General features: G+C 69.5%; 50 protein-coding genes and 5 pseudogenes. 24 read left to right on the top strand and 31 right to left on the bottom strand.

The genetic code is table 11. The annotated features are described in order from the left end of the window. Window positions 1-348: 348 nt before the first annotated feature. Both CW362_RS19895 and CW362_RS19890 read left to right on the top strand, forming a co-directional pair. Complete coding sequence (locus CW362_RS19895; RefSeq protein ID WP_103550848.1) at window positions 349-531, top strand: transposase; 183 nt, start codon at window positions 349-351, stop codon at window positions 529-531. A 407-nt stretch (window positions 532-938) separates the two neighbouring features. After that, entirely contained in the window at window positions 939-1946 is a 1008-nt protein-coding gene (locus CW362_RS19890) for a YdcF family protein (RefSeq protein WP_162684145.1), read from the top strand. Between the two features lie 1349 nt (window positions 1947-3295). Here the strand turns inward: CW362_RS19890 and CW362_RS19885 are convergent. Beyond that, the gene (locus CW362_RS19885; protein ID WP_206301003.1) at window positions 3296-3667 is read right to left on the bottom strand and encodes a hypothetical protein; all 372 of its coding nucleotides are present in this window, start codon (window positions 3665-3667) and stop codon (window positions 3296-3298) included. Window positions 3668-3695: 28 nt separating this feature from the next. Then, window positions 3696-3973: pseudogene (locus CW362_RS19880) on the bottom strand (transposase); the annotation flags it as partial. A 56-nt stretch (window positions 3974-4029) separates the two neighbouring features. Between CW362_RS19880 and CW362_RS19875 the strand changes: the two are divergent. Then, window positions 4030-4701, top strand: a complete 672-nt coding sequence (locus tag CW362_RS19875) for an HAD-IA family hydrolase (RefSeq protein WP_206301002.1) — start codon at window positions 4030-4032, stop codon at window positions 4699-4701. A 22-nt stretch (window positions 4702-4723) separates the two neighbouring features. After that, a pseudogene (locus CW362_RS19870) lies at window positions 4724-4801 on the top strand (IS5/IS1182 family transposase); the annotation flags it as partial. Window positions 4802-4904: 103 nt separating this feature from the next. Here the strand turns inward: CW362_RS19870 and CW362_RS19865 are convergent. After that, window positions 4905-5363: pseudogene (locus CW362_RS19865) on the bottom strand (IS5 family transposase); the annotation flags it as partial. Between the two features lie 735 nt (window positions 5364-6098). Between CW362_RS19865 and CW362_RS19855 the strand changes: the two are divergent. Beyond that, entirely contained in the window at window positions 6099-6944 is an 846-nt protein-coding gene (locus CW362_RS19855; RefSeq protein ID WP_103550844.1) for an IS5 family transposase, read from the top strand. Between the two features lie 130 nt (window positions 6945-7074). Here the strand turns inward: CW362_RS19855 and CW362_RS19850 are convergent, their stop codons facing one another. Next, complete coding sequence (locus tag CW362_RS19850; protein WP_162684144.1) at window positions 7075-10809, bottom strand: GDSL-type esterase/lipase family protein; 3735 nt, start codon at window positions 10807-10809, stop codon at window positions 7075-7077. Window positions 10810-11347: 538 nt separating this feature from the next. Here CW362_RS19850 and CW362_RS19845 point away from each other — a divergent pair. Next, window positions 11348-11845: an NUDIX hydrolase gene (locus CW362_RS19845; protein WP_103550842.1), complete on the top strand. Its 498-nt coding sequence runs from the start codon at window positions 11348-11350 to the stop codon at window positions 11843-11845. Between the two features lie 320 nt (window positions 11846-12165). Here the strand turns inward: CW362_RS19845 and CW362_RS19840 are convergent, their stop codons facing one another. Both CW362_RS19840 and CW362_RS19835 read right to left on the bottom strand, forming a co-directional pair. Beyond that, complete coding sequence (locus tag CW362_RS19840) at window positions 12166-12495, bottom strand: WhiB family transcriptional regulator (protein ID WP_103550841.1); 330 nt, start codon at window positions 12493-12495, stop codon at window positions 12166-12168. 185 nt (window positions 12496-12680) lie between these two features. Further along, window positions 12681-13103, bottom strand: a complete 423-nt coding sequence (locus CW362_RS19835) for a hypothetical protein (RefSeq protein WP_206301001.1) — start codon at window positions 13101-13103, stop codon at window positions 12681-12683. On the opposite strand from CW362_RS19835, the gene CW362_RS19830 reads away from it, so the two are divergent. Both CW362_RS19830 and CW362_RS19825 read left to right on the top strand, forming a co-directional pair. Further along, window positions 13102-13910 (top strand): IS5 family transposase gene (locus tag CW362_RS19830; RefSeq protein ID WP_103550840.1). Its coding sequence is split into 2 segments (ribosomal slippage): window positions 13102-13456 and window positions 13456-13910, totalling 810 coding nucleotides; the frame shifts between segments, so codons are not numbered across the junction. The two genes, CW362_RS19835 and CW362_RS19830, sit on opposite strands and share 2 nt — an antisense overlap. Window positions 13911-14130: 220 nt before the next feature. Beyond that, window positions 14131-14460, top strand: a complete 330-nt coding sequence (locus CW362_RS19825) for a UBP-type zinc finger domain-containing protein (RefSeq protein ID WP_103550839.1) — start codon at window positions 14131-14133, stop codon at window positions 14458-14460. A gap of 423 nt (window positions 14461-14883) precedes the next feature. Here the strand turns inward: CW362_RS19825 and CW362_RS19820 are convergent, their stop codons facing one another. Beyond that, window positions 14884-15129 carry a hypothetical protein gene (locus tag CW362_RS19820; protein WP_162684143.1) on the bottom strand — a complete coding sequence of 82 codons (246 nt, stop codon included), beginning with the start codon at window positions 15127-15129 and terminating at the stop codon, window positions 14884-14886. Between the two features lie 624 nt (window positions 15130-15753). Here CW362_RS19820 and CW362_RS19810 point away from each other — a divergent pair. Beyond that, on the top strand, window positions 15754-16755 hold the full coding sequence (locus tag CW362_RS19810; protein WP_103550837.1) for an alpha/beta hydrolase: 1002 nt from the start codon (window positions 15754-15756) through the stop codon (window positions 16753-16755). A 1057-nt stretch (window positions 16756-17812) separates the two neighbouring features. Here the strand turns inward: CW362_RS19810 and CW362_RS45480 are convergent. After that, entirely contained in the window at window positions 17813-19414 is a 1602-nt protein-coding gene (locus tag CW362_RS45480) for an SAM-dependent methyltransferase (protein ID WP_338069070.1), read from the bottom strand. A 299-nt stretch (window positions 19415-19713) separates the two neighbouring features. Between CW362_RS45480 and CW362_RS45665 the strand changes: the two genes are divergently transcribed. Next, window positions 19714-20106: a transposase gene (locus CW362_RS45665; RefSeq protein ID WP_103550871.1), complete on the top strand. Its 393-nt coding sequence runs from the start codon at window positions 19714-19716 to the stop codon at window positions 20104-20106. Further along, window positions 19992-20369, top strand: coding sequence for a transposase (locus CW362_RS43355; RefSeq protein WP_162684133.1), 378 nt, complete (start codon window positions 19992-19994; stop codon window positions 20367-20369). Before CW362_RS45665 ends, CW362_RS43355 begins: the two co-directional genes overlap by 115 nt. On the opposite strand, the gene CW362_RS19790 is transcribed toward CW362_RS43355, so the two are convergent. From CW362_RS19790 to CW362_RS19780, 3 genes are all read right to left on the bottom strand, one after another. Beyond that, the gene (locus CW362_RS19790) at window positions 20320-20721 is read right to left on the bottom strand and encodes a hypothetical protein (RefSeq protein WP_167455627.1); all 402 of its coding nucleotides are present in this window, start codon (window positions 20719-20721) and stop codon (window positions 20320-20322) included. The genes CW362_RS43355 and CW362_RS19790 overlap by 50 nt on opposite strands. 72 nt (window positions 20722-20793) lie before the next feature. Further along, entirely contained in the window at window positions 20794-21012 is a 219-nt protein-coding gene (locus CW362_RS19785; protein ID WP_240657889.1) for a hypothetical protein, read from the bottom strand. Between the two features lie 295 nt (window positions 21013-21307). Beyond that, window positions 21308-21598 (bottom strand): hypothetical protein, encoded by a 291-nt coding sequence (locus tag CW362_RS19780; RefSeq protein ID WP_103550836.1) that lies wholly within the window; start codon window positions 21596-21598, stop codon window positions 21308-21310. Window positions 21599-22802: 1204 nt separating this feature from the next. On the opposite strand from CW362_RS19780, the pseudogene CW362_RS44610 reads away from it, so the two are divergent. Together CW362_RS44610 and CW362_RS43345 are read left to right on the top strand one after the other, a co-directional pair. After that, window positions 22803-22976: pseudogene (locus CW362_RS44610) on the top strand (transposase); the annotation flags it as partial. Between the two features lie 766 nt (window positions 22977-23742). Next, complete coding sequence (locus CW362_RS43345) at window positions 23743-24102, top strand: hypothetical protein (protein ID WP_162684141.1); 360 nt, start codon at window positions 23743-23745, stop codon at window positions 24100-24102. Between the two features lie 185 nt (window positions 24103-24287). Here CW362_RS43345 and CW362_RS45660 read toward each other — a convergent pair whose 3' ends face one another. Further along, complete coding sequence (locus CW362_RS45660; RefSeq protein ID WP_376451210.1) at window positions 24288-24806, bottom strand: transposase; 519 nt, start codon at window positions 24804-24806, stop codon at window positions 24288-24290. A gap of 125 nt (window positions 24807-24931) precedes the next feature. Here CW362_RS45660 and CW362_RS19755 point away from each other — a divergent pair, with 125 nt between their 5' ends. After that, window positions 24932-25630 (top strand): SDR family oxidoreductase, encoded by a 699-nt coding sequence (locus CW362_RS19755; RefSeq protein WP_103550831.1) that lies wholly within the window; start codon window positions 24932-24934, stop codon window positions 25628-25630. A 475-nt stretch (window positions 25631-26105) separates the two neighbouring features. Here the strand turns inward: CW362_RS19755 and CW362_RS19750 are convergent, their stop codons facing one another. Further along, entirely contained in the window at window positions 26106-27320 is a 1215-nt protein-coding gene (locus CW362_RS19750) for an outer membrane protein assembly factor BamB family protein (protein ID WP_103550830.1), read from the bottom strand. Window positions 27321-27724: 404 nt separating this feature from the next. Continuing rightward, complete coding sequence (locus tag CW362_RS19745) at window positions 27725-28378, bottom strand: hypothetical protein (protein WP_103550869.1); 654 nt, start codon at window positions 28376-28378, stop codon at window positions 27725-27727. 418 nt (window positions 28379-28796) lie between these two features. On the opposite strand from CW362_RS19745, the gene CW362_RS19740 reads away from it, so the two are divergent. Beyond that, entirely contained in the window at window positions 28797-29099 is a 303-nt protein-coding gene (locus CW362_RS19740; protein ID WP_103550868.1) for a hypothetical protein, read from the top strand. 108 nt (window positions 29100-29207) lie between these two features. On the opposite strand, the gene CW362_RS19735 is transcribed toward CW362_RS19740, so the two are convergent. Continuing rightward, entirely contained in the window at window positions 29208-29615 is a 408-nt protein-coding gene (locus CW362_RS19735; RefSeq protein WP_162684139.1) for a hypothetical protein, read from the bottom strand. A 418-nt stretch (window positions 29616-30033) separates the two neighbouring features. On the opposite strand from CW362_RS19735, the gene CW362_RS19730 reads away from it, so the two are divergent. Further along, complete coding sequence (locus tag CW362_RS19730; protein WP_103550828.1) at window positions 30034-30582, top strand: GNAT family N-acetyltransferase; 549 nt, start codon at window positions 30034-30036, stop codon at window positions 30580-30582. 88 nt (window positions 30583-30670) lie between these two features. Here the strand turns inward: CW362_RS19730 and CW362_RS45855 are convergent. Next, a pseudogene (locus CW362_RS45855) lies at window positions 30671-30796 on the bottom strand (IS21-like element helper ATPase IstB); the annotation flags it as partial. 256 nt (window positions 30797-31052) lie between these two features. On the opposite strand from CW362_RS45855, the gene CW362_RS19720 reads away from it, so the two are divergent. Both CW362_RS19720 and CW362_RS19715 read left to right on the top strand, forming a co-directional pair. Beyond that, the gene (locus CW362_RS19720) at window positions 31053-32909 is read left to right on the top strand and encodes a polymorphic toxin-type HINT domain-containing protein (protein WP_103550827.1); all 1857 of its coding nucleotides are present in this window, start codon (window positions 31053-31055) and stop codon (window positions 32907-32909) included. Then, complete coding sequence (locus CW362_RS19715; RefSeq protein ID WP_240657887.1) at window positions 32906-33319, top strand: DUF4279 domain-containing protein; 414 nt, start codon at window positions 32906-32908, stop codon at window positions 33317-33319. Before CW362_RS19720 ends, CW362_RS19715 begins: the two co-directional genes overlap by 4 nt. Window positions 33320-33700: 381 nt before the next feature. On the opposite strand, the gene CW362_RS19710 is transcribed toward CW362_RS19715, so the two are convergent. After that, window positions 33701-34330 carry a hypothetical protein gene (locus CW362_RS19710; protein WP_103550826.1) on the bottom strand — a complete coding sequence of 210 codons (630 nt, stop codon included), beginning with the start codon at window positions 34328-34330 and terminating at the stop codon, window positions 33701-33703. A 92-nt stretch (window positions 34331-34422) separates the two neighbouring features. Between CW362_RS19710 and CW362_RS19705 the strand changes: the two genes are divergently transcribed. Further along, window positions 34423-35073 carry an SMI1/KNR4 family protein gene (locus tag CW362_RS19705; RefSeq protein WP_103550825.1) on the top strand — a complete coding sequence of 217 codons (651 nt, stop codon included), beginning with the start codon at window positions 34423-34425 and terminating at the stop codon, window positions 35071-35073. 233 nt (window positions 35074-35306) lie between these two features. Here the strand turns inward: CW362_RS19705 and CW362_RS19695 are convergent, their stop codons facing one another. The 4 genes from CW362_RS19695 to CW362_RS19680 form a co-directional block, all read right to left on the bottom strand. Then, window positions 35307-36497 (bottom strand): hypothetical protein, encoded by a 1191-nt coding sequence (locus CW362_RS19695; protein ID WP_162684137.1) that lies wholly within the window; start codon window positions 36495-36497, stop codon window positions 35307-35309. 329 nt (window positions 36498-36826) lie between these two features. Next, a complete protein-coding gene (locus CW362_RS19690; RefSeq protein WP_240657897.1) occupies window positions 36827-37624 on the bottom strand; it encodes a methyltransferase domain-containing protein in 798 nt (265 codons plus the stop codon). A gap of 534 nt (window positions 37625-38158) precedes the next feature. Beyond that, window positions 38159-38755, bottom strand: a complete 597-nt coding sequence (locus tag CW362_RS19685; protein ID WP_103550823.1) for an NADPH-dependent F420 reductase — start codon at window positions 38753-38755, stop codon at window positions 38159-38161. A gap of 40 nt (window positions 38756-38795) precedes the next feature. Further along, the gene (locus tag CW362_RS19680; protein ID WP_103550822.1) at window positions 38796-39620 is read right to left on the bottom strand and encodes an inositol monophosphatase family protein; all 825 of its coding nucleotides are present in this window, start codon (window positions 39618-39620) and stop codon (window positions 38796-38798) included. Window positions 39621-39750: 130 nt separating this feature from the next. Between CW362_RS19680 and CW362_RS19675 the strand changes: the two genes are divergently transcribed. Further along, window positions 39751-40665, top strand: coding sequence for a LysR family transcriptional regulator (locus CW362_RS19675; RefSeq protein WP_103550821.1), 915 nt, complete (start codon window positions 39751-39753; stop codon window positions 40663-40665). A gap of 98 nt (window positions 40666-40763) precedes the next feature. After that, window positions 40764-41384 (top strand): SMI1/KNR4 family protein, encoded by a 621-nt coding sequence (locus tag CW362_RS19670; RefSeq protein WP_103550820.1) that lies wholly within the window; start codon window positions 40764-40766, stop codon window positions 41382-41384. Between the two features lie 225 nt (window positions 41385-41609). Here CW362_RS19670 and CW362_RS19665 read toward each other — a convergent pair whose 3' ends face one another. The 8 genes from CW362_RS19665 to CW362_RS19625 form a co-directional block, all read right to left on the bottom strand. Next, on the bottom strand, window positions 41610-42977 hold the full coding sequence (locus tag CW362_RS19665) for an ankyrin repeat domain-containing protein (protein ID WP_103550819.1): 1368 nt from the start codon (window positions 42975-42977) through the stop codon (window positions 41610-41612). 211 nt (window positions 42978-43188) lie between these two features. Continuing rightward, window positions 43189-43371, bottom strand: a complete 183-nt coding sequence (locus CW362_RS44595) for a hypothetical protein (protein ID WP_240657885.1) — start codon at window positions 43369-43371, stop codon at window positions 43189-43191. 633 nt (window positions 43372-44004) lie between these two features. Continuing rightward, entirely contained in the window at window positions 44005-44526 is a 522-nt protein-coding gene (locus CW362_RS44075; RefSeq protein ID WP_276313682.1) for a DUF6300 family protein, read from the bottom strand. A gap of 307 nt (window positions 44527-44833) precedes the next feature. Beyond that, a complete protein-coding gene (locus CW362_RS19650; protein ID WP_103550817.1) occupies window positions 44834-47050 on the bottom strand; it encodes a HEAT repeat domain-containing protein in 2217 nt (738 codons plus the stop codon). A 79-nt stretch (window positions 47051-47129) separates the two neighbouring features. Continuing rightward, window positions 47130-47432 carry a hypothetical protein gene (locus CW362_RS19645; RefSeq protein WP_240657883.1) on the bottom strand — a complete coding sequence of 101 codons (303 nt, stop codon included), beginning with the start codon at window positions 47430-47432 and terminating at the stop codon, window positions 47130-47132. A gap of 403 nt (window positions 47433-47835) precedes the next feature. Further along, the gene (gene metG, locus CW362_RS19635) at window positions 47836-49386 is read right to left on the bottom strand and encodes a methionine--tRNA ligase (protein WP_103550814.1); all 1551 of its coding nucleotides are present in this window, start codon (window positions 49384-49386) and stop codon (window positions 47836-47838) included. A 407-nt stretch (window positions 49387-49793) separates the two neighbouring features. After that, window positions 49794-50429 (bottom strand): hypothetical protein, encoded by a 636-nt coding sequence (locus CW362_RS44590; protein WP_240657881.1) that lies wholly within the window; start codon window positions 50427-50429, stop codon window positions 49794-49796. A gap of 461 nt (window positions 50430-50890) precedes the next feature. Continuing rightward, window positions 50891-51796 carry a LysR family transcriptional regulator gene (locus tag CW362_RS19625; RefSeq protein ID WP_103550813.1) on the bottom strand — a complete coding sequence of 302 codons (906 nt, stop codon included), beginning with the start codon at window positions 51794-51796 and terminating at the stop codon, window positions 50891-50893. A gap of 126 nt (window positions 51797-51922) precedes the next feature. Here CW362_RS19625 and CW362_RS19620 point away from each other — a divergent pair, with 126 nt between their 5' ends. Further along, window positions 51923-52429: a nuclear transport factor 2 family protein gene (locus tag CW362_RS19620; RefSeq protein WP_103550812.1), complete on the top strand. Its 507-nt coding sequence runs from the start codon at window positions 51923-51925 to the stop codon at window positions 52427-52429. 42 nt (window positions 52430-52471) lie between these two features. Here the strand turns inward: CW362_RS19620 and CW362_RS19615 are convergent, their stop codons facing one another. After that, window positions 52472-53035 carry a TetR/AcrR family transcriptional regulator gene (locus CW362_RS19615; protein ID WP_162684135.1) on the bottom strand — a complete coding sequence of 188 codons (564 nt, stop codon included), beginning with the start codon at window positions 53033-53035 and terminating at the stop codon, window positions 52472-52474. Window positions 53036-53111: 76 nt separating this feature from the next. Between CW362_RS19615 and CW362_RS19610 the strand changes: the two genes are divergently transcribed. Together CW362_RS19610 and CW362_RS19605 are read left to right on the top strand one after the other, a co-directional pair. Further along, complete coding sequence (locus CW362_RS19610; RefSeq protein ID WP_103550810.1) at window positions 53112-54287, top strand: FAD-dependent monooxygenase; 1176 nt, start codon at window positions 53112-53114, stop codon at window positions 54285-54287. Window positions 54288-54478: 191 nt separating this feature from the next. Beyond that, on the top strand, window positions 54479-55300 hold the full coding sequence (locus tag CW362_RS19605; RefSeq protein ID WP_240657879.1) for an AfsR/SARP family transcriptional regulator: 822 nt from the start codon (window positions 54479-54481) through the stop codon (window positions 55298-55300). Here the strand turns inward: CW362_RS19605 and CW362_RS19600 are convergent. Then, window positions 55295-56492: tetratricopeptide repeat protein (locus CW362_RS19600; protein WP_162684134.1), on the bottom strand; the 1198-nt coding region annotated here is incomplete at its 5' end. The two genes, CW362_RS19605 and CW362_RS19600, sit on opposite strands and share 6 nt — an antisense overlap.

Here is a 56492-nt window from a genome sequence, read left to right as displayed (position 1 = left end):
TCACACCCCTGCCGAGCAGCAACGTATCCGCCCCTAGTGACAACAGCGCTACCGGGCCGGGCATTGCCGGCGGCCCCAGGGAGGAGAGACGACCGCCCTGCGACCAGCCGCCGCAGCACGGACGCCCCAGTGTTCTCCCGGCCGGCAGCCGGCTCCGGAGCCGCCGGCCTCATCACGCCGGGCTGCGGTGCTCTGCACTCGAGCGGAGAAACGCCACCACCGGCCGCGCGGCCGCCACCAGACAGAGGGGCGCTGCCACCGAGCGGCAACGGCGGCCCGCGGCGATGCCGGACTCGGCGTCCGGCATGAAGGAGCCCAGTTCCAGGGCCCGTCTTCGAGGATCATCGGATGGTGGATCATGGTGGCGCGATACGTCGTCATGAACTCACCGATCTGGAGTGGGAGTTGATCGCTCCGCTCATACCACGGGCCGCGACCGGCCGTCCGCGTGTGGAGAACCGGCAGGTCGTCAATGGGGTGGCCTGCAAGATCCGGACCCGGATCTCCTGGCGTGACCCGCCGGAACGCTAGGGACCGCGGAAGACGGCATACACCCGCTTCCGCCGTTACGCCCTGGACGGCGTGTTCACTCGAGCTCTCCAACAGATCCAGGCCCGAGCGGACGCGGGCGGCGACATCGACCGGCTCGTGCAGATCGACTCCACCATCGGAGCAAGCCGGCGAAGCCGGGACTTGCCCCGAGGCCCGACCACGCCGTCGCCGAGGCCCTGCGTTCCTGGCGCATCCGACCCCGGCGACGGGCGTACGTCGGTCCCGGCTGATCGCGTCGGCGCCCGCCCGCGTACGGCGCGCCCGGACGGGTCTGCGAGGATGTCCGACGGCCGTCCGCACCGGGCCCCGCAGCGCTGCGCGGTCCGGGAACGCGCAGGCGGCGACAGGTGGACGGGGTCGGGCCCGGCGGGCGGGAGAGCGGAGTGGTGGGGGACGTGCCGGAGTACCCGGAGTACCTTGCCGCGGCGGTGTTCGCCGTGGGCGGCGTCGTCCATGCCGTGCTGGCGCCGCACCGGTTCTCCAGCGCCGTCCTGTTCTGCCTCGCGGTGACGTCGGCCGGGCTCGGCGTGGCCGCCCGCAGTGCGGAGACCCACCCCACCGTCGCGACCGTGCTCGCCGTCGCCGCCCTGCTCATGACGCTCGCGCTGGGCCTGCTCCTGCTGGTCGACGGCATCGTCCTGGTCCGGCGCTACGGACCGCAGGCGGCCCTGCTGGCCACCTGCGCCGCCGGCGGCGCGCTGCTGGCGGTGCTCGGCCTCGACGCGGTCGTCCGGGCGGTCCGGGGCGAGGCGGCGGGTGCCCTCATGGTGGCGGTGAACGCGGCCGCCGGATACCTCAGCCTGCTCTTCCTCGTCTTCACCGTTCACGTGTTCGTCCGGGGCCGCAGCACCCCGCCGCCGGGTACCACCCATGTCGTCGTCCTGGGCGCCGGGCTCAACGGCGACCGGCCCGGTCCGCTGCTGCGCCGCAGACTGGAGCGGGCCCTCGCGGTCGGTGCCGCCGACGCACCGGACGCAGACGGTGCGGTGTTCGTCGTCTCGGGCGGCCAGGGCGACGACGAGGTGCGCTCCGAGGCGGACGCCATGGCCGACTACCTGCGCGCACGCGGGGTGGCCGCCGACCGGATCGTGCGGGAGGACCGCTCCGTGAACACCGGGCAGAACCTCCGCTTCAGCGCGGCCCTCATGGACCGCACCGCTTCCGGGCACCGTGCCACGGTGGTCACCAGCGGCTTCCACGTCTACCGCACGACCCTGCTGGCCCGTCGCGCCGGCGTTCCCGTCCATGTCGTGGGCGCGCCGACCTCCCCCGTGTACTGGCTCTCCGCGACCCTGCGCGAGTTCGCCGCCGTCCTGTGGCTGGACCGGTTGCCCCTGATCGGGCTCAGCCTGCTGCTGGCGGTGCCCGTGGCGACAGCGGTCTTCCAGCGCTGAGACACCCCCCGCGCGCGCCGCCCCGGCAACAGGGTCGGCGTGGCAGCCCGATGAATTCGCGCCTCGTCTGCGGTCTCCCCCTGTACACGCCTCCTGGGTGTGGGCGATCGGCGTCATGTCCGAGGAGTACGTCGCCGGGTCCGACAGGATCGCCGAGACGCCCTGGTGGTCCACGACGTGCCACTGCCGCCGCTCTTCGTCGTACGTCACGGGGCCCGCGTCGCGTAAGGAGCGCCACCCCTCCGGTAACGCGTCAAGAGGCGATTCGGCCCCGGTCAGTCGTGTGCTTGTCACCGTTTCTCCTTGGGTGAGAACGCGCGGGCCCGGCGGTGGGCCACCGACGCTGCCGCGTACCCGGCCGCGGGCAGCGGTGGCCGTCACGGACACGGCCGTCGGGCGGTGGTCCCGCGGGGTGTTGTCGCTCCGTACCAGGTGGCCGGTGCGTGGTCCGGCCGTCGTCGGCGGCCGGTCCGCCGCTCGGGCGTGGCCGGTCCGGCTGGTCAGCGGACCCGAGGGCGGAACAAGGACGGCGGGGCGGCGGTTCCGAGCGGTCCGGACGCCCGTCGCGCGGCGGACAGGCCCGCACGTGCACAGCCCGGCAACACGCGGCCAGGACACCTTGCAGACACCACTACGCCCCCCGTGATCTCTCATGCGCAGCGGCCCTGCGCGAACTCCCTGTCCCACGATGTACGTGTCAAAAACGCGCTTCGACATGATTCGTCCGGCCGAGCGCGCTCACAGTTTTCACGTTGGGTCACCGGATGGCAACCCCCCGAAATCGAAGGAGGTAGCTGTTCAGTGGCCCACCAATGAGCGCGTGTATCCCGCGCTTTCACACTCAAACCCGGGGTATGGAAGAAAAATTCGGCGTACGTCTCGACACCCCCGGGCACCACGGCCGATCCCGTCGTCCCGGCCCTGGGATGCCCGGCTGCCGGACGACCGACTCGGCCGGATCGAGGGATTGACAGCGGCGCGACTCCCGCCAACTGCCCGCCGTGAGCAGGTCACACCGCAGGAGTGTCGACTCCCGCCCCTCCCCCGATGATGACGGGGATCGACGCCGAGCAGAGCCCGGTCCGTCGCACGGCCCCCAACTGGGCCTGCGGAACGGCCCGCTGGGCATCGGTCACCGGCAACAACCGAATCTCCGGACCCGGACGACGCCCACCGCCCCAACGGCGCCTCTCCGACTCAACTCAACACCTCTTTTCCGCATCCGCCACCATTCGCCCGCTCCACGACCTCGCGGAGGCGGTGGCCGACGGCGTGTTTTCCGCCAGATGTCGTAGCGGCGGATCGCGCCGTCCTCCGCCCGGCGCGATCCGTCCCATCCAGGTCGTGCTCTAGAAGTCGGTGACCCTGCGGGGCGGTCGGCCGGGGAAGGCACGTCCGGCTATCCAGGTGGTGAGGTCGTAGGTGATGTGGTTGATGCTGCTCGCGATGGTGACTTCGTGCTCGCGGCGTGAGCTGTCGCGGCGGACGATCTCGTAGCCGCCCTCGTCCAGCACGGCGACCGAGGCGAACCACACGGGTTCGTCCTCGTCCGGCTGGACGAACACGAAGGTGTTGTCGGTGTCGTTGAGGTCGTCGATCAGCATGAACAGGGCGTCCTCGGACGGGTCATCGATGCGGTCGCCGTTTTCGCTGTCGGCTCCGTAGTACTCAGCCGCCACCGTGCCTCTCCCCCACCTCGCTCGCTCCGGCCGTGTCAGCATGGCACGCGCGACCGACAGCTCAGACCGGTCATGACCATTCGCCGATCACGGCGATCAGGACGGCTGCTTCGAAGCGGACGGCGCGAGTTTGTCGAAGCGGGTGGCCACGGCCCGGTTGCGCTTGAGCCGGTTGATCCCGCACTCGACGGCGTGCCGGGGCTTGCAGTCCTCGCGGTCGAAGGCCGGTGGCCGCCCGCCGGCCTTGCCGCGCTGTTTGCGGTGGGCGGCCTGGTCGGCGGGTTACGGGATCGTGCAGCGGATTCCTCGCTTTCGTAGGTAGGCCCGGTTGGCGCGGGAGGAATACGCCGCCTAAGGCTTGTCCCGCAAACTGCCTGCTCAGGGCCCGATGGCATGATCGATGCGTGATCAGTGAACCCGGCCGTCCCGGCACGATGAGGTATGTCCTGTTTGATGTCGATGGCACGTTGATCGACGCCGTGGACAACCAGCGCCTGGTCTGGCACACGTGGGCAGAGCGGTACGGACTGGACCCTGATGAGGTCTACCGAGTGGCGCTGCGGACGAGGCCGGTGGAGACGTTCGCGCAGGTCGCCCCGGACCAGGACCCTCGGGAGTGCCTGGCCGCACTGCATGAGCTGGAGGACGAGGACGTTCGAGACGGTTCATATGCCGCCTTCGACGGCGCCTCTGAACTGCTGAACGCCTTGGAGTCCGGGACATGGGCGCTCGTGACCTCGAACTACGAGCACCGGGTACGCGGACGTTTCGCGCGGACGGGTCTGCCGGTCCCGAAGGTTGTCGTGGATGCGGCCGCCGTGACGGAAGGCAAGCCGTCGCCGGTGCCGTATCTGCAGGCGGCCGCACAACTCGGTGCCAAGCCGGAGGACTGCCTGGTCATCGAGGACGCCCCCTCTGGGGTGCAGTCCGGCCTGCGTGCCGGGATGACGGTGTGGAGCGTCAACACCCCTGCGGCAGTCAATGGCGTGCATCGTCACTTCGGAAGTCTGCGGGACGCGGTCCAAGACATCCTCGCCTATTCATCCGAGGTCCATCCTGACCGGCTGGAGGGTTGAGCCGCAATGGAATGATCTTGCTGTGGCTGGTGTGATCACGGCGTCGGAACCGTCCTGGACAGCCCCGTTCACCGGACTGAGCCCGCGCTGGTCCGGCAGGGCGACGGGGTCCACCACTCCATGCTCGGCATCGCCCGTCTACACCACCTCAACCTCGCCGGGTGAACGAGCGGGGCCTCGGTTCACCCACTTGATTCAAGCCGACCGCCCTCGCTGGCCAGGTGGATTTTGCAGTTCAGCCCTCCCCGGGAGCGACCCAGACCCTCATCGGAACGGTGTCTGGCCGGGCGACTGCGGCGGCCCGGAATTCGTGGCGCGCCGATGAGGGCACCGGCTGCGTGCTGGTGTACTCGGCAGGACGTCGAGTCGACGCTCACCATGCTCCAGTCGATTCGGCCCTCTGCATCAGCGTCGGCCTGAACGGCCCGCAGGATCTTCTCCCACGTGCCGTCCGCCGACCATCTGCGATGACGATCGTGAACCGTCTTCCACTTGCCGAACTGCGGTGGCAGATCCCGCCAGGGCAGACCGGTCCGCTGCCGGAAGAGAATCCCGTTGATCACCCGGCGGTGGCACTGCCGACGCCCGCCCCGACCGCGGTTACGGGGCAGATGCCGCTCCAGCCGCATCCACTCGTCATCTGAAAGATCACCTCGCCCCACACCGACCGAAACGATCCAGCGCAAGGCGAGTCACAGGACCCGTCGGACACGGCCTAGGCGATGTCTGCGCAGTCGCGGCAGATCGGCGTGCCAGTCGCCTCCCAGCCTGACAGCAGCCGGTCCAGGGTGATATCCAGACGTAGCGCGATCTCGGTGGCCACTGACAGGTTCGGCTCCGCCTTCCGGCGCCCGCCCTCCAGCTCTTCGACCCCTCGGCGGGAGCGGCGCATCAGCGCGGCGAACTCGGCCTGGGACAGACGGCGGCGCCCTCGCCAGGGGACGATGCGGCGGCCGAACTGGATGCAGTCCGGCGATGACCCAGTGCAGTCGGCTCTCTGCGGAGGCGAGGTCACCAGCAGCGGTGCCGATCGTTCCTGCAGGTCGGGCGCGGACGGAATACCAGGCAGAACACGACCCGGGACCCACGCCCCCTGCGAGGCGGTATGTTCTACACATCAAGATCAACAGTGTCCGCATGAGGCGAAAAGCAGTTCCAGGCTTCTCGCCAACTTGCTTAACCAGTCGGCTGGTTGCACGAGAGGCAAACAGGACGGCGTGCGTTCAGCTTGGGCGCCGTTGGCCGACCGGGGCCTGACGGGAGTGCCCGCATGCGGGCCGCATCGCCTCTGACCCGGGCCGGCGACTTGTGATCACTACCACTAGAGGGCGTCTGAAAAGCCTGTCAGCGGGCAAGTCGCCTGGTAGCGGGGTGGTGACGAACTTTCGGGGGCTGGCGTGTACGGGCTGCGTACCCGTTACTCGACGGATCTGTCCGATCCGGAGTGGGAGATCCTCCATCCGCTGGTTCCGGCGGTCAAGCCCGGTGGCCGGCCGGCGAAACACACCCGGCGGGAGATCCTCAACGCGCTGGCGTACTGGCTGCGGGCAGGCTGCGCCTGGAGGCTGCTGCCGCATGACCTGCCGCCGTGGCAGACCGTCTACCACTACTGGCGATGCTGGCAGCAAGAAGGCGTGTGGGAGCGGATGCTGACGGTGCTGCGCGAATGCGAGCGCGTGCAGCTGGGCCGGGATCCCACTCCCAGTGCGGCCGTCGTGGACAGCCAGAGTGTCCGGGCCAGTGAGCGTGGCGGCCTCCATGGTTACGACGGCGGCAAGAAGGTCAGCGGCATCAAGCGCCACCTCCTTGTCGACACCCGCGGCACTGTCCTGGTCACCTGCGTGAGCCCGGCCAGTGTGGGTGACCGCGATGGCGCCGTGGTGCTCTTCTCCCAGGCTGCCGATACCTTCCCGCGCCTGCGGCACGTGTGGGCGGACCAGGGCTATCGCGGTGCCGACTTCCACGCCTGGGCCCGGGAGGCCACCGGCATCACCGTGGAGATCGTGCAGCGCCGCGACGGAGGATTCCGCTCGACCTGGGCCCGAGCGGGGGCACCGCCACCAGCAGTTCCCCAGTTCGCGGTGATCCCGCGCCGCTGGGTGGTGGAGCGGACGTTCGCCTGGCTGGGACGATGCCGCCGCCTGTCGAAGGACTACGAGTACCTGCGCGTCTGCTCGGAGAACGCCATCTACCTCGCCATGGCCATGCTCCTGGTGCGTCGCCTCGCAAAAGAGGCCCGCTGACGGGCTTTTCAGACGCCCTCTAGGCCGTGTATCGGAAATGGATCTTGCGCGCTGAATGATCCTGGTCATGGGCCGGGGTGCTCGCGGGCCGGGTGGGCGGGCCCGCGAGCACGTCAGGCGGGTCCTGGCCTCAGCCGGTGGGCGGGACGGTGACCACGTCGCTGCGCGGGTCGGCGAACCGGCCTTTCTTCAGCAGGGATTCCTGAGCCGGGTCCGACGGCGGCCGGCTGGACGTGGACTTGGACTTGGCCGGAGCTCGGGTGGTCGCACCGGTCGACGGGGGCGGGAGCGGCACCGAGACGCAGGGCGTCCGGTCGGATTCCAGCACGCCGTTGATCGCGGTCACGCAGAATTCGAAGTTCCAGTTGCCCGGGAAGAGGAAGGCGATCTGGTGGTCGGGGGTGTCGGAGATGTACGGGTCCGGCGTCGTCGGGCCGTTGTGCTCGTTGAGGTTGCGTACCCACACCCGGTACCCGGCCGCCTCGGGGGAGCCCTGCCAGTTCAGCTGGACGGTGGTGGGGTCGAGGGACTTGACCGTGAGGCCCGTGGGCATGGGCGGCTTCCCCGCGCCGATGGTCACCGACCTGGCCATGCCCGGCATGCCGCCGCCGGCCCGGTTCCAGGTCACCACCGCGACCAGATAGTGGTGCCCCGGGGTCAGACCGTCGATGTGCACGGTCGTCGCTCTGACGCCCGTGCTGCTGATGTACGACCCCGGCACGTCCTTGTCCCAGGTGATGACCTCGTACCGGTCGATGCTGTCCGTGTACGGACCGCTCGGTGCCCGCCAGGTCACGTCGACGCCCGTCGCGGTCGCCGAGGTCATGATGCCGTCGACCGGCGGTGGCGGTGCGGTCTGGGGGTGCGCGGTCGCGGTGGCCGTCGGGGACCAGACGGACTGGCCGTCACCGTCGTTGTCGGTGCGGACCTGGTACTCCCAGGTCCAGCTGTCCTCCGTCCAGGTGGTGTCGTAGCGGTTGGTCGACACCTTGGTCTGGTTCCACGCGGTGGCACCCGCGAGCCGGTAGCGGACGGTGTACCCGCGCGCGCCGAACACCGGGTTCCAGGTCACCGCGACACCGCTGGGGACGGCCTGCGCCACGACCCCCGTCACCCCGGAGATCGGCCGGTGCGGGATCGTGTCGGGGACGGCGGGCACGGACTGGCCGATGCCGTAGCCGTCGTGCAGGGTGCGCTCGTAGGCGGACGCGATCTGGTATTCGCCCAGGGCGTTGGGGTGCAGGTTGTCGTAGCCGGCGGGACAGGTGTCGGTGTCGCAGCTGTAGGCCCCCTCCCAGTCGACCAGTTTCACCGGGGAGTCGGAGGTGCTCCAGGACGGGATCGCGTTCGCCAGCATGGTGTTGTACTGCCGGGTCTTGACGATCAGGTCCTGACGGCCGTCGATCAGGGGTCGCATGGGAACGTTGGCCACGGCGAAGCGGACGCCGGGTTTGGCCGCGCGGGCCCGGTCGACCATGGTCTTGACGCTGTCCAGCGTGCCGGTGGCGTCGCTGACGAGCCACCCCATGTCGTTGAACCCGATGCCGAAGAGCACCAGGTTGGGCTGGTACTGCGCGACCATGGGGCCGATCAGGTCCTTGTCCTGGGCGGCCTGGCGGCCCCACACGGCGAAGTGGTCGGCGTCGAAGTCCGCCGGGACGCCCTGGGCGTAGGCACCGTTGACGGGTGGGCCCGCCGCCGAGGGGTTCTGGTTCGTCTCCCCCTGCAGCGGCGGCGGGCCGGGCGGACCGGTCGGGGCGTCCGGCTGCTTGGTCCCGCGGTACGGGCCGACGAAGTCGACGGCGACGTGCTGGTCCTTGAACCACTGCCACAGCCGGTAGCGCCAGGTCCAGTCGCCCTCCATCCCCTCGCTCATGGAGTCCCCCACCACCATCACCCGCAGGGGCGCGGTGCCCATGTCGCTGCCGTCCCCGGTGTCGTCGACGCCGTTGCCGTCGATCACCATGTCGGCGGGGTTCACCACGACGTCTCCCGGATCGACGATGGTGCCGTCCTGCCACGCGGCGGTCAGCTGGGCCGCGTAGGCGTCGGTCATGGCGCGGTAGCCCTTGGCGTTGGGCACGCCGTCGGCACTCTGCCCGGTGTCCACCTCGCTGACGTCACGGTCGAGGACCACCTGCCGGATCCGGTGACCCGCCAGGGCTTCAGTGGCGATGATCCGGCTCGACTGCGCGATGTAGGAGGCGGTGCCGGTGTACATCTCGTCCCGGACGGCCGGTGTGCTGGACGGCACCGGGTCGCCGACCAGCACCGTCGTGTTGGGCAGGTCGATGTAGATCTGGTCGAGCAGGTCCTGCAGCTGGTTCGCCTCCTGGGTGGCCGTCAGCCCGTCGCGGGTCGCCAGATCGTTCGCGACGTCGAGCTGGAGCAGTACGACGTCGGGCTTGTAGGTACGCAGGTCGCCGACCAGATGCTGGCGCAACTCGTCGATGCTCTGGCCGGGGAACGCCTCCTCCTGGTTGTCACCGCCCTCGACGTTCCCCTTGCTCACGGCACCCACGTAGTCGAAGCCGGGCGTGCCGGCATTCCCCGCGCTCGCCGCTCTCGTCGGCCTGGCCGCGTTGGCCGAACCGGTCACGTTCGCGGCCCTGGCCGTCTTCGCCGCGCTCGCCGCCCTGGCCGTCTTCGCCGCATTCGCCGAACTGGGCCAGAGCCCATAGCACTGGCCCAGGTAATACGACACACATGTTTGCAGCGGTCCTCGCATGCCCGAGTCTTCGAAAGGGGCCTGGTGCACGTTCGCCCCGTCCGCGGCGTAGCCGCCGACTACCGACGGGGAGACCTGCGGCGGCTGGGTGGACGTCCGGGTGGCGACGGTGTCGTTGTAGACCGGGCTGTGGTCGGAGCCGCCTTGGTTGCCCAGCACGCGCGCGGCGAAGGTGCCGCGCGTGGTGGTCGTCACCGTGAAGTCGAGTTCCTCTTCCTGCCCGTCCGGACTTCGGTGGGTGGGCTGACCACTGGCCACGATGTGGGGCAGGATGGGCTGCGGTGCGGGGGGCGGCAGCGGGGGCTGCGGGTTGTCCGGCGACGGGATGAGGGCGTAGGCCGGTCGGCCGCGCAGGGAGTCGGGCCGGGTGTTGAAGTCGGCGCTCACCGTCCAGTCGTACCGCACGCCCTCCGCCCGCTGGGCGTCGTAGACGGCTCTTCCGATCGCGGTCAGCATCGGGATCGCGTCGCCACCGCCTCCCGTCAGCGAGTGGAAGCTGAAGTACCAGTGGTTCCCCTCACGGATGCCGATGGCGGGTCGACCGCGGTCGGGACCGAGCGGGTTGTCCACCACCATGGCGTCCTCGACCGGGTTGAGCGACATCACGATGGTGTTCACCCGGCCTCCCGGCCGGCCCGGCTGGGACCGGTAGTTGGTCTGCAGGAAGACCATGTACCACTCGGAGGGCCGTTGGCTCGCATGCCAGTTGGCATAGGTGACCAGCGAGTTGCCGACGGTTCCCCGCGGATTGGGCAGGATGTCGGAGCCGGTCGGCACGCCGGCACCCGACTCCTGGAGCATGACGACGGAAGGGCCCGTGCTGCGATTCCGGGCCGCGGTGAGAATGTTTGGAATGTAGTTCGTCCAGAGGTTCACGCCCTGCGCGGTGGCTCCCTGCATGTTCCAGGTGAGGTAGGGCCTCTGGCCCGGGGGAGGCTGGGGCGGCGGATCCGCCTGGGCCGGGCCGGCGGCCAGGACGGTGAACGGCACCACCAGGAGCGCGAGCAGCAGCACCTGGACGACGCCGAGGGCCGCGGAACGGGCGTGCGGCCCGTCGCGCCGGGGCCGACGGGAGCGCCGTGCCCGTAACGAGGCCCTCGTTCGGCCCGCCGGGCGGGGAGCGGTGGGTGTGGTCATCGACTGGACTTGCCTTTCGTTCTGTCCTGATCGCGTCAAAATGAGACACTAGTCCACGAATCACCGTGTCTCCCAAGCCGCTCCCGCCCGTTTCGCGCCGGGATTCGGAGGTGATTCCCGGCCAGACGCGCAGGTCAGTTGAAGAACGCGCAACTCGGTTGAAGAGGGCGCAGTTGACCGCGTCCATCAGGGCCGCGCCGGTCCGGTGCGCCTGCCTGCTGAGGGTGGAGGCGGCGAAGAAGAAGGCGGCCGTGCGGTGGCCGGTGGAGTCGGTGAGGTTGCAGGTCGCTTAGCCCGGGACGACGCCGACGTGGTCCCAGACCGTGCCGCAGTCGGTTTTCGCCGTTTCGATGCCCAGCCCGTAGCCGAGCTCGTCCGGGTCCTCCGGTCCGCCCCCGCATCGAGTGGGACGGTGACCACAGGCTGACCGGGGATCGGCCGGAGCCTGAGCCGCCCACGTGCATTTCTCCGCGCGCCATGCCACAGATTCCCGCCCAGACCGGGACGCGCCGATGCTTCCTTGTTCTAACGTCGGTGCATGAAGCAGGAGTTGAGGGTGGCGGCCTACGCCGTGTGTGTGCGAGACGGGGCAATCCTCCTCGCACGCCTGACGTTGAGGGACGACAGCAAACGCTGGACGCTCCCCGGCGGGGGCATGGACCACGGCGAGGACCCCTACGACACCGTGATCAGAGAGGTCGAGGAGGAGACCGGGTACGCGATCGAACCGACGGTGCTGCTCGGTGTCGACTCGCAGCGGCACACCTATCCGCGCCGTCTCGGTGCCACCGCCGACTTCCAGAGCCTGCGGATCGTCTACGAGGCGCAGGTCACCGGCGGCGGACTGCGCCACGAAACGAACGGCTCCACCGACATGGCGGCCTGGCACCCCTTGGGAGAAGTACCCGCGCTGGACCGGGTACTGCTTGTCGACGTCGGACTCACGCTCTGGCGGGAGCGGCCGGTGGTCGGTCGTGCACCGGGGATACCCGAGCCACAGCCAACACCGCTACCCGGCGGAACAAGCAGAGACTGATCCTCCCCGCTCGGCCCAGCGGGCGCAGCGTCTGTCTCTGCTCCTGGGACTGCGACAACGGCTGCTGACAGGTTCCGTCGCGGGTGGCGGGAGACGGTGCGGTCATACTCATCTCCTGCCGCCCGCCCAGGACTTGCCCGGGCGTTCTTGCCCCGCCTGCGTTTTGGGCCGGGGCACGGTTGCCGCTCTGCCCGCCGGGCGGCTTTCACGCTTCGGCGCCCTGCCGGCCTCGCGCCCTGGCACGGCCCCCGGCCTCGACCCGGTGTACCCGGACAAGGGTGGTGCAGCAGCCGCCGCGTCCTGGCGGTCGAGACCACCGGTCAGCCGGTGGCGGCCAAGCCGTCCGCGTGATCGTGCAGGGCCTTCGCCTGCTGATCGTGCTCGGCCCGTGCCGCCTCCAGCAGGCGTCGCCAGGACGCCACCGCGGGGCGGCGCCGCAGCAGGGCCCGCCGGTCCCGCTCCGTCGCACCGCCCCAGATGCCGTGCTCGATTCGGTTGTCGAGCGCGAAGGACAGGCATTCCAGCCGCACCGGGCAGCCGGTACACAGCGCTTTCGCCCGGTGCTGAGCCGCACCCTCGACGAACAGCTCGTCCGGATCAGCGGTTCGGCACAGGGCCCGCTCGCCCCAGTCTCCGTCGTCTTCGACCATCGTGGTGCCCTTCTGTCCCCGATCTGGCCTTCCCACTCCCCCAGGACAGGCGCAGTCCGGGCACGGTACGACACTTTCTGGAAGCATGGGACGCCAGCGGTGCGGAACTTCCCCTTCGAGTGACGTGCCCCTTGCACGCCCGCAGCACCCCGGCAGAGGCGGCTGCGGGGCGCGCCACCGCGTGCTCAGGCCGGCTTGTCGGGATTGATGCCGCTATACGGGCCGAGGCGACATCGAGTGCGCCTGTCCAGGCCAGATCGCCTGAGTTCGACGGCATAGGAGGCGCCGTTGAATTCCCAGCCGTCGGTGCCGTCGCCGATGTCGGCGACGATGATCTCGTCGATGAAGTGGTCCTCGAGGTCGTCGTCGCGCAGGTCGCCGGCCAGCCAGAGCGTTTCGATGTCGGTCCAGTCGCCGCGGCTTGCGTCGATGCGCAGGGGTGCTGCGCGGCGGGTGCCGCGTTCGCGTTCGTCGTTGCCGGTTTTGACGAGGCCGCTGATCTCGAACTGGCCGTGTTTGACGGTGTCGGGGAGGGGTTCGGCGGGGACGATGGCGACGTTCTCGTAGACACCGTTTCTTATGGCGTGATCGTTCGTTGAGTAGTGCATGACGGATCTGGTTGAGCGGTTGGTTCCGGACGAGTTATGGGTGTTGTTCCGGCGGGTGGTCCCGCCGACGGAGGTCACGCGTCCGCAGGGTGGGGGTCGGCGGCGGGCGGGTGACCGGGAATGCCTGGCGGCGATCGTCTTCGTGGCAACCTCGGGCTGCACGTGGCGGCAGTTGCCGCCGGTGTTCGGGCCGGCCTGGCCCACGGTCTACCGGCGTTTTGCCCGGTGGAGCCAGGACCGGGTCTGGGCCGAACTGCACCGCGTCCTCCTCGACGAACTCGGCGCCCAGGGCGAGTTGGACTGGTCACGATGCGCGATCGACTCCGTCAGCCTCAGGGCGGCAAAAGGAGGCCTCTGACGGGACCGAATCCGACCGACCGCGGCAAGCCGGGATCGAAAATCCACCTCGTCACCGACCGGAACGGACTGCCTCTGTCGCCGGGTATCTCCGGAGCCAACATGCACGACAGCCTCGGCCTACAGCCGCTCGTGCGGGGCATCCCACCGATCCGTTCCCGGCGCGGCCCGCGGCGTCGCCGCCCGGCCAAGCTCCATGCCGACAAGGGCTACGACTACGACCACCCGCGCCGATGGCTCCGCCAACGCCGCATCCGCCACCGCATCGCCCGCAAGGGCATCGAGTCCTCCACCCGGCTCGGCCGACACCGCTGGGTCGTCGAACGAACCGTGTCCTGGCCGGCCGGATGCCGCCGGCTGCACCGCCGCTACGAGCGCAAGGCCGAGCACTTCCTGGCCTTCGTCGGCATCGCCGCAGCCCTCATCGCCTACCGCCGACTCACCAAGTGAAACGACGTCTGAACCGATCACTGACCCGGACCGATTCCATTACCTCGACGTCCGCCGACGTGATCGACTCGGCGGCATCCTCCACGAGCACGCACACGCCGCGTGAACTGCGAGGACGTAATAATCGGCACTCGCACCGCAGCTGTGCATCCGTCTGTCCTTGCATGAACGAATTACTGGACATTCCGACCACGACCGCCAGCAGACGAAAGGCGACACCATGACCGAGTGGGTGGTACGGCCGGACGGGGGCCGCCCGCAGGGCCACGGATGTCCCCATGCCGCCGACGCAGGCCCGACACCAGCGTCCCAAAGCCACCTGTGCGTGGAGTGCTCCGCCCAGGGGCGCGAGGAGACGCGGCTGCGACTCTGCCTGACCTGCGGCCACGTAGGGTGCAGCGACAGCGCGCCAGGCGCCCACGCCACAGCTCACTACGAATCGAGCGGTCACCCACTCGTACAGTCCGTAGAGCCGGGCGGCGAAGCATGGGCCTGGTGCTACGTGGATGAAGTGTTCCTGCAGCCGCGCGACCACCGCCTGCCGCACTGAACAGTGACGCGCGGCTTGGCCGACCCTCAAACGGAAACGAGCGATTCACCCCATCACCAACATCCGAGGAACGCGGCAACGATGCCGCACACAAGATCACGAATGTATTGGCCATGAATCCCAGCACGGCCGCGGCCCAACTCCGGCCGAGCCCCGGCTCGGACCGGCTGAAACGGTGCACGAACCGCCCATGCACGGCATCCAGTTCACCCGCCCACACCCGTACATCAGCAAGGTCCCCACCGCGCGCGATGACTGCTCCGTCCACAGCTCGATGGCCACGACCTCTGGCCAACCCCGTCGCTCGGCCTTGATGCCGAACGGTGTGCCCCCAACGTCACACCTTCAGGACCGACACGGAGAGCCACCTGGCGTGAGCAAGCCAGTAGAGCGATCACCAAGACGGCCAACCGACTCCGGTGCTCAGGCGTCGTTCAGGGCCCGCAGGAGCCGGCGCAGCGCGCGGCGCAGAGCCAGGCGGCGGGCGAGGCCGGGTACGGCATAGGCGATGACGACCAGGACGGCCACGGCGGCGAACGTGGTGAGCGGGCCCATCCAGCAGGACAGCAACAGCACGCCGCCGGTCAGGAGCAGAACGGCGAGGGTGAGCGCGAACTCCCGGTCCCGCTGCATCTGGCGCGTCTTGCCGGTCATGTGCGGCGCAGGCATCCGGACGGCACCTGGCCCCCAGGCACGATCCGCCACAGGCTCCCGCCGCCGCACTCCCGGTACCGCGACCAGGAGGTAAGGCCCACCGCCACGACGCACGACCGCACCCGCTCACCCCGGTGCAGGTAAGCGCACAACCGGCGAACGTGTCGTCGCCACCGGCCCCTCATTCCACGCCGGCATCCGCACCACCACCTTCTGCACGGCCCGCCACGCCGACGCGCACGGCACGGCAGTGATCGGCGGAGCAGCGGACGGAGCAGTCACCAGGACGACGGTGACGGCGGCCACCGTGGTGAGCACACGTCGAGTCAGATGCATACACCAGTCAACCCCACTCACCACCCGCCCGGTCACGACTCCCCTCCCAAGATCACCCGCCCAGGGCAGCCGGGACGGGTTGTCGGCTCCGACCCCGCGCGGCGAGCGGGCGTCCAGGCCGTCGCGGAGGCGGGCGCTCAGTCGGTGGGCGTCTGCGTCTCGGTATCAAGATCCGGACTTACTCGGTGAGACCGGTCGAGATCGAGCAGGCCCGCGCCGCTGATCCGCCCGGCCCTGCTGCGCGATCGCCAAGGTGTTGAAAACCGGATGATGCGAAAGAAACAGGAGCGCTAGCGTGCGCGTATGGATCTTGAACCTGGAAAGACCGTGCCCGCCGTTCCTGTTCCTCTCGATGCCGAACTTCAGGTCACTTATAACGCCTACCTGGCGGAGGAACCGGACTTGGCGCCGATGAGCCTCGAGAAGCTGTCGGTGATCCGTGCGGAGGTCGACGCCGCAGTGGCGGCGCTCGAGGACCTCAGCCATGGCGGGCGCTTCACCGTCTTCCAGCCCTCGGTGCCCGGCCTGGACGGCGCCCCCGAGATCCCGCTGCTGGTGTGCACACCCTCCGGCGCGCCCGCATCGCGGCCGGCGCTCTACTTCATACACGGCGGCGGCTTCTACTGTAGCGATCACCGCACCGGGCTCGACCAGATACTCGAGACGGCCGAGCGGTTCGGGGCCACGCTGATCTCGGTCGGCTACCGGCTCGCGCCCGAGCACCCCTACCCCGCCCAGATCAACGACGCTTACGCCGGTCTGCTGTGGGTCGCCGACCACGCGGACGAGCTCGGCATCGACTCGGAACGCATCGTCGTCACAGGCTTCAGCGCCGGCGGCGCCCTCAGCGCCGCGCTCGCGTTGACCGTGCGCGACAAGGGCGGTCCCCGCCTGCTCGGCCAGCTGCTGATCGCCCCGCTGCTCGACGACCGCAACGACAGCGCCTCGGCCCTGCAGATGGACGACATCGAACTCTTCGACCGCAGCCGCAGCGGCTTCGCCTGGAGCTCGCTGCTCGGCGACGCCCAGGGCGGAGCTGACGTGCCGCAGTACGCTGCGCCCGCCCGCGCCACCGACCTGGCAGGCCTGCCGCCCACATTCCTCGACGTCGGCTCCGCCGAGTGCCTGCGCGATGAGATCCTCGCCTACGCCGACCGGATCTGGCAGGCCGGCGGCGAAGCCGAGCTGCACGTGTGGCCCGGCGGAATCCACGGTTTCGACCGGAAAGCCCCCGAGGCGCGGATCAGCAAAGCCGCTGTCGCGGCACGCCGCAACTGGCTGGAGCGCCTTCTCGCCACCAACTGACGGTCTCCTCCGGCGGTAGTCGGTCGCAGGATGGACAACGTGCCGCCAGGCGTCCCGTAGCAACGAGGTCGAGGAACGGGGCTTCCACCCTGATCGTGGACACGGGTTGTCATGCAGCGATGGCCGGCGTGGTTGATCTCTGTTCGAAGACGACTGGTGCGAGGTAGCCGATCGCCGAGTGCCTGCGCTGGTGGTTGTAGGAGCCGAGCCGGCGGAACACCGCGAGGCGGGCGGCTCGTGCGGTGGGTCAGCCGCGCCGGCCGGGCAGGATCTCCCGTTCGAGTGAGGCGAAGAACGACTCGGCGGCCGCGTTGTCCGCGCTCGAGCCGACGGCCCCCATGGACCCCCGGATCCCGGCGGCACGGCAGGCACCGGCGAACGCCCTCGAGCTGTACTGCCTGGGTGACCGGGGCACGGTTGCACGTTCGGGACCGTCGGTCGAGCGAGGAGAGTTTGCTGCGGGCGGCTTCGAGGCTGATCTGGAGTCCTTGGACCTCGCCGAGCCAGCCGTTGACGCGGACCCCTCGGTACGGTCTCCGAGGTTGCAGATGATCTCTTAGCGTCTCGACTCCTCGATGGCTCATTTCCGCAGCCTGCGCAGCACACCCAAGGCTCAAAGAGCGTTTTGTCCCGGCGGGGTTGTTTGGTGGCGCTTCATCGGGACGAGTTGAGAAGGCTGCCGGGGCAAGGGTGTTCCGTGTGACGGGTGGGGCGGATGTCGTCCTTCGGTCGCCCGTTTCCGTGGGTTCGCTCCTGGTCGAACAGGACCGTGGACCAAGGACCTGGACACAGCCTTCTACGTCGCACTGTTCCTGCGCGCTGCCCAGCACTCGATCCGACGCGGCTGCCCCATCGTCTACACCTGAGACCCATCTTCGGTCCCCAGGTCTCCCGGCGGAAGTTACTCACCCTGCACGCGTCACAGAAATCGAGCCAGAACCTGAGTTGGCGAACAAAGCCGGCTGCGGTACGCGCCGCGGACACGACGCGGCCGGGTCCGGGCTCCTCAGCGGAGTCCGGGCCCGGCCTTGTCGTGCGGCGCGCGGCGTCAAAGGGCTCAGTCCCGGGACGCCACCACCCTGGTGAGGGTCAGCAAACGCCCCGTGTCAGCGACGATCGGGTCCTCTTGGGCCGGGCCGGATGTCCATTCCGGGGCGGCGAACTCCGCGCAGGTGCGGTTCCACAGCAACCACTCCCGCCAGCCGTCCTCCAGGGCGTCCGCGGTCTCCACCGTGACCACCCCGCTGCGCTCCCAGGTCCGCCGCCACCACTGGGCGGTGCGGAACGTCCAGAAGTCCGCGTCTGCCGCCCACGGCGACAAATGCTCCGGCACCGGCTCGGCGTCGAGGTCGACCCGAGTGCCCGGTGCCGCCATTGCGATCTGCCCGCCGGGCCGCACGCACCGTGCCAGCGTCGGCAGGTAGCGGACGTCCGTCCCGAAGTAGTGGTAGGCGTCCACGCTCACGACCGCGTCGAAGTAGCCGTCCGCGAAAGGGAGTTCGTGCGCCTCGACGCTGAGCGGCGTGGCCGTTCCCGCGCCGGTGCCGGCTTCTTGCACCCGTCGCCAGTTGTCTCCGGGGGCTATCCACAAGTCGGCCGCTGTGACGTGCACGCCGAACTCCCGGGCCAGGAAAACCGAGGTGAGAGCCGTCCCGCAGCCGAGGTCGAGCACCCGCATGCCCGGCTCCAGCCGCATCGCGCCGGTGAGCCACTCCATCAGCCACAGCGGGTGCGGTCCCATCACGTTGGCCATGACCCACGCCGGGTCGTACGCCGCGCTCCGCGGATACTGTGGCAGCGTCAACCGCTCGGCCAGCACGCCGGGTTCGGCAACGGGTGACTTCCACAGCGAAATCCTCTCGCCGCCGTCCCCGGCTGCTTCCGTCTCCGGCTTCCGTGCGACGATCCGGGCGAATCCCAGCGTCCGTCCCGCGTCCGCCCGCAGCATCGCGGCGACGTCGGCCGAGCCCCGCTCGGGGTCGGCCGCGAGGACCGCCTCCTCCCAGGCGAGCCAGTTCGCCGCGCCGTCCGGGAGGAGGTCCGCACGGTCGACGTCCACCTTCCCCGAGGACTCCCACAGCCGTCGCCACCACTGCGGAGTGTGCCAGCCGTTGTACTCCCAGTCCCACCACGGCGCGAGGTGCTCGGGCGTGCGTCCGTCCAGCTCCTGTGTGGTGCCCGGGGTGACGACGCCGATCTGCCCGCCGGGCCGGACGAACCGCAGCAGGGACCGCAGGAACCAGTGGTCCGTGCCGAAGTACTCGTAGGCGTCGACGCAGACCACCGCGTCGAAGTACTCCTCGGCGAACTTCAGGTCGTGCGCGTCGACGCGCAGCGGGACGACCGAGTCCTCGACGCCGGCCGCGCGGATCCGCTCCCAGTTCTCGGACGGGTCGATCCACAGGTCTGCGGCGGTGACGTGGACGCCGTACTCGCGGGCGAGGAAGACGGAGGTCAGGGCGCGCCCGCAGCCGAGGTCGAGGACGCGCATGCCGGGACGGAGGTCCATCGCGGCGGTCAGCTCATCGACGAGCCAGAGGGCGTTGGGCCCCATCTGGTTCTCGAGTACCCAGTCGGCCGGGTAGGCCGCGGCGCGAGGTGCACCGTCGACGGCAATGAGGTCCTGAAACTTTGTCAGGTCGAACGAAGAGTCGCTCATGGCGGGAGAAGGGTTCCTTGTCGAGAGATCAAGGACCCGGAGAACTGAACGGACGAAGGGTCGCGGCGTCAGCCCCGGGCCCGGAAGGCGGGGATGGCGGAAGCACTGCACACGGCAGCGCCGAACCCGACGGTCATCAACCCACCTCCTCATGCCTCGAATAGCTCCCACATCAACGTCGTGCACGGTACCAGACCGCCCGTGAGAGCCGAAGATGACATGACGCGCTGTGGTGTTTTGGCGTTTGCACAGCTCAAATTCGAACGGCAGGGTTTGAGCGGCGAGATCCCGGGGGCCAGATGTACGCCTATCGCGACCGAGCGCGCCCGGAGTTCTACATCCGTACTGAACGCAGGCGGCGGGCTCGACTGGTCCAGGGCGTGCGTGGAGGGCTCCCGCATCCGTGCGAAAAAATGGGGGAAGCCGACATCGGTCCGTCGCCGGTCGACCGCCGGAAGACAGGCAGCAAACACCACTTGATCTGCGACGGACGCAGCACCCCGCTCAAGGTCATTACCACCGCCGCCAACGTCAACGACGTCACCCAGCCCCTCGCCCTGGTCGACGGCATCCCGCGGTGGCCGGACGTCCCGGCCGACCACGCCGCCGCCCCGATTCCCTGCTTGGGAACAAGGGCTACGACTCCCACCCCCACCGCGAGGAACTGCGTAAGCGCCGGATCCTGCCGGTGATCTCCCGCAAGGGCGTCCCGAACATCAAGGGCCTGGGCAAGCTCCGCTACGTCGTCGAGCAGACCTTCGCCCTGCTCCACCAGTTCAAACGTCTCACCGTCCGCTGGGAATGCCGAACCGAACTCCACGACGCCTTCGTCTCATTGGCCCGCAGCCTCATCTGCTGGAGGCGACTGAAGCAGCACCGGTCGGGATCGTGTCACGAACCCTTGGCTACAACTCACACCACTCACCCAGAGGACCGGCCGCCCGCGTCCGGGTGAAGTCGTGCACCAGGCCCCATGCCCGATCGGTGTCCAGGACGAAGTCACCCGTGAACGCGGCGAGGTCGTCCATGATCGGGACTTCGACCTCGGCACCCGAGGGCACGGTGCCGTCTCCTACCAGCAGAGACATCCGCTCGGCGTCACTCACCAGATGGACGATCGCGTGATCACCTCGGAAGGCCAGGATCAGCACCGGGAACTCCTCATCCGGCGACCGAACCTCGACGTACCCCTGGCCGCAGGAACGCAGGTCGTCGAAGCGGTCTGACAGGTCTTTCACCTCTGAACGTCTCTCAACCGGATGGAACAGCCCAGATTCCGGCGACGTCGCCGCCCACATCACGCTCATCCAGCCACTCTTCCCCACACGAACCGTCGCCCGCGATCCAGGGCCACGCTCTCACGCTCGACCACGACCGGACTACCAGGAACTGTCCGGCCGATCTCGAGATGAATTGGCGTGGCCCCTTGGCGGTCCGGCTGGGAGGGTGCAGAGCCAGTCCAACAGCCGGTGATAGCCGTCGGGGGTGGCGGGAAAGGCCTGAGTGGCAAGGTGCCGGCCGATGGAATCGATCACGGCGGCCTGGGGGAAGTCGGCGTGGGTGTCGACGCCGCCGATCACTGCTGTCTCGTCTGCCATGCTGAGGATGCTGTCCTTCCGCGCGGCGCATGAGGGGACGGCACGCACCGGTCGGGCAGGAGGACAAGACTGTGATGGGACCTTTGGCCGGGCTCCTATGAGGTCACAGACGCCCGACCGGCCGCGCGCAGGGCGGCACCGTCCGAAGCAGTCCACAAATCATCAACAGGACAGCAAGCGTCGGTCAGATGGAGGGTCAGACTCCTCGGACGGCACCGTTTACATCCTCACAGTCAGCCGTGGATGTCAGAAGCCCTCTGCACGGTGCCCCTTTCCCTCGGCAGGGAGGGCGCGATCACCACAACAGGAAAGCGGTGATCGGCCATCCTGGCAGCGTGAGGAGGAATCCCATGACGGCCAGGCCCATGCCGCGCTGGCTCCGTCGGGCCAGCTGGACGCCGGCGATGATGCTGAAAACGAGCGCCAGCGGCGTGAAGACGAGCAACGACACAAGCAGCCCCAGGATGCCGAGACCGAGAAGCAACAGCAACGACAGCAGTGAGAGGACCAGCGCGGCGATGGCGGCACCGTTCCATGCTGTCGGCGGGTGCACCGGTTCGCCGGGCGAGGGGTAAGGGCCGGACACAGCATGCCATTCCGGGCCCCTGTATAGGCCGATTGGCCTGCCTGGGGTCGGATCGGAATCCGTCATCGGGTGGTGCCCTCCCGGCTCCGCGGCTGAGGCCGAGCGGTGCACCGACCCGCCCAAATATTCGCACGGAGGTGCGGTGTGGGATACCTCGGGTTGCGGACGCCCGTCGGCCCGACCGAACGGGCACGGGAGGGGCACGTCGACCGGCGGCCTCCGGACAGTGAGCGAGGTCGGGCGGCCCTCGGCATGACCCGCGAATCCCGGCCCCGGACAGCGCGGGGCGGCGCGCACCCGGGCGTCCGGCTCCGCTCCAGACCTGGCCCACGGTCTTGGAAACCGTCGTGACGCGAGTCACCGTGGGTCCAAATCCCACATCCACCACAGGTGAACAGCCCCTGACCAGGTAAATGGGCGAGACCGGCCACGATCGGTCGCGTGGTGGCTGCGCCTCCCACCGCTACACGCGCATCTGCTCCGTCAGGCTGGCGTGCACTTCTTCTTCACTGTGCTGTAGAAGTCGTCGGCGAACTCGTCTTCAGACATTGCCGAGGCGAACGAGGGAACGTGAACAGGGCGCTGAGGATCATGCGCTCGGTAAGCAGCGCAGTACTCCTGGCGCTGCTTCTTGGTGCTCTCGTACCAGGCTGCTTCCCCTGGTGACCTGGTGCGCACTGGCTTGGGCTCTTCCTGCGCACACCCTGCGAGCAGGGCAGTCAGCGACAGAGCCAGGACGGCTATCGATACGCGTCTCACACAGTCTCCCGGTGATGAAAGCGAAGGTCGGCGGAGCGGCTTTGGGCGGGAGCTGCCATGGGGCGAGTGGTCATGGCCCCATAAGCTTCCGGCGCGTCGGGCAGTCTATGGACCTGCCCGGTACAGCACGATGTTGGGGCCATGATCTTCGAGGCTCGCGCCAAAGTGGCCGGCTAACTGCCTGTTCTCCATCCGCTCGCGCGGTCGGACAGGTTCGAACGGGGGCCTGGTTCGGGTGAGTTGTCCGGGGCGGGTGCATGGAGGAAAGCCCTCTTGGTAGCTCGCGGATGTCGAGTCCAGCGAGAACCAAGAGGGCCTGTTGTCGAAGTGTCGCGTGGCCGTGGTCACCGAGTCCAGTTCGTCCACTCATGGGTGTGACTGCCTAACCCACAGGTTCGGGAATGCCGCCGACCGGCCGGAGCGCCGGCCCCGATACGGCTCGGACATGAGCGATGCCGAGTGGGCTGTGGTGAAAGATCTGCTCCCGGTTCCGGGATGGCCGGCGGGCCGCGGCGGGCGTCCGGAGGGCTACTGCCATCGGCAGATGATCGACGCGGTGCGCTGTCTCGTCGACAACGGCATCAAGTGGCGGGCGATGCCCGCGGACTTTCCGCCCTGGCCGCACGTCTGTGCCTTCTTCACCCGCCGGCGGGACGCGGGACTGGTCACCGAGCTGCACGACCGGCTGCGGGAAGCCGTCCGCGTCGGCGAAGGCCGCAGCGCCGAGCCGAGCGCGGGGGTCGTGGACTCGCAGTCGGTGAAGGCGGCCTGCCGCGCTGTCGGCAGGATGAACCCTCCGGGCTTCGCCTCCACCGGCCGGCCCCGTTCCACCAGCCTCTTCAACCGTGCTCCCGCACCCTCGACGCGTCAGGCGCAGGCGCTGTCCCAGCCGAGCACCACGGCCGCCCGCCGGGCACCCAGCCCGTCATACCCGGGACCATCACCAAGGTTCAGGTCAGCCGGATCGGAGCGCCGACCGTACTGGCTGCCGCTTCCGGTGGGGACCACAGCGTTGTGATCCTGTGTATTCGACCGGGGTCAAGCGTGCCGAAGACAGGTCGGCTGAAGCACTCGGTGGCCGACTGAGATCTGACTGCGGTTGCGTGACGGCTACGCCAGATACCCATTGCCGACTACATCGTTCGGGTCGTACTCCACGGAAGCAACGTCAAACCCCCTGAGTCGCGCCCCCAAGGTGATTGCCAGAACCTGAGGCCATGAGCGAACCCACTCCCGGGCAGCCGCCCCGGCCCGATCCGTCTCAGCAATCGTGGGGGCAAGGCGCACAACAACGTCAGCCCCAGGGATGGGGACAGTCACCCCCCAGTGGCGGACCACCCTACGGAGCAGCACCGCCGAGGAAGAAGAGACGCAAGTGGCCGTGGGTGCTGCTCGTGCTCGTCCTGTTGGTGGCGGGCGGGTGCGTGGCCGTCATCGCCGGCATCTCGCACGAGGCCTCGAAGACGGTCGAGGTCGAGTACGCGGTCACCGGCAACGCGCGAAACGTGACCATCGCGTACTCCGTCTGGAACGACGACGGCATCTCCTCAAGATCCGAAACCGCCAAGACCTTGCCGTGGCGGAAGGTCGTGAAGACGAAAGGCTTCATGAAGGGTGGATCGCTGCTCATCAGCCTCAGCGGGTCGGGAGGAACCGCCACCTGCTCCGTGACCGTGGACCACGGCACCCCGAAGACGTCCACCGCCTCAGGACCGTCAGCCGCTGCTACCTGCTCAGGCTTCTGAGGACGTTGCGACACTTGACGACGTTGATGTCACCCGCTGACGTCAGAGGCCCCGCCGGTTGAACCGGCGGGGCCTCTGATCTGTGTGCACTCGGGGGGATTCGAACCTGCAACCTTCTGATCCGCAGCTCCAGCCGGACCGGTCAGTGACGGCCGTACCGGCCGCTGGGCGGGCCCGGAGGGACGCTACCGTGCGGGGACGGTTGCCGAGGTCGCGGTACCTGGCTGCTGTACCGCGAGATCCAAACGGGTGCCCCTGGAACGGCATGTGCGGGATCGCTGTCGTCCGGTGACGACGAGGTGTCCGTGACAGCTCTGGCCATCCTTCGTAGCGGCGCCACCCACTGAGTGGCAGACCGGGCACAACCCGCAGGCCGGCGTGCCGGAGTCTTCAACGTCGCCGGTCGCGTCGGCCTCGGCCTGGACCCGCTGGAGGAGCAACTCCCAGGTGCCGTCCGCCGACCGACGGCGATACCGCTCGTGCACCGTCTTCCACCGCCCGTGGCGTTCCGGCAGCTCGCGCCACTGCGCGCCTGTCCGGATCCGGTACGGCACTCCGTTGATCACCTGCCGATGGTCCCGCCATCGGCCACAGCGTCGGTTGCTCGCCGGCAGGAGCGGCTCAAGTCGCTCCCACTGAGGGTCAGTCGGATCACCCCCTATGCCCCACAGTCCTGTCAACGACTCAACTGATCGGCAGTGCACTGCCCGACTACTGATCCACAGTCAGGAGCGGAGCCCTCGGAAAAAGCCGGGAGCAGGCGTCGAAGATCGCTGGGTATAGTGCAGGCGCTTTGCCCCGATGACCCCGTCGCCGAGGAGGCCGTCCCATGGAACCCGTCACGCTGATCACCGGTGGCTCGACCGGGATCGGCGCCGCCACCGCCCGCGCCCTGCTCAAGCAGGGCCACCGCGTGGCCGTCACCGGACGCGACGCGGGCAAGCTGGCCACCTTCGCCACCACCGAGGGGGCGGGCGAGCGGCTGCTGACGATCACCGGCGACGCCGGCGAAGCGGATGACGTCGCCGCCGCCGTCCGCCACGTGCTGGACACCTGGGGCCGGCTGGACAACGTCATGGCCAACGCCGGTTTCTCCCTGCCCGGCAACCTGGAGACCCACACCCCTGAGGACATGCGCGCCATGATCCTCACCAACGTCCTGGGCCCCGCCCTGCTGATCCAGGAGACCCTGCCCCACCTGAGGACCTCCAAGGGCCGAATCGTGATCATCGGCTCGGTCGCCGGCGTCCGCCACACCCCCGGCAACCTCTACTCCGTCACCAAGTGGGCCGCCCACGCCCTCGCCGAGAACACCCGCCTCCTGGTCGGCCAGGACGGAGTCGGCGTCACCGTTGTCGCCCCCGGCGTCGTGGACACCCCCTTCTGGCACGCCCGCGGCGGCACTCCCGAGGCAGCCGCCACGATGACCGCCGAGCAGATCGCGGACACCATCGTGTTCGCCGTCAACCAGCCCGCGGGCGTGGACATCAACCACATCACGGTGCGGCCGACGGGGCAGGTCGGCTGAGGTAGAGCTCCCAAGGAGCGTACGGGGAGGCGCCTTTGGCTCCGCCAGGCATGGTGTGGCGCGGGCCGGGGGCGCCTTCGGATCTGGGCATCCGCTGGGACAGGCAAGGGCCCGGGCCAGCCCTTCGTGCCCGTGCCTCCCTCACCGAACTTGCGGTCGCACAGGGCGGTTCACCTGCGTTCACGGGTGGTCGGCGGCCTGTGCCGCGCCTACCGTGGAACCCGCCTGAACGTCCCCGGACTGCGATGAATGAGACGGAAACCGAGACGGGCCACAGCGGCCTGGCCTCTCACGATGATGGGTGGTCACCAGTCCCGCCACTGGTCCGTGAGTTCGTACCGGTCGAGCCCGCGGCCGGCGGTCAGCGGTCAGGGCTGCGACGTCGCCCCCTTGCTCCGTGAGGGCCTCGTCGATGTAGAGGCAGAGCTGCTCGCGCTCATCGGTCTCGAAGGCGCGCTCCGTCCGAGTCACGACTTCAAGCGTGCTCCGGCTTGCCCGCGAAGATCAGCCCTTCGTTTCCGTAGGGGCTCTCGGCGACAAGGAAGCCGTTGACGGTGCCGAGGAGCTCAGCCTCCGTCTGGTGCGTCAGGGATGTCACCTGCTTGCCGCTCGCGGCGTCCAGGCCCACGAGGCTGAGCGCGCCCTGCTTCTCGCTGCCGGTGAGCAAATAGACGGTCTTGCCGTCGCTGAAGGCGCGCCGGCCTTTCTCGATCACGAGGTCGGCCACCTCCCAGCGCTTGTTTCCGCTCTGGTCGTAGGCAGCCACGCCGGTCTCGGAAGAGATCACGACGATGTTGTCGTCGTGTGCCCGTACCGCACCGTGAACCACAGAGACTCGTTTGCCAGTGGCGCCATCGAGGAACATCACGCTTCCCACGCCGTCGCGTCCGCGGCGGGAGACCACGATGTGATTGCGCACGTTGTACAGAGTGGTGCCGTACGCCTTGCCCAAGGCCACCGTCCACAAGGCCTTGCCTTTGGAGGGGTTGATACGCATGAGGCGTCCGGTGTCCGCATACGAGTCGAACTGCTTGTAGACAAGGGCGTAGTTTCCGCCGAAGTCGCCGGCGTCGAAATCGGCGGCGGTGAGCACGGAGTCGGTCTGCTTCCACCGAGCCTTGCCCGTCTCCAGGTCCAGAGCGGTCGTCCAGCTGTAACGCGATCGGCCTGAGACCAGCACGACTCCCGCTCTCGGGCGGAAGCTGATGTCATCACTGCCCCGGCTGGGCCACTCGGAGACTCTGGTGGCCCAGACAGGTTTTCCGGTTCGCCCGTCGAGGCGTGCCACAAAGTCGCCCACGGTGCTCTGGTCGTTCCCCTCAGGTGACTGGTTTCCCCAGCTGACGATGAAGTCGCTCCCGACGGGCCATGCCTGCTCGGCGTAGCCGGACCTCACGGATGACTTCCATCGCTGAGCACCGGTGGCCGGGTCGTAGGCGACCAAGGACGATCGCTCGTCCGGCAGCGTCAGCACGACACCGGCACCAACCGCAATCGGCTTGCCACCGAGCTCACGCGGCTCGGACGCGAGGGTTCGTGGACCGAACGGCCCGGGTCTGGCCGCCGGGGAGGTCGGAGCGGACGCAGCATGAGCGGGGCCGGAGCCGGTGCTGCACGCGGTAAGGGCGGGAATGCCAAGGGCTGCCAGCAGGAAGGCGTTGGCCAGGCGAGGAGTGAGGAAAGAGGGCATGGCAATTCCAGAGGTGCGAAGGTCTGACCGCGGGGGGCTGGTCCTGGCCGGCGTCGTGTGCGGGATTGCAGTGGCGAGACGTGTGCGCTCGCTGTGTGATCGCCGAGGAGCCGATTGCCGGATGCTTACTCGAGTAATCAGCCAGGCAATACGATCTTCCTATCAGCTTCCGAAGCGGCCTGTCACCCCTCGCCGACCGCGCGATACCGCACCGTGAGGAGGCCCGGACGAACGACCGGTGCCGACGCGGGTGCTCAGGGCGGCGAGTCCTACCGCCGACGCAAGCCGGGAGACCGGCTTGCGCCGGCACGGCACCCGAACCGCCCTCAATCCAGCAGTTCAGGATCAGACAACGGGAGAAAACACCCCCTGAGCAGCACAGCCCGACCCCGGCTGCTCACGGCTCAGCAGTCGTAGCGGTGGGCGGTGGGCCAAGTGGGGCAACTGCGGCAGACGAAGACATAGACGCCTCCGCAGTCCCCCATGGTCATTTCATGGCTGTCCTGCTGCCGCTCCGGGTCGTCGGAGGTTTCCCAGCCGCAGCCGGGACGGGTACGCTCCTCGACCGGGAGCCAGCGGCCACACGATTCACTCGCCGAGATCGTCAGCAGGTGTTCCATCCGGGAACCGCACGAACAGCGCGGCCAGTTCGGCGGCTGTGTCCAGCCGGGGTATCCGCCGACCTTGCTCTGCCGGGTGGTGAAGGCGTCGTAGTAGGAGATGCCGCAGGACTTCTCCATCTCCTCGCTCCGCTCGCCCACACGCTCGGACAACTCCGCAGGCATGTCCCAGCCGGGGTACTCCACTGTCTCAGTGGGGTGTACCACGCAGGGCTGCGGGACGTACTCGTCGTCGAACTCGTCAGGCCGCGGCGTCTCGTCCAGCAGTGGCCGATCCGCCAGGTCGGCAACGGATCGCCAACGCAGCACCGGAACCGGCGAGTGCTGGTCGTATTCGGAATGGATCAGCGGACACCAGAGCACTTGGAGCACGTCGGCGCCGTCCGGGAACACCAATGCCGGAACGTCGCGGGCGATGAGCTGCAGCACGGGCACCATGAAGACGGGGTCCGGCCCCACCACCGCGCAGCCGCGGGCAGGGTTGTAGTGGTCAGGAGCCGTACATGTCGGCCAGGGCTCGTCGGCGGGCCAAAGGAGCGGGCCGCCCAGCGAGCTCTCGTCCCGTTCGGGGCTACCGGCACGCGGGTACAGCAGCGTGGTCGCCCGCGCATAAGGTACGAGTTCTGGAAATACTTCCGCGATGTCGTACGGGGCCGGTGGAACGGTAAGACCCATGATCACCTCCGGGCACGCATCGTAACGCGACCGAAGTCGGCCGACACCGCTCGTGTCTCCTCGATGCGCACCATGGGCACAACGGCCACTGAGGTCTGCTCGGCCGGTCGGACGGCCGGCTCCGGTGCGATTGCCGTACCTCGCCGCTGTACGGCGGAAAGGGTTCTGCTTGGATCAGTCCATGATTTCTGTCGACGCGCCGGACGGGACACGAGAGAGGGCAGAGCTCGCGGTCTGGTTCGGCGGGGCGTCCTTGGCGTGCTGGTTCTGCTGCCCGTTCTGGGTACTGGTCAGCTTCATCTCGCTGCCGCTGGCACTCGTCGGTGCCGTACGGGCCTTTGTCGAGTACCGCGCATCGAGGTCGGGGCGAGCGAGCAGGACGCGAGCCGTGGTGGGTGGCGTGTTGTCGCTCCTGGGGGCAGCAGCCGCGATCACCTACATGGTCTTTCTGGCCGCCCATCCCGGTCTTCCCGTCCAGGAATAGCCGACGAAGAGGCCGCCACATCGGCGGCCGTTCCGGCCTGCGAGCCGAGAGCACCGGCTTGGCGGAACTGTTGTCGGCGGCGCCTGGTGCGTCGTGGTGCCCCCGGGGTCAGAATGGCGGGTCGTCGGAGCAGCCGCCCTCCCAGGGCCGATCCCTCGGTTCGGGACCCGAGATCAGCGGGTCGGGAAGGGGGCCGGGTTCTACGCCCCAGGTCACGAGACATCGCTTGGCCATGTACTGGTACCCCCGGTACTCGCTGACGCCGAGCGTGCCGCGGACCAGCGGTACGAGCTCCGGAACATGTGCGGCCGATTCGGGCACGGCGAACGTCATTGCCGCTGCGTACACCGCAGCCTCCCTGATCAGAAGGTCTGCGTCGGCGAGGTGTGACCGTGCGGCCTTGTAGATCAGCGGGATGATGGCGCGCACCGCGGCGACATGGGCCATCGGATGCAGGCGTGTTCCTGCGGGCAGGGCGATCCGTAAGACCGGTCGCGAATCCCCCGTGTACGCCATTCTGTTCACAGCGTGCCGTCAGATCCCGGGTGCCTTCGGGACGCAGAGCATGAGATGCAGGATTCGAAGGCGCCATAGCGCACCAGCGTCTGCGAATAAGTGGCGATGACGTTGATTCAGCCACGCTTTCGCAGGCGCGGCAAGGACCTGCCGCGCTGGCGTGTCTTGTCGACCGGCCGGCTTCGTCCGCTTCGAGCAGCAGCGTTCGGCCATCGGTCCGGATGGCGACGGGCGGCCGGCGGGGCCGTGGACGTTCCCGAGAAATGACGTCGGATCCCGTCCTTGAACCCGCAGGGCGAAGCAGTGCAGGGTGTGGCTTGTCGGAGAGGACGTGAGAGAGGAAAGACGTTCCCGAGCAGGTGGGTTGACGGGTCCGCGAGTCTTGATCGCCACCGGGCCCGCTGATTGGCTGGCCTGCATGACCGAGTCAAGGACCGTCGTCTGGCCACCTGCCCCGATCAGGACCGAGAGGCTCGTGCTCCGTGAGCCCGAGGCCCGAGACCGTGCGGCGGCCATCGAGCTGTCCGCCTCGCCGGAGGTGGGTACCTACGTCGGTGGCGCGCGGCCGCGTGACGAACTCGAGCGCACGGTGCCCGAGGTGCCCGGGCGGCGTCCTGGCGTCTTCGTGGTCGAACTCGACGGGGCGATGATCGGCTTCGTCGAACTCAACCGGCGCGACGCGGAACATCGGAGTCAGGTCCGTCCGGATGCCGGGGAGGCCGAGCTGGGCTACATGTTCCTGCCGCAGGCATGGGGATACGGGTACGCCACCGAGGCGTGCGCGGCGGCACTCGACTGGTTCTCCGGCGCGCATCCTGGCGATCCGGTGGTGCTCACCACCCAGACCGCCAACGCCCGCTCGATGCGCCTCGCGGCGAAGCTCGGGTTCACCGAGGTGCAACGGTACGAGGAGTGGGGTGCCGAGCAGTGGTTCGGCAGGTGGTTCCCGGTCGCGCTGTCGAGGTGAGGCCTGTGCAGGTGTCAGCCGTGTCAACCGACCTTGGCGGCTCGCTTCCACCCGGGCCAGGGTGGAAGCGAGCCGGTAGGAATCGGTGCCGGTAGGAATCGGTGCCGGTCTCGATGAGGGTGCCGTTGAGGGTCAGGCGGCCGACGACGGCCGCGCGGGCCGGGAGTTGGGGGTCGGTACAGGTCTTGCTCCAGTCCGTGAAAGCCTCGTCGGAGACGCTTCAGAAGCGCCTGCCGAGGGCGAGCGGCCCACGCACTCCGGCCGCGGGCGACACCTCGGCATCCGCCCGGACACGGCATGCCGGACCGCGCGGATTTGAGTTGATCATGACCGGTGGTAACGGTTTACCCTGATTGCGACCACGCGTTCGATATGCGCGCAAACACGAGGGTGGCCCGACCGGCCGCTCCGGGGGAAACACGGACTCCTGCCGATGAACGGCGTCACGGGGTCCGCGCTCTGAGGAACACATGCACCTGCACGTAAAACAGAAGATCGTCACGCTCGCGACCGCCCTGTGCCTGACCGTGGGCGCGGGCGTGGGCACCGCCTCGGCAGCCGGGCCGCCGCAGAAGCGGGCGGCGGAACCCACCTTGCTGGAGATCGCGGCCAAGGTGGCGCAGTACTCCGACTGCGGTTCCCAGCCTCTGCTGGAACGGCCCGCCTGTCTCAAGGAGTTCGCCCTCAAGTCCGCCAAGCTCGGCCTCGGTGTAGGCGTCTTCCTCTACGTCACCCGTGACGCGATGAAGGACGAGGGCAGGTCGTTCAAAGAGCTGGAGACGGCGCTGACCGAGCTGCACAAGCTCAAGCCCTACCTCCTGCTCGACCCGGACAAAGAGACCGATCCGGCGAAGAAGAAGCAGATCTACGAGCAGACGCTCAAGGCGTTCAAAGCCGCCAAGCCGCACGTGGACAAGCTGCGCACCGACGTCGTCAGGGCTTCCCGTCTCCTCGACGCCCACACGGAGTCGGTCGAAGCCTTGGCCGTGCTCGCCGTCGCCGTGGGCGACTACTACCCCGATCCGAAGCCCGTCGACGACCGGCCGGCGAAGGACACCTGGGACATCGCCGGCTTCTTCAAGGACATCGGCAAGAGCCTGGACCAGATCAACGCCGGCTTCGACAAGATGAACGGCGCCCTCGATGACATGAACAAGGCCACCACCGAGGTCAACCGAGGCCTGGACCAGGCCAACAAGGGCATCGAGAAGGCCAACCGGGGGATGGACAAGCTCAATGAGGGAGTCAAGGAAGCCAACAAGGGGCTGAACGAGACCAAGAAGGCGGTCGAGGGCATCGACAAGGCCGCCTCCAAGCTCCACGAGATACCCGACTTCGACTTCGACTTCTCCCGTCTCGCCGAGAAGATCGGGGCGAAGGACACCACCGCCGAGGAACGGGCCGCCCAGGAGCGCCGGATGTCGGTGCTGCTCAACCTGATGCCCGGGATCGGGGACGCCAAGGGCGTCATCGAAGCCATCACCGGCAGCGACCTGGCCACCGGTGAGAAGGTGAGCGACACCGACCGGCTGCTGGGCTCGCTCGCGGTCATGCGCTGGCTCAAGTACGGGGGCAAGCTGCTCCCGGAGGACATCAGGGCCGCTCGCAAGGGCGACAAGGTGCCGAACTGCAACAGCTTCCCGGCCGGCACACGGGTCCTCATGGGCGACGGCACCACCACGGTGCCCATCGAGCAGATCACCGTCGGCGACAGTGTCCTGGCAACCGACCCGGAGGCGGGTGTCACCGGCTCGCGGCCGGTCGAGGACACCATCTACACGCCCGACGACGAGGACTTCACGGGCGTCACCCTGAGCGGCGACGCGGGAGCGGAGCCGCCCACGCTCGCCGCGACCGACCACCACCCCTTCTGGGTCGAGAACCGGAGGCAGTGGGCGGACGCCCGCGACCTCAACTCCGGTGACACGATGCGCACCCCGGACGGCACCGCGGTGCGCATCGACAAGGTCGCGCACTGGAAGGAGCCGCAGGGCGCCTACAACCTGACCGTCAACGACCTGCACACCTACTACGTGCTGGCCGGAACCACGCCCGTACTCGTCCACAACGCGTCCTGTAGTTTCATCCGGGGAGAGATCCCCGACGCCGCGGCCATCGAGCGGGGCTCCCTGGTCAAGATCAAGGAGAAGCAGCTCGAGAAGGCGCTCAAGACCGTCGGGGAGGACCCCCACGGCTTCAAGGCCGACTGGGTGGGGAAGAACAACGTGTCACGGTTCGACGCGATGCGCGACGGCGAAAACAGAGTCGTCCTCGTGAGCAAGGACGGGAAGATCTTGGTTCCGACGAATTACAGGTACCGGCCGTGAGCGCGTTCCGGATGTACCTGAGGGTGGTCAGCGAATCCCTGCAACCGCAGGAGATCTCCGCGCGGCTGGGACGCGAGGCGGACGAAGCGACCGCGATCGGCAGCCGCAGGCGCCCCCAGTCCCCACCGCGCAAGCACGCGACCTGGATTCGCCACGTGCGGGCCCCGGGCGAGTCCGGGCGACCGGAGGATCTCGAACCGGTGGTCCTGGACTGGGGACCGGAATTCGCAGCGGCGCTGGGACGCCTGGCCGACTCGAAGGACGCCGACGTCTCCCTCGTGATCGTCCAAGAGATCACCGACCCGGAGGACCCGCAGCAGAAGGGCGTTTTCCTGCGCGCGGCCCTGCTGGCCTGGCTGGCCCGGGCCGGAGCGTCGCTGGACATCGACCAGTACGTGTATCTCGACTGAGCCGGCCGCCGGGACAGAACCCGGCCCCGGGCGAACCGCGCCGGTAAGCCGATGACCTGGTCCGGGCCGACTGCCGTACGTCGGCCCGGGCCGGGTTCGCACCGTCGGCAACGCCGGCGAACGCCGGCCCAGCGTGTGCCGCCGTAGCTCCAGCGCCAAGTGCTGTCCTGGGAGGCCCCGTAGCGGTGGTCTTCAGGCAGCCGACGAGTGCCGTCGGGCTGAGCACGGCAATCCACTGCCGGGTCCGAGCGGCGCGGCGCGGGCCTTCTCCTCACGCGCCTCGACACCCTTCCGCACGGCCTCTGCGGCCTTCTTCGGGGTGCTGCGCGTGGGACCGCTGTTCCGGAGACTGTCTCAACACCCGCATCTTCCCCGCTCGACCTACGCGGAAGCCACCTTGGCGACAAGGCGCCTGCGCCACTCCTCCAAGCGCTTCATCTCGTAGTCGCCGAGGTTCTCGTCGATGCCGTACAGCGTCCCCGATTCGACCTTGATCTCTTCGTCCAGGAGGTCGAGCGCTTCTTGGACGTCGCCGTTGAGTTCCAGTGCTGTGATCAGGGTTGTGCGGAGGGAACGGGTCTCGCTCCACCGCTCGAGGCCGAAGGTCTGGGATTCGGCGTACAGGGCGCGCGCCAGGCGTACGCCCTCGGCCGATTCACCGTTCTCCGCGAGGAGCTGGGCGAGCGTCGAGCTGTGGCGATGCGTGTCGACGTGGTCGGAGCCCAGCACCCGGACGCAGTCGTCCGCGAGGGCCCGCGCCTCGGTGACGGCTGTGTCCAGGTCACCGGTCCTGCGGCGGCTCCAGGCGAGCCCACCGCGCCACATCAGGGTTTCGGGGGCATCGGCCCCGAACTCCGCGATTCTGTCGGCCACTTCGGCCTCGGCGAGTCGTAGGGCGTCGGTGTGCAGGCCTTCGTCGAGGAACCAACTGGACACCTTGGAGCGGGCGGCGAGAGTCCTGGGATGCCAGTGGCCCAACTCCCGCGTGAGACAGGCGACGTCCTCGTGCACTTGCGGCCAGGCTCGCGCCGCCGGCCGCCGCGAGTGCCGGAAGCGCCGGCCGACCCACCAGGTGCCGGGCGTGAGGCGCCGCTTCTTCCCAGGTGCTCCCGTACCGCCCCGGCTCCCCGGTATCTGCGCCCCGTCCGACATCAGAACGCGCCTCCGCTGTCCACCCACGTCTCCTTCTCGGCGGCCCACGTCCAACGCGACGCTTTCCCGACAGTGCCCCTACCACGACTCCCCTACCCAGAGGGCCCTTCACTCATCCGGGCGCAGAGGGAGGGCACGGCTTCCCACTGTTCCAAAGGGCCTGGGGGATCGTGTTCCCCTCGGACTTCAAGGAGTTCCTCGCGCGCTACGGTGACGGCGTGCCGGACCTGGATCTCGGTGTGCTGGTTCCTGCCACCGTGACTCCTGAGACCTGTGACGATCCGGGCGCCCCGAAGGGCGGCATGGGGTTCATCACCGCGGACACGCGAGCCACTTGGGTGGACACCGAACCCACCGGCATCGATGCGGCAGCCGAGGATCTGGTGACCTGGGGAGCGGATGGCAGTGCCGACCCGTACTGCTGGCTCGCCCACGGCAACCCCGAGGACTGGCCGGTGGTGCTCTTCAGCCACGGCGACGACACCTGGACGCGCTTCGACTGCGGCATGACGGAGTTCCTGCGCAGGGTGTTGAGCGCAGACAGCCGGGCCGAGGCCATGCAGGACTCCGCTCTGTGGGGCGCGGGCTTGCGCAGGCTCTGAAGTTGCTCGGCCTGCCTCGTCCGGCGAGCCGGCGGTAGCAGATGAGGGTGCAGGCGATGCCGGTGGAGGCCAGGAAGTGATCGGCTTTCCGTTCGTGACAGCGGTGGACGTGGTCGGTGGAGACCGAGCTGAGCGGCATGACGACGACCGGGTAGGAGTCCTCCCGCTCCGGCCCGATCGGCGTAGCGCCGGGCCGGAGCGGAACGCGCGATACTCACGTGGGGGACGAGTCGTCACCCGCCGCGCTTGAGACGTACGACCACGGGGGCGGTGAAGGGGTTTCCGCTCTGGCTGACTTCGACGACTCCGGCGCCCAGCCACTCGTCGGTGCCTGGTATCCGGTGGATCTCCGCCAGCCACAGTGACTGTCGTGAATCTCTGCCCGCACCGGTCGACAGGGGAAGGCGACGCCGTTTGATCTTGCCGCACAGGCCGTCGTCGTCCAGGTACCAGTTGTGGTCGAGGAACAGGCCCTTGTCGTCCTGGCTCACCGGGGTGCGCAGGGCGCAGCCGCCGGGAGCGGGCTTCTGGTCCACCCACTTCGAGCCGTTCCAGCGCAGCCGGATGGGTTCCTCCGCGGGTTCGGGGCCGCCCTCGCCCTGGTTGAAGCTGTTGAGGCCGTAGGCGCGCACCTCACCGCTGTCGAGGGCGAAGACCTGGCTGAGGCTGGCGCCCGCTTCCGGCGGTACGGGGTCCGCGAACCGCACCTGCGGGGTCTTGACCGGCTTCCAGGAAGTGCCGTCCCAGTGCATCGAGGCGGGCTGGACGTACTGTCCGCCGTCGCTCAGCCGGGTTCCCGGCCCGGTGGAGCGGACGCCGACCGCCCAGACGTCGTCCGGTCCGGCCACCGTGAGGTCGGACGTGCGGTAGGGCAGCCGGGTCGTCGTCCAGCGGGTTCCGTCCCAGTGCAGGGCGGTCCGTTCGTCGGTGAGGGCCCAGATGTCGTCCGGATCCGCCGCGTCGAGGAGCCGGACCTTGCCCGGCGGAGGGTTCGGCACCGTGGACCAGTGCGTGCCGTCCCACTGTGCCCAGCGGTTGGCGCCGGTGCCTGCCGGGTCGGTGGGCGGGTGCATCCACAGGACGCCCTCGCCGATCTCGTCGATGACGGGTGGGTTGTCGGTGGGGGCGAGAACGTCGGGAAGGGGCTCGTGTTTCCACTGCTTCCCGTCGTAGTGCAGCAGTTGGGGGTCGGCCGCACCGCTTTTGTCGAAACCGGCGGCCCAGACGTCGTCCGCGGCCAGGACGGCGACATCGGTGAGGCGACCGTCGAAGTCCGCGATGTGCGCGAACTCCCAGGTGAGATGATCCTGACGGCCCTTCGCCGCCGGCCCGAAGCCCATACCGTAACCGGCCGCCGAGAACACGGTGGCCAGCACCACGACGGCCACCGCAGTCCTGCGCCGGTATTCCCTGATTCCACGCACGCCCGCCCCTGCCCTTCCCCAATGAACCGGAAGCATAACCTCCGTCGATACCCGTGGGAGGGCGGCCAAGACCCGGATCCCGGGCATGACATGCCACCGAGTGGGGCGGGGAGTTCCGGAGCGCGGCGGCCCGGTCGGGTTCGCTCGCCGGTGCGTCTTGGAGGAGGCCGGCAATCGCAGCATCCGCACAGGCCGGCACCGCGGTCTTCACTCCCGTGCGACCTGTCCTCGGTCCCTCTTGCCGACTCCTGCCGGGAGGCTACCGACCAGGTCTGACACCCATGGAGCAGGGCATCGAGTTCTGACGAGCCGACATCACGAGTTCAGGTTCAGTGACCGAGTGCCGGAGGGTGCTCGGCCGGACGGCGTCCCCAGGCCGAGATCAGCGGCGCGAGGGTCAGGTCGAGTTTGCCCGCTTCGACGGCGGCCAGGTGCGCGTTGATCTCGGTGTCGTCGGCCAGGCCGGCCGCGAGCAGTTCGCCGCGCACGTGCCGGACGGTCGCCGCCTCCAGCCGGTCGCAGGCCGGCCCGCCGACCGGGAAGGAGCCCGTCGCGGCGACATCCACCAAGCCGGCCTCGCGCAATGCCCGCGGCAGTGTCCGGCCGTAGCGCAGGTCCGCGCCGCGGCGCGTCAGCAGCTCCCGGACCGCGTCGCGCAGCCGGTTGGCCCGCTGCTGCGCAGGGCCGCTGTCGTCCAGGCATGCCAGTGGCTGAAGAGCGGTGTCGGCGTCCTCGACCAACAGCCAGCCGCCGGGCCGTAGTGCTGCCGCCATCGTGGCCAACGCGCGGGCCCGGTCGGGTACATGGACCAGTACGAGCCGGGCGTGCACCAGATCGAACGTCCCCGGTTCCGGGGGCGGATCGGTGGCGACGTCGTGCCGGCGCACCTCGTACCCGTCGCCTTCCCCCAGCCACGACGGGTCGATGTCCGTGGCCAGCACGTGCCCGGTCGGACCGACGGCCGCCGCGAGCGCCTGCGGGATGCCGGGGTCACCGGCCCCCACCTCCCAGCAGCGCGAGCCGGCCCCGATCCCCAGTCGATCGAAGTGCCCGCACGTCACACCGTCGAACAGCTCGGCCGGCCCGACGAATCGCTCACCCGCCTCGGCGCGCGCGTTGTCCAGCAGGTACCCGCGGGTGGGACCGGGCTCTCCACCGAGCGTGCCGGTCCCGCCTGTCGGATCCGGTCGGCCGCCGACGTGCGGCGGGCGGGGCGAGGAGGTTGTCACCGCATGCTCACCTTTCCGGGCCACCAACGCCACGACGACGGAGGAGGAATGTCCCACACAGTCGGCGCACCATGCATGGGACGGCCTTCTCGAAGGTCCGGACGGCCGCCGCCGCGTCGGCCGCTCCGAGGGCGAGGGAACTCGCCCCGGCCGGCACGGGGGTGGACAGGAAGGTGACGGTGCGGTTCCTCGGTCCCTTCCTCATCGGGAGCCCTCCCTCCGCGGCTGCGGTGTCGCCCCGTCGAGACTGCCGCAACGCACTCATCCCGTGTTGGCACTGCCTGCACGGGTGGTTGGCGCTGCGTCCACAGCTTTCTCGTTCCGACGCCTGCCGGCACGCACCCGCCCCCGTCCGCCCGGACCTCGGCCTCGGCGGCGACCGCCTCGCCGGCCCCGCCCGCGGTCGTCCTCGGGACGAGTCGAGTCGGGCCGTCAGCGGGTGATCGAGATTGCGAAGGGTGCGAATCCGCTGGATCGGATCACGTGCGGTACGAACAGGATCGCGGCCTCGGTGGCCCGCGCGGTCTCGATCCCGCCGAGGTCCATGATCCATTCCTGGTGCCAGCCGAGGTCGGTGAGAAGCCCGCGTACGACCTGCTTGGCCTCCAGGTCCTCGCCGGAGAGGAAGGCGGTCGGTGTCTGGGTGAGCGCGGCGGGCGCGGTCATCACCGTGTGGAGCATCGTGTTGAGCGTCTTGACGACGCGCGTGTCGGGGAGTGCTTCCTGAAGCTGTTCCGCGAGGCTCGAGCCGGGGTGGAGCAGGTCGGCCGGCAGTCCGTCCGGTCCGTCGACGGTGGCGTTGGAGACGTCGACGAGAATCTTGTCCCGCAGTTCCTCGCGCAGCGCGACGAGCCGCTCCAGCGAGCCGGCGCCCGGGGTGGCGTTGATGACGATCTGCGCTGTCCTGGCGGCGTCGGCGGCAGAGCCCGGTGAGCGGTCCGCCACGGTCACCTCGTGGCCGGCCCGGGTGAGGGCCGGGGCCAGGCTGCCGCCGACGCGGCCGTTTCCGAGAACGGCGATCGTGGTCATGCTGATGTGGTCCTTCCGGTGTTCGTGGTTCTCGTGGGAGTCAGCGGGAGAGCGTGGTGACGGCTTGGGCGTGCACGCCGGGCGCGGCGGCCAGGAAGCTCTCGCTCTCCGGGGTCCAGGGGCGGCCCTCGGCGTCGGTCGTCCGCCCGCCGGCTTCGGCGACGAGCAGCGCTCCGGGAAGCAGGTCCGTGCGAGCCCCGGCGAACTGCCAGAAGGCGTCGATCCGGCCGGCGGCCACGTTCAGCAGGTGCAGGGTGGCGGGTACGGACGTCCGTACCACGAGCGCGTCGAGGAGCATCGCGGTGATCGAGGAGCCGGTGCGCCGCACGACCTTCTCGTCCTCGTCCGGCCTGGCCTGGCTCGTGGCCACGAGGCTCAGGCCGAGGTCGGTGGTGTGGGACACGTGCAGCGGGCGGCCGTCGAGGTGGGCCCCGGCGCCGGCGAGTGCGGTGTAGGTCTCGCCGGTCAGCGGCAGGTGAACCACGGTGAGCACCGGCTGGTTGTCGCGCACGAGCGTGGCGGTCACCGCCCACTCCGGCAGGGCGTGCAGGTGGTTGACGTTGCCTTCGGCCGGATCCAGGACCCACCATTCGCCGGGAGGCAGGGCCCCGCCCGCGAGCTCGTCCCCCGCCAGGCGGGCGTCCGGGCGCAGGAGGGTGAGGCGGGGGCGCAGGACGTCGAGGACCGCGTCGTCGTTGGCGGCGAGCGCGCGCATCAGCTCTTCGCGGGTCCGGTGGCGGACCACGTGGCCGAACCGCTCCCGCAGCACCGAAGCCGCCGCGCGCACGGCGATCGCGGTCTGTGCGAGCAGGTCGGCGTCGGAGGCGGAGTCGGCGATTCCAGTGGTCCGGATCGACTCGGGCATGGTGGTGCTCCCGTCTGAGCAGGGGGTGAGGCGGACCGGGCGAAAACCGTTCTTTCGTGCCCGCATCTCGAAGGTAGGAGCACCCACACTTAACTTCAAGTGCATGTAAAGCACGGCTAGGATGACTCGCATGCAATTGGATTTGAACCTGCTCGCCGCGCTCGACGCGCTCCTGGAGGAGGGCAGCGTGGCCGGAGCCGCCGAGCGCCTGCACGTCACCGCCCCCGCGATGAGTCGAAGCCTCGGCCGGATCCGGCGCACGACGGGAGATCAGATCCTGGTGCGTACCGGGCGCACGATGACCCCGACGCCGTACGCGATCGCCGTCCGGGAACAGGTGCACGAGCTGCTCCAGCAGGTCCAGGGCGTGCTGGCGCCGAACCGCGAACTCGACCTCACGACGCTCGAGCGCACCTTCACCCTCCGCTGGCACGATTCGCTCGTCGCCCTCAGCGGCCCGGCGCTTCTCGCGGCCGTGCGCGAGCAGGCGCCGGGCGTGCGTCTGCGCTTCATCGCGGAATCGAGCATCGACACCCCCGAACTGCGTCGCGGCGAGGTCGACCTGGAGGCGAACGCGAACCGCCCGACCGCACCCGACATCCGCGCCGACCGGGTGGCCGAGACCCAGCACGTCATCGTCGTGCGGCAGGGACACCCGCTCACCCGGGGCAAGGCCGTCACCGCCGCGCGGTACGCCGCGGCCGAGCACATCACCGTCTCGCGGCGCGGGAGGCTCACCAACACCCTCGACGACGCTCTCGCGCGGCTCGGCCTCACCCGACGGGTGGTGGCGACCGCGCCCACCGAAGGAACCGCGTTCGAGTTCGTGCGCGGCTCCGACCTCCTCGTCACGGTCCCTGAATCGACGACGCGCCCAACGGCCGCAGTCCTCGGTCTGGCCCTGCTCCCGCTGCCGTTCGAACTCCCGTCGGCCGCGGTGTACCTGTCATGGCATCAGCGCTATGACACCGACCCCGCGCACGCCTGGCTGCGCGATCTGGCGCGGACCGCGTTGGCGCCCCGGCCGGAGCTGACACCGGGCTGAGCAGACGAACTCGAACAGGCCGATCCCCCGGACATCACGGAGGTGTCCCGTTCGGGCGGGCCGGTAGAGTGGCGGCGGACGAGAGAAGAGATCCTCCGATGGACTCCCGCATATCGCGCATACGCTCCAAGCTGGCGAAGGCCCCGTACCAGGCGCAGCGCAGCCACTCGATGGGCGCCGAGCGTCACGCGTTTCGCGTCGGTCCGCGCATCGGTTCCGCGCAGGCGGACGCGTTCGAGGACGAACACCACATCGAATTGCCGTCGGCCTACCGAAGGTTCCTCGTCGAACTCGGGGGCAGCGGTGCCGGCCCCTTCCACGGTCTGCTGCCGCTGGAGAAGTGCAGGCTGTTCACCATGGACCGGCAGCCTCCGGACGGCACCCCGCGGGGATTCCATCACGTGAGCCATCCGAACGCGCTGCGAGGGGACCTGTTCCTCCACATCGTCGAGATGGGCTGCATCGACCTGTGCCTCATCGGCGTGACCGGCCCCCTCGCCGGCCGCATGCTCACCGGCAACGCGGACGGCTTCCGGCCCCCGAACGTCTCCTCCGCCCAGGACTTCCTGTCCTGGTACGAACGCTGGCTGGACCACATGCGGGACGGCAAGGACAACGACGCCCTGGGGCTCACCTCCCCGGCGACCGTCGCGAGCGCCCCCTGGGGCCCCCGGGCCAGAGCCCGGAAAACTCCGCGGTCGCAAGCCGCAGAGTTCTGAGGCGACGGGACCTGGAACCGAGATCCTCGCAGCACCCCTGGATCAACCCGGAACGGTTCACGGGCCCCTCCCCGCTGCTGAAATCCGAGTCCATTGCCCCGGTGCGGCGCTTCGCTCCGTACCGGGGCAACGCCACTTCACGGGTCGGTACCGGGCAACGACGACGGAAGCGCCGCTGGGGTTCGAGGCCCGGTCGGCAACGGCTGTACCGGTCAGAGCGGATGCTCACGCCTGCCGGTCGTCACTCCCCCGCAGAGCCTTCTCCTTCCGCCACCTCCACCGCCAGAGTTCGTCGGCCCGATGGTCGTGCTCGAAGCCGTCGCCGAGAGGCCCCACCCGCTCGATCGCCTCGGCGGTACGCGGGTCGTCGCGCAGGGCGAGACCGTAGGCGGCCTCCAGACGCACGAGTTGGTCGTCCTCACCGAGCAACGCCGCCAGGGCGTCGGCGACGACGGGGGTGCGGTCCGGAGAGCCGGCCAGCGCCGCCGCGACCGCACCGCGCACATCGGCATCCGGCCCCGATACCAGCGACAGCAGCGTCCGGGTGATCTCCGGGAGGAGGTCGGCGTCCCCCATGCTCGTCGTGCAGGCCCTGAGCCGCACCTCGGCGTCCGGGTCACTCATGAGGGTGAGCAGAGCGGCCCTGGCCGCGGGCGTACGGAGACCGCCGCCCCCGGAAAGAGCGTAGGGCACCTCGCGACGTACGCGCGGGTCGGGATGGCCGGCGTGGCGAAGGCCGATGGCCTCCTGGTCCGGATGCTCCTGCCCGGTGAAGATGTCGAGCACCTTCGCGAGCGTCTCGCCGTCCGTCTCCTCGGCCGCCCAGGTGGCCAGGAGTTCGCTTTCCTTCTTCTCGTAGTAGGGGCTGGTGTCGAGGAACCCCCGCGTCCGCAGGTAGTCCAGTACGAACAGGCGATGCGCCCGGTCCGGGTCGTGACGATGGGCCACCACGGCGGACCAGGTCTCGAAACTGCGGCGCTGGGCGAGGATCCAGCAGCCCGTGGACCAGCCCACATGCTGCTCATCCGGCTGCTCGACAGCGCGGGCGATCAGTTCGTCGACGGGGGTCAGAACACGGAAGGCCCATTCCAGCGAGGTCAGGATGGCACCGTGCCCGGCCCGTACGACGAGGCCGCCGACCGAGACCTGATCGACCCAGTCGTACTCGCCGTCCTGAACCCGGACCGTCCGGGCCGGAACCAGCACGCCTGTCCTGCGCCGCAGTTCCTCGGCCGCACCCCTCTCGTACCAGCTCCGGGCCAGGGCGAGCAGCCGTTCACGGGCGGGCTCCGGAAGCCGCAGCCGGGGCTCCTTGCCCAGCACCGCCGAGAAGGTCGCCGGCGAGCCGCCGTCGATGGCGCGCCACAGCGGCGTGGTCCCGTCCGGCAGCACCCGGTCGGGGTCCGCGCCGCCCTCCACCAACGCCTCGGCGACCGGCTCGTCGTACGCCGCCACCGCCACGCACAGCACCGGCAGCCCGTTCGCGTCCACCGCGTTCGGATTCGCTCCCCCGTCCAGCAGATCCCGCACCGTCTTGGCGTCCCCGGCCCGAACCGCCGACCTGAGTCGACCGTCGAGTCCTTCCTCGCTCATGTTCCCGTCCCCCGTTCCCGACAGCGTCGCCGTCCCACCTTCCGTGAAGGCCAATTCGTCCGAGAAGCCCACACAGGACAGCATTCTCAAACTACTTGACAGCCCCGCAGTTCACAGAGCCGCCACATGCCGACTCGAACGCGACGGGACGGGACGGCGAGACCTGGCTCCAGTCCGGCCGGCCCGCCGCGTCGGCAGACCTGGACAGCTTTCAGGATCCGGTCCCAGGTTCCGTCCGCCGACCAGCCTCGGTCCTCAGGTAGCGACCCCAGATCTGGGCCTTGCGATAGGGACCGTCCCCGCCGCTGTCGTACTGCGGCGTGTCGAAGACGACCCAGTACAGCAACTCACCATCGAGTGCCTGTGCGTGGTCGTTGGGTTCGGGTGCACCCATGGCATCGATCGTTCCGGCGAACTCGACCTGCCAGGGGCCGTGCCGGTCCGGGGCGCGAACGACCGTGACCCGGCTACCCGGTGCCAGTGCACCCGTCGGCCATATCCGGCTCAAGCGACGACCGAGAATGTGCTCTACCGCCTCGCGGTCATCGGCGTCCGCAGCCACAGGGACGGAACTGTCTGTCATGCCGCCCACTCTGCCCGCACCAGTTCAGGAACTCCAGAAGATAAAGACCAAGCGGATTCCTGCGCACCGCACCCGCCGTCCACCGACCGGGCGACGCCCGGCTCGCCGGTCCGGCTTTCCTCGGCCCGGGCGTCCCGTGGCAACTCTTGGTTCTTGTCGTCGTACGGTCCGGCATGGGCGCGGGGCGGCAGGGGAAACGTCGGTTCGCCGTATGCCGTTCACTACGAGAGCTACGGCAGGCAGCGACCCCGACAGCCTGGGCGCCACGGCGCGTCGAGGCCGACGGCGCAGGACCGGTGCCGTCCGGACCGGCGGGTTCAGCAGTCGTCGGTGCCGCTCTCGCCGTCTTCGTCCTTCAGCCGCTCGAAGAGGTCGTGGAGACAGCGTTCGGCTTCCGGGCTCAGCGAGCCGGGCACCGGGTGGGGTGCGGTGGTGTGCGGGGCTTCAGGCGAGGTCCGCCGCGGCAAGGGCTGCGGCGATGTCGGCGCCCAGCTCGCGGACACGGCGCTGGAGCTGCGCGCGCCGCTCAGGTTCGGCAATTGCCAACTCGCTGAGCAGGACGTCGCGTTGCCGCTGCATCTGGTCGATCTCAGGGAATCCGTCGACGGCGCCCGGGTTCATGAGGCTGCGGGCGGCCGCTTCGTCGTGCTCCAGGCCGGGAAGGGGAGTGATCTCGTCCGGACTGTCGCCCTGCCAGTACCAGCCGTGCTCGGCCATCGCCTCTCTCGTCCACGCCAGCAGGCAGCGTGCGCCTTCTTCGCCACGCTCCGTGTCGTGTCCGCCGCCCGAGGCGAACCAGAACAGAAGAGCGCCGGCGGCCGGCTTCTCCCCGTCGCACGCGCTGCACAGCTGAAGGTGGATCGGCCGGCCGGCAGTGTCGTTCCTCGGTGCGATGCAGCTCACGAGCAGTTCCCCGCCGCATCGGGAGCACGGTGGGAGCTGGTCGGACGTTTCGAAGCTGTGCACTGCACTCCTTGCCGGTGACGGTGGACACCACCCGAAGCCCCCATGGTGTACGACGTCGATTATCGCGCGGGGACGCTGGTCTTCAGCACTGGACGAAGACGCGCGGTACGCCGCCGCCTTCCTCGGCGGCGACCGCCCATCCCCGGGTACGGACCCGCACGGCAGGGCTCCCGGAGCTATGCGTCAGGCCGCTGCCGGCCCCTCGGCGGCGCCGCATCGGTCGCGGCCCGGCGCAAGCGCACGAACCGCGCCGACGCCGTCCCGGCTCCGGGGCGCCGGCTCCTCGGTGGCGCCTGCCCTTCCCCGGTCAGGTGGTGGTTCGGGAGGCCTCCAGGTGCGTCAGGACGGTCCGGCAGGCGTACTGGAATTCCAGGTCGGAGACGACTCCCCGTCCCCAGGGGTGTCCGCCGCGGCGGGGCTGGGCGAGTGCGGCCCGGATCCGGGGCAGGGCGGGGCGGGCGGCCGGGCCCATGCGGGCGAGGCAGGCGACGGCATGGCACGCGGTGGAGTCGTTGTCCTGCCATGCCTTCAGCAGCGCCGGCACGACGACGTCGGCCTCGCCGTCTCCACCTACGTCCCACAGGGCCGACGCGACACGGACGAGGGTCCACGAGTCGTTCAGCACGGCCGAACCGTTCTGTTCGTTCCGCGTGTTCCGCTCGACCTGCTCGTTCAGCATCTGCCGCAGGCGCGGCAGTACGGCCGCAGCGGGAGGGCCGATCCGGCCGGCGAGGTCGAGCGCGTCGAGGTTCCGGCCGTGGTCGAGGAGCCGTTCCAGCAACGGCATGACGTTTTCAGGGCGACGTTCGAGTTCCCAGACGGTGCTCGTGGCGGCAGTACGGGTTCCCACGTCTTCCGCGTCGGTGAGGAGACGGACGACGTCCAGGGCGGATGCGGCGCGGGTGCCGAATGATCCGAGCGCTTTCAGGAGAGGCTCCACGGTGCGCCACTGCTTGTGCCGGACAGCGGCACGGACGGCATCGGTGAGTGAGGGCACTGCCGCCGGGTCCCCGAGCGCGGCGAGAGCGGACGCGAGAGCTGTGGGACCGACATCGGGCCATTCCCGGGAGTGGTCGATGCCGGCAAGGCGGCGGACGAGCCTGGGCGTCAGTTCCGCGGCGGCCTGAGGCAGGCGACCGGCCGCGTTCACGGCGCGCCAGGCGTCGACGCCCGTGTCCAGTGCGGTCAGCAGTCCGGGCAGGGCCCGCTCGTCCCCGAGACGGGCCAGTGCCAGGACGGCCTGCTGGTGGGCGCGCCGCAGCGCGGGGTGCGGGCTCGCCCAGACATCGGGTCCGTGTTCGGTGCGGTGGGTGATGACGTAGGCGGCGAGGGCTTCCCTGGCCGGTTCGGCAAGGCCGGCCAGGGACCCGAGCACCTCGGCCGCGGCCGCCGACGTGTAGGAGTCGCGCGGCAGCAGACAGTCCGCGAGGAGCCGCACGAGGTGAGTGTGATCACCTCGCCAGGAAGTGATCAGACTGCGTGCCATGTCGATCGCGTCGTACCGGGTGGCGGCATCCGGGCTGCGCAGTTGCTCGGTGAGCAGGGCCGTGCGGCCGTGGAGGTCTGCGCCCAGGGCTTCGTGAAGGTCCACCAGCAAAAACGTGGTGGGCGCGTGGACACGTCCGTGGCGTTCGAGGTCGTCGAAGGCGGCGGCGACGTACGGAGGAACACCCGGGTCGGACTCGGACTCGGATTCGGACTCGGGTTCGGGTTCGGGTTCGACAGTGCACGTACACGGACCCGACGAACCCCGGCTCTGCTCCTCTTCCTCGTTCTCCTCGGGCCGGGGCGGCCGGGTGATCCGGCGGAGAAGTCCGATCGCGGTGGGCACCGTGGTGTCGTCGATGGACTCGGAAGCGCAGCGGGCCCGTTGGACGAGCGCCGCGAGACGGACATCGGCGTCCCCCGCGACGTCGTCGGCGAGGATGTCGAACCACGCCCTCGCCGGTGCCTGCGCTGCCGGGAGCCGCAACGCCAGGTCGGCCGTCGTCCGGACCACCAGCAGCCTCTCGACGATTCCGCCCTCGGCCTCGAGCCGGTCCCGAAGGGCTGCCACCGCCCGCTCGGCATCGTCCAGGAACAGCCCCAGGCCCTTGATCGCGGCCCTGCGCACCCCGGGGTCGGCATCAGAGGCATAGCCGATGAACGCCTCACCCCGTTCGCGCATCAGTGCCGCGGTGTCCTCGCAAGCGGTCGACTCCTGACCGTCGGGGCCGAAGCGGGTGCTGCCGGGATCCTCGCGTTCGACGGCTTCACGCCCGATGCTGGTCATCAGCGCGACCACCGATGCGCGGTCGGGCGTGGCGGGGTCGTCGGCCATGGCGAACAGGAACGGCAGGCTGGCCATCGTGCACGGATACACGTCCCCCTGATGATGAGCCGCGCTGTAGAAGCTGCTGAACGCCTGGTCCCGGAGTTCTGGATCGGGCGAGGTCATGTCGCGCAGCCACTGTGGAACCTCGCCGGCCGGCCCGTATGCGTGCCCCATGGACGCCCAGTCGATGCTTTCCAAGTCGTCGATCATGAGCGGCACTATGCCGGGCAGCACTGACATCCACGAGAACGGCCACGACGCCTACGAGCCGTGCTCGGGGCCGGGCGCCCTACCAGTGGCGCCAGACTTCTGCGGGGGCGATGTCCCAGGACGCACCCGCGATCTCTCCCGTGTTGAACAAGAGCGCCCAGGTCACCACAGCGTCGCCGGCACGTTGTGCGCCCAGCTCGATATCGAAGGCGCCGACGGACAGGTCTCCGCCCGGACTGGACCGGAGTCCCACGTCGTGCTGGATCGCGTACGACTCCATGTCGTCGAACAGCTCCGACGGAACACGGCCGATCAGACGGTTCCCCTCGTGGGTCACCTGAGGGCCGAACCGTCCGTCGACCAGCACGCACGTCAAACCCACGCCTTCGACGAAGTAGCACTTCACCGCCGGCCGGCCCCAGGCCGGTTGCGCCTTCGAGAGCTCGACTCGCCACTGCGTACGGCCTGTCGAGGGCCGGGTTGATTCCGTCCACTTCATGAGGGCCTTCGCAGTGGGGCCATGGTTCGTCGGCGGGTCACAGCAGTGGCCCGCCGATCGAGCTGTCGTACCACGTCGGTGCCCCGGGGCGGGGGTGCAACCGGGTCACCGTGCTTGCCGGCGGGACCAGTTGGGGAAACACCGCGGCAGCATCGAGCGGCCGTGGCGGAGTGTCAGGATCGACATTCATGGCCACGATCTTGCCGACTGCCTCTGGCAACGGCTCTCGCAGCCGTCCCCCGCGCTCTCCCCCCGAGTACCCCGCAGTTGCCTCGTCCCGCACTTCTCAGGTACTCGAAACACCCGCTCGGACCGGCTGTGCGTCCTCGCGAAGGCGAGGGAACAGCGGCTGTGCCGCGGGCAGAAGTCCCTCGTCCGGTGTCAGCTGTCCGGCGATCCGCGCGGCGGCATCCGGGACGAACGGGCTCAGTTCATCGGCCAGCACGCGGCACGCCGTGACCAGCGTGCCGAGGACGATGTCGAGCTGCCTCGCCGCTTCACCGTCGCCCTTCCGCTCTTCCCGGGCCAGCTCCCAGGGCCGGGTCGCGTCAATACACCGGTTGGCCTCCTCCACGATCTCCCAGACGGCGTGGAGGGCACGCCGGAAGTCGAAGTCGGCCAGGGCGGCGTCGACGAGGCCAGGCACCTGCCGGCAGATGTCCACCAGCGCCAGTTCCCCGGAATGTATCGGCGCAGAGGCGGGGACGATTCCGCCGCGAAAGCGGTGAACCATGGTCACGATGCGGTGGACGAGGTTGCCCAGCCCTCCGGCGAAATCCGCATCCGCGCGCGTGGTCAGCCGGTCGGGTGTGAAGTCCGCGTCCCCGATCCGGGGCACATCGCGCAGGAGCCACCAGCGCACCGCGTCGGTGCCGTGTGTCGCGGCCAGCGCAGCCGGGTCGACGGTGGTCCCGGCGGACTTGCTGATCTTGCGGCCGTCCACGGTGAGGTAGTCGTGGACCAGGATGTCGGTGGGCAGCGGGAGGCCGGCCGACAGCAGCATGGCCGGCCAGTACACGGCGTGGAAGCGCACCACTCCCTTGCCGACCAGGTGGACGCGGCGCTCGCCGGCTTCCCACCACCGGTCGTAGGTGCTGTCACCGGTGCCGTATCCGAGGCTGGTGACGTAGTTGCCGAGGGCGTCCCACCACACATAGACGACCTGGCTCGGGTCGTCCGGTACCGGAATGCCCCAGCCGCGGGCGCGGCTGTGGGAGCGGGAGACGGAGAAGTCGTGCAGGCCGCGTTCGACGAGGGCGAGGACTTCGTTGCGGCGGGCGGCGGGCTCGATGCGCAGGTCGCCGCTCGAGATCAGTCGGTGGAGGCGGTCGGCGTAGCGGGACAGCCGGAAGAACCAGTTCTCTTCCGCGACGAGCTGCGGTTCGGTGCCGTGCTCGCCGCACCGTCCGTCGACGAGTTCGTCGGGTGTGTAGAACTGCTCGCAGCCGACGCAGTACAGCCCTTCGTACTCTTTGCGATAGAGGTCGCCGGACGCGGCGCACCGGCGCCACAGTCGTTCGACTCCGACGCGGTGACGCGGGTCGCTGCTGGTGCGGATGAAGTCGTCGAACGAGAGTGCCAGCGGACCGCGCAACGCGGCGAACGCGTCGGCGTTGCGGTCGACGAACGACTGCACGTCGACGCCGGCTGCTTCGGCGGCCAGGACGTTCTTCAGGGAGTTGTCGTCGGTTCCGCTGAGCAGCCGGACCCGCTCGCCCCGTCGGCGGTGGTGCCGGGCCAGCGTGTCGGCCTGGACGAGCTCCAGGGCGAAGCCCAGGTGTGGGCGGGCGTTGACGTACGGAATGGTCGTGGTGATGTAGCGGCGTGGTGCGGTCATCGGTCCTCCTACCGGGTAGCGAGGCCTGGTCGCACAACGATCGAGGCCCCGTCCCGGGGCCTCGGATGCGGTACGCGTCCGTTCTCAGCAGCCCCGTCGACGGGGCATCATCCGGTGCTGAGGCGAAAGCGTGATCATGCATGCGAGCGTAACAGGAGAGCGATGTCGCAGCACTCTGTTTCCGCCCTCGTCATGGCAGCCGCACGCACCGGGGGCGTCCGGGGCGGCGCCCGGCGAGGCAGGCGTCACCCGGTGCCCCACGCACGCTGAATTGCGCAGGGCCGGAACACCGCCTCTTCGCCGGCACGCTGACACGCGCTCAGTCTGTCCACGAGATCAGTCTGTCCACGAGAAGCGACGGCACCGACGTCTCCTGTCAACGCCGCCCAGGAGACGGAAGCCGGACTTCATACTTTCCGTTCGCCGGCCTTGAACGGTCCGGTCGCGGGGGCCACGCACTTGTCGACGACGGTCTCCTCGCCGGCTGCCGAGCCGTCCAGGCAGAGCCGCCCGCCCCGCTCGCGCAGGTCGAGGAAGAACCGCGTGGCCGTACCGGACCGCTCGAGGCCGTGGATGCGCTCGTCGATGTAGCCGAGGCCGTTCAGGGCCGCCCTGACCTTGGCCGGGGTGGGATCCTCCAGATCCCACAGCGCCTGGGTGACGCGCTCTTCATGGAGGTTGCTCGCGCACCAGTCGCGAGCGTTCAGCTCCACCTCCGGCCCGGCCGTGGGGGCGATCGGCTCGATCGCGTCGCTCGGCGGTGTCGCCCCGGACGGCAGCGTCCGCGCCGGACCGGTCGGCGGCGCCTCGGGCGGAGCACTCGGGGGACACTGCTGCGCGACCTCGCTCAGCATCTTCGCGAAGGCCTCGCCGGACCGGTCCCCGGCGGTGTCAGCGGGGTTGCTCCGCGGTCCGCCGACGGCTGCCTTCTCGGTGCCGCAGGCGGTGAGCGTCAGTGCGGCGAGAGCCGTCATCGCGAGCACGGGCCGCAGGCGGCGCGGGGAGCGGGTGGCCGTGCTGGTCGGGGCCGGGGTTCGTCTCATGCGCCAAGTCTCCGATCAAGCCACCGCCTCCACTTGAGTACGAGTACTCAAGTGGGCAGGGGTATTCGCTCAACTTCGAGTGAGGCGTGAGCAGACTTCGGCGAGACGGGACGACCGGTGCTGCCGGTTCTCGTGAGCACCGGTACTGCCGGTCCTCGTGAACACCGGCTCCGCAGCGGATCAGTTGCCTGTCCTCCAGGTGGACAACCGCCGGAGCCCGATCCCGTGGAGAAAGCCGGAGGCGGTGATGGACGAAGCCACGCTCAACGGGGCAGGCGGCTGCGGGTGAGCGCCGACCGCCTTCAGCCGGCCGCGCCCCCGGCGGAGGGCCGTGATCTCTCGGAACCACTCATCTCTGCGAGCATGAAGCGTGGTCGGCTTCGCCGGGAGTGCTGGGCTGCGGGTCGCCGGTCCGGTGCTCGCGCGCTCTGCCCGGACGGCGTCCGGGCCGTCGGTGACGGTCAGGCGTTCGACGCGGGTGCCTGCGCCAGGTCGAGTGCCGCCTCGCTGAAGGCACGAATGCGGGCTGTCGCACCGTCCGCGGGCCATACCAGGCCCCAGTCCACTGACGCGGCATCCTCGAAGGGGACATAGACGACGTCGGGGCGGGCGAAGTAGCGCCTCGTGTGGGCACCGACGGTGAAGACCCCCTCCCCGGCGCCCACGAGTGTCAGCGTCTCGTTGAACGTCATGGCCGACGGTCCGAGTGCGATCGGCCTCCCGGAGGGAGTCCGGCGCGGGGCGCGGTCCTCACGCAGGGATTCCGGCAGTGTCTCGGGAATCTGCAGCACGGTCACGCGAGCCAGATCCTCGACGGAGACGGTCGCGCGGCGGGCGAACGGATGCCCTGTCGGCACAGCGAGCATGCGTGCCTCCCGCACCAGGACCGGCCCCATGACGATGCCCTCCTCGTGGATCGGATGGCAGGTCAGCGCGATGTCCACCTCGCCGCTGCGCAGCCACGGCAGGACTTCCGGCAGATGCGCCTCTTTGATCCGGGCATCGCAGTCGGGGTGCCGGTCGCGGAACACCCGCGTGGCCCCGACCAGCAGCTGGCCCGCCGCCGGCCCGGTGAAGGCGACCCGCAGCAGCCCGGTCAGGCCCCGTCCCGCGTCGACGGCCCGCTCGAACGCGTCGGTGATCCGGGACCAGGCGGGGCGCGTCTCTTCGTACAGCCGTCGTCCCACCGGGGACAGCTCCACCCGGCGGCTGGTGCGGTTGAACAACGGGACGCCGACGCGGCGCTCCAGTTTGGCGATGATCTGGCTGACCCGTGCCGTGGAGACGTGCAGCCGCTCGGCGGAGCGGCCGAAGTGCAGCTCCTCGGCGAGCGTCAGGAACGCCTCCAGCTCGTGCCGCTCCAGCATCCCCCGCACCCTCCCACCGTTAATCGAGGCTTCACGACCGTTGCGCAGGTGCGCGTTGATGCCCTGTCAGGACCGCAGCAGGATCAGAGGCGTCGGAAGGCCACCTCATCTGTACAGGAGAACATCATGTACGTCACCCGCGACCGCGCCCTGACCACCCCCGCGCACGACACCACCACGGTCGTCGCGGAACTCGGGGACCGGGCGGAGATCACCGATGCGCTCTACCGCTTCGGCCTGGGCCAGGACCTCAAGGACGAGGGGCTGTTCGCCTCGGCCTTCGCCGCCGACGCCGAGCTGGACTTCCGCCCGGCCGCCTCCAAGTGGGGGTCCGAGCCGCCGCTGATGTCCGGGCGCGACACCATCGTCACCACCATTTTGGCCCTGTTCATCGGCCGGGTGGACACCACGCACCAGATCACCAACACGCGGATCACGATCGACGGCGACACCGCACGGCTCACCGCCCTGGTGGAGGCCCAGCACGTGCTCGTCGCCGACCCCGCCACACACGCGCTGCTGAAGAACCCCTACGACGTCGACCTGGTCCGCGACGGCGACCGCTGGGTCATCCGCCGGCTTCGCATCGACAACACCTGGTACACCGGCGAACCCACCGTGATCTTCGGTTGACACCCGTCCTTTCGACGGCCGGAGCGGGCGCCGGCCGCTTCGTCAGGCAGGCGGACGGAGGCCTTGCAGCAGGACGGTGAGGTAGGCGTCGACGAGTTGCCGGGAGCGGGGCTGGGCGCGGGCGATCGCGAGGGCGGTCCGGCCGATCAGGCCGGTCGCCACAGCGGGGTCGATGTCGGTGCGGACGGCGCCGTCGCGCTGGGCTCGTTCGACCATCTCCTCCATCACGCGGGCGAGGTCACCGCGCAGGGCGGCGGTGGCGGGCATGTTCAGCCCCTCCACGTGGTCGCTGACGGAGTGGTGCGTGGCCTGGAAGGCGATCAGCTCGCCCAGGAAGAGGCCCAGGGCCTGTCCGGGCGCGGTCTCGGCGAGCAGGTCGCGGGCCCGTTGGACGACCGGGGCGAGCAGATCGGAGACCGCCGCGTCGAGCAGGGCGTCCTTGCCGCCGAACGTGCGCACGACGGTGGCCGCTCCCAGCCCGGCCCTCCTGGCGATGTTCTCGACCGTGAGAGGTGTGCCGGGCTCGGCCAGCAGTGCGGTGGCCGCGTCGAGTGCGAGTTGGCGGTTGCGCAGGGCGTCGGCCCGGCGTGGGGTTCCGGAGGACATTGACAAGTGAAACGCACCTTCCACATAATCTACTGGAACGCCTATTCCACTTAGTCTAGCGGGAGAACGGCTGTCCATGAACGAGCGGATCCTGATCTCCGGGGCAAGCATCGCCGGTCTGGCCCTGGCGCACTGGCTGGCCCGGCACGGCTTTCGGACCACGGTGGTCGAGCGGGCTCCGGCACTGCGCACCGGCGGCAACGGGGTGGACGTGCGCGCCCAGGCCGTCGAGGTCGCCGAGCGGACGGGGATCATGTCCCGGGTCCGTGAGCTGGCCACCGACATCCAGGGGATGAAGTTCGTCGACTCCTCGGACCGGGCCGTCGCCCGGGTCGGCACACAAGACCCGGCCTCCGTGGAAATCATGCGAGGCGACCTGGTCGCGCTGCTGGATCAGGTGACCGACACCGAGTACCTGTTCGGCGACTCCATCCAGCGCCTGGAGCAGGACGACGACGGCGTGCTCGTCACCTTCGAACGGGCGCCCAGCCGTCGCTTCCACCTGGTCGTCGGCGCCGACGGGATGCACTCCACCGTCCGCCGGCTCGCCTTCGGAGCGGAGGAACGGTTCGTCCGCTTCAAGGATCACTACTTCGCCTTCGCCGACGCCGACGCCTCCCTCGGCGAGGACCGCTGGGTGACGATGTTCAACACCCCGGGCCGCATGACCGGGATCTACCGTTCCGGGAATCACGCCCAGGCCAAGGCCTATTTCATGTTCCGCTCCGCGCCGCTGGAATACGACCGCCACGACGTCACGGAGCACAAGCGCCTGGTCAGCGAGCGGTTCGCCGAAGACAGGTCGTGGCGGACCCGGGAACTTCTCGACTCGGCTCTCGCCGACCCGGAGTTCTACTTCGACGCCCTGGGCCAGGTCAGGATGGGGTCCTGGCACAACGGCCGCGTCGCGCTCGTCGGGGACGCCGCCTGGTGCGCGTCCCCCGCGTCGGGCGCCGGCGCGGAACTGGCGCTCGTCGGTGCCTACCGCCTGGCCGGTGAACTGGCTGCCGCGAACGGCGACCACCGGGCCGCCCTCCCCCGCTACCAGACCGTCCACCGGCCGCTGGTCGACAGGAGGCAGCAGATCGGGCCCAACGTCCGCATCATGATCCCCAGGACCGTGGGCGGCCGGTTCGTGCGCGACGCCTTCGCCCGCCTCCCGCTCATGAATGCGATGGGCGGGCTGGACCGCCGCCTTCAGGCGAAAAACGCCACCCCCCTGCCGGACTACTGCCGGCCCCGGCGTCCGTAGCCCGCCGTCACGTCCCGCCGCCCGGCGAAACCCGCAGGCCGGGTGCCGAAGCCCTGGCCGAGGTGTGCGCCCGGGCCGGCTACGGCGCCCACGAGCACGGCCGGTCCGGACGCCATCGGGGCCGCACGCCCGCACCGGCAGCCATGCACGATCCATGCAGCATCCGAGCGCCGCTCCCGCACAGTGGGCACATGACCGACACACACCATCGGGGGATCGGCGTGAACGTTCAACTCCTCGGCTGCATCGAGCTGCGCACCGACCACGGGAACCGGGTCTCGGCCTCTCCCGCGGTCAGGGCCCTGCTGGCCGCGCTGGCCTCGTCGCCCAACACCTTCGTGTCCGACGAGAACGTCATCGACCGGATCTGGCAGGACGCGGCTCCGGCTCACCCGCTCAACGCGCTCTACACGTTGGTGACCCGGCTGCGGAAAGCTCTCCGTGTCCTCGGTACCGGCGAGGAGGCGGGTGAGGTGATCCGGCGGCAGGGAGGGTACGTCCTGGTGATCGACACGGCGGCCGTCGACGCCTGCCGCTTTCGTGCACTCGTCCGGCAGGCCAGGGAAGCCGTCTCCCGGGAGGAGGACGTACAGGCGCTGCGCCTGTACGAAGAGGCGCTCTCCTTGTGGCACGGTGATCCGCTGTCCGGCATCCGCACGGGGTGGGCGGACGGGGTACGCGTGACGCTGCGCCATGAATGGCGAGCCGTGGTGCTGAACAGCGCTGAAGCGGGGCTGCGGTTGAACCGTCATGACGACTACCTGCCCCAGTTGCACGAGCTGGCCCGCGAGTACTCCCTCGACGAGAGGGTCGCCGGCCTGCTGATGCTGGCCTTGTACCGTAGCGGGCGTCAGGACGAGGCGCTGCGGTGCTTCCATCGGATCCGCTCCGAGCTGGTGGACAGGCTCGGCGACGAACCCGGGCGTGACCTGCGTGATCTGCACGAGCGGATCCTGCGCAGGGACGACGGCATTCGTACCGGCCGTCCGGCTCCGCACGCCCTGGCATCATGAGCCGGCGGACGGTTCGGTGGTGACGTCGTCGAAGTGGCGGGTCAAGTACGTCTCGAAGCGGGATTCCGCGTCGGCCGGCAGCTCCGGCCGGGGGCGGCGGCGTACCGGGCCTGCGGGTCGCGCGCCCGGTTCGGTCCGCCAGAACGCGGATGTCCGGAAGTGGACCGGGGTGCCTATGGCGGCGAAGAGGGCCTGGGCCTCGTCCCGTACCGCCCGCGCGCGGCGGATGTCACCGGCTGCCTCGTGGATGGCGGCCCTGGCCGTCAACGCCCTGGCGCACAGCAGTCGTTGACCTGATCGTCGGGCGAATTCGGCGGCCTGGTCCGCGGAGTTCGCGGCTTCGCCGAGTGAGCCCGTCTCCAGCAGCGCCACGGCGGCGACCGTACGGATGCGCGGGAGCGTGAGGACGTTGCCCTCCGCTGCCATGCCCGCGGATCTGTCCAGGTGGTTCAGGGCGTCGCCGTACCGCTCGGCCGCACAGCTCAAGGCGCCGCGCAGGAAGAGGATTTCGACGACTCCGGTGAGGTGGCCCGTCTCCTCGGCGATGTCTTTGGCCGTCTCGAGGTGTTCGGCCGCTTCGTCGATCTGTCCGGTACGCAGTTTCACCGAGGCGAGGCCGGTGAGGGAGTCCACTTGGCAGTTGCGGTTGCCGACCTGCCGGGAGAGACGGAGGGCGTCCTCGTAGGCCCGGATCGCGCGGGCGTCCTGCCCGGCGTCGCTGCGGACCCGCGCCAGCGTCTCCAGTGTCACCGCCTGCGCGTAGAGCGAACCCGAGTCCCGCGAGGCGAGCAGGGACCTGCGCAGAGCGTGCTTCGCCTCGTCGAACCGTGCCTGCTCCTGTAGCACCAGCGCCCAGTTCACAAGGGCCATGGCGTGGATGTGGTCCCCTGTCGCGTCATCGGTGAGCGCGAGCGCCCGGACGATCGCCTCCTCGGCCTCGGCGAGCTGTCCGAGGGTGCCGTACAGGGAAGCCGTGTTGAGCAGCATCGTCTTCTCGGCGCCGGTCATGCCGAGGGTTCGGTAGATGGAGAGGGTGCGCTGGTAGAAGGGCGGTGCCTTGTGCGGCTCGCCCAGGAGCTTGAGGGTCACTCCCCTGCCCTGGAGGCATTTCGCCTCGCCGTACAGCCAGCCGGCTCGTCGGGCCAGGAGTTCACCGGTCTCGTACTCTCCCAGTGCCTCTCTGAGGTCACCG

This window comes from Streptomyces populi, from assembly GCF_002911015.1.
Classification (GTDB): domain Bacteria; phylum Actinomycetota; class Actinomycetes; order Streptomycetales; family Streptomycetaceae; genus Streptomyces; species Streptomyces populi.
The sequence above is the reverse complement of the archived record's forward strand: the minus strand, read 5'-3'. Positions and strand labels throughout refer to the sequence as shown.

Coding starts and splice junctions, on each gene's coding strand:
- CW362_RS19840 (WP_103550841.1), bottom strand. CDS start 12,495: ATGGTCGAAGACGACGGAGACTGGGGCGAGCGGGCCCTGTGCCGAACC.
- CW362_RS19850 (WP_162684144.1), bottom strand. CDS start 10,809: ATGACCACACCCACCGCTCCCCGCCCGGCGGGCCGAACGAGGGCCTCG.
- CW362_RS19755 (WP_103550831.1), top strand. CDS start 24,932: ATGGAACCCGTCACGCTGATCACCGGTGGCTCGACCGGGATCGGCGCC.
- CW362_RS45665 (WP_103550871.1), top strand. CDS start 19,714: ATGTACGCCTATCGCGACCGAGCGCGCCCGGAGTTCTACATCCGTACT.
- CW362_RS19820 (WP_162684143.1), bottom strand. CDS start 15,129: ATGCCTGCGCCGCACATGACCGGCAAGACGCGCCAGATGCAGCGGGAC.
- CW362_RS19735 (WP_162684139.1), bottom strand. CDS start 29,615: ATGGCGTACACGGGGGATTCGCGACCGGTCTTACGGATCGCCCTGCCC.
- CW362_RS19605 (WP_240657879.1), top strand. CDS start 54,479: ATGACCGACACACACCATCGGGGGATCGGCGTGAACGTTCAACTCCTC.
- CW362_RS44590 (WP_240657881.1), bottom strand. CDS start 50,429: ATGAGACGAACCCCGGCCCCGACCAGCACGGCCACCCGCTCCCCGCGC.
- CW362_RS19885 (WP_206301003.1), bottom strand. CDS start 3,667: ATGCTGACACGGCCGGAGCGAGCGAGGTGGGGGAGAGGCACGGTGGCG.
- CW362_RS19615 (WP_162684135.1), bottom strand. CDS start 53,035: ATGTCCTCCGGAACCCCACGCCGGGCCGACGCCCTGCGCAACCGCCAA.
- CW362_RS19895 (WP_103550848.1), top strand. CDS start 349: ATGGTGGATCATGGTGGCGCGATACGTCGTCATGAACTCACCGATCTG.
- CW362_RS19790 (WP_167455627.1), bottom strand. CDS start 20,721: ATGAGCGTGATGTGGGCGGCGACGTCGCCGGAATCTGGGCTGTTCCAT.
- CW362_RS19680 (WP_103550822.1), bottom strand. CDS start 39,620: ATGCCCGAGTCGATCCGGACCACTGGAATCGCCGACTCCGCCTCCGAC.
- CW362_RS19835 (WP_206301001.1), bottom strand. CDS start 13,103: ATGCACTACTCAACGAACGATCACGCCATAAGAAACGGTGTCTACGAG.
- CW362_RS19810 (WP_103550837.1), top strand. CDS start 15,754: ATGGATCTTGAACCTGGAAAGACCGTGCCCGCCGTTCCTGTTCCTCTC.
- CW362_RS19750 (WP_103550830.1), bottom strand. CDS start 27,320: ATGCCCTCTTTCCTCACTCCTCGCCTGGCCAACGCCTTCCTGCTGGCA.
- CW362_RS19675 (WP_103550821.1), top strand. CDS start 39,751: ATGCAATTGGATTTGAACCTGCTCGCCGCGCTCGACGCGCTCCTGGAG.
- CW362_RS19685 (WP_103550823.1), bottom strand. CDS start 38,755: ATGACCACGATCGCCGTTCTCGGAAACGGCCGCGTCGGCGGCAGCCTG.
- CW362_RS45480 (WP_338069070.1), bottom strand. CDS start 19,414: ATGAGCGACTCTTCGTTCGACCTGACAAAGTTTCAGGACCTCATTGCC.
- CW362_RS19745 (WP_103550869.1), bottom strand. CDS start 28,378: ATGGTGCCCGTGCTGCAGCTCATCGCCCGCGACGTTCCGGCATTGGTG.
- CW362_RS19625 (WP_103550813.1), bottom strand. CDS start 51,796: ATGCTGGAGCGGCACGAGCTGGAGGCGTTCCTGACGCTCGCCGAGGAG.
- CW362_RS19650 (WP_103550817.1), bottom strand. CDS start 47,050: ATGATCGACGACTTGGAAAGCATCGACTGGGCGTCCATGGGGCACGCA.
- CW362_RS19740 (WP_103550868.1), top strand. CDS start 28,797: ATGATTTCTGTCGACGCGCCGGACGGGACACGAGAGAGGGCAGAGCTC.
- CW362_RS19620 (WP_103550812.1), top strand. CDS start 51,923: ATGTACGTCACCCGCGACCGCGCCCTGACCACCCCCGCGCACGACACC.
- CW362_RS19670 (WP_103550820.1), top strand. CDS start 40,764: ATGGACTCCCGCATATCGCGCATACGCTCCAAGCTGGCGAAGGCCCCG.
- CW362_RS19785 (WP_240657889.1), bottom strand. CDS start 21,012: ATGGCAGACGAGACAGCAGTGATCGGCGGCGTCGACACCCACGCCGAC.
- CW362_RS19665 (WP_103550819.1), bottom strand. CDS start 42,977: ATGAGCGAGGAAGGACTCGACGGTCGACTCAGGTCGGCGGTTCGGGCC.
- CW362_RS19730 (WP_103550828.1), top strand. CDS start 30,034: ATGACCGAGTCAAGGACCGTCGTCTGGCCACCTGCCCCGATCAGGACC.
- CW362_RS19825 (WP_103550839.1), top strand. CDS start 14,131: ATGACCGAGTGGGTGGTACGGCCGGACGGGGGCCGCCCGCAGGGCCAC.
- CW362_RS19720 (WP_103550827.1), top strand. CDS start 31,053: ATGCACCTGCACGTAAAACAGAAGATCGTCACGCTCGCGACCGCCCTG.
- metG (WP_103550814.1), bottom strand. CDS start 49,386: ATGACCGCACCACGCCGCTACATCACCACGACCATTCCGTACGTCAAC.
- CW362_RS19845 (WP_103550842.1), top strand. CDS start 11,348: ATGAAGCAGGAGTTGAGGGTGGCGGCCTACGCCGTGTGTGTGCGAGAC.
- CW362_RS44595 (WP_240657885.1), bottom strand. CDS start 43,371: ATGGGTGCACCCGAACCCAACGACCACGCACAGGCACTCGATGGTGAG.
- CW362_RS19610 (WP_103550810.1), top strand. CDS start 53,112: ATGAACGAGCGGATCCTGATCTCCGGGGCAAGCATCGCCGGTCTGGCC.